The following is a 57,671-nucleotide window of genomic DNA, read 5'->3' as shown; positions in this document are numbered from 1 at the left end:
TGTCAGAGAACCTCAGCGACAGTGCAGCGCGTGGCATCTTCGAAGCCTTCAACGAATTCCAGGTGCACGCTCAACGTGCACTGATGTTGCGCATCTACAAGCTCCCCACCTTCTTCGCCGAGCGCGCCAGTCAAAGAGCTGCTGACAAGATACGTCCTGTGATCGCCGATGTGATCGCACGGCGCTATCAGGAACGGGCAGGCGGTTCCTCGGGCCACTATCAGGACATTCTGTCTGGCATCATGGACGCTGTGGATCCTGTCAATCAGGACAGTTTCAGTTATGAAGAAACAGTGGATCAGATCTGCATGCTGTTCCTTGCCGGGCACGAAACCTCGGCTAGCGCATTGACCTGGTCACTGTATCTGCTCTCCAACTGCCCACACCTGCAAGACCGCCTGATCGAAGAGATCGAAGCCGTTGCAGCTGATCGTCCATTCGTATTTGAAGATATCAAACAGCTCAAACTCATCAATAACGTGTTCAAGGAAGCCTTACGTTTGTACCCCCCTGTCGGTTTCTTCTCACGAGAAGCGACCGAAGATCACTGCATACGCGACAAAGACATCGCAACAGGTTCATCGCTACTGATCTCGCCATGGTTGATACAGCGCCACGGCGATTATTGGGATAAGCCTCATGATTTTGACCCTGACCGCTTCGACACAGCAGAAGGCCAGGAATCAGCGAAATGTGCCTACTTACCCTTCAGCAAAGGCCCACGTGTTTGTATAGGCCAAGGGTTTGCCATTCAGGAAGCCATCCTGATACTGGCCAATATCGTGCGCCGCTATAGAATAGCAGCCGTGGCCGACCATATACCCAAGGCAGTAGGTCGGGTCACCATACGGCCGGAAAATGGCGTTAAAGTCAGGCTGGAGTCGCGTAAGTAAACTGCGCAACAAGTTAGCCATGATCAGGCACAGAATCTGCTAGGGTTATTGCAGGCCCCTCATTGCCATGCTGAAAATTAAAAGTCGTCTCTTATCGACACAAACAGGCCTATGACCGACAAAGAATTGATTCATATCATCAGTAAAGAATGTCCTTCACAAGACTGGCTGGTACTAAGCAGCTTGATCGGGAAGCTTTACCATAACCGCGGAAACTGGTCGCTCAGCCCTATCGGTTCACTATTGAGAATTTTCAAACAACATGGATTTGAGCAGCAACTGCTCGACATGTTGTGGGAGCATCGGCAGCTGACGCTAAAAGACCTGCGTACTGCAGCCACCTTTATACAAATGTGCGGCAATGAAACCTGGGATGAGGCGTATTTCGAGACTGCATATGCATTGATCGAAGATGCGCCATTTACTCCCAACACGACAGCGGAAGGTGATTTTCTGTCCAGCTTTGGCAACCTCAGTGCCAAGGCCAACGCCTATCTGCTTAAACTGAAGTTCGGTAAATTTCTGGAAGTCCCTGCAGGCGATAATATCTTTGAGGACGCGCGGCCTTATGCCGATGCGATCTTCCTGCATCAGGAAACCTCCGACTTCCTTTATGCAAACTCCAGATATCCATTGAACAGCAAGACCGAGTGGCTGGCAGAGCGCAAAACCGCCTTTTTCCTGGATCACTTTTTCTCTGACAGCAGCGTGATCAATGCTTATCGAAAATCGTCCATGGACAGCACTCGCATCGCAACGCTGTATCAGCGCTCGCATCTACTGGATGGCGTGATCCAGTCGCCAGACACTGCCGCGTTCTTTGATGAGATAAAGCGCACCGGCTCTTATCTGATGTGTACATTCCACGCCGGGAATTATCTGGTATCGCAATCCATTTATCGTGTTCACATGGCAGACCACTGGACGGTGCGTAATCGTGGAAATGCGGCGGGTAACCATATCGTCGTCAGTGAAAATCGACTTGGCTCGGCGTTCAAAGCCATTAAAGTGCTGATGAGCGGAAAGTGCTTGTTGATCGCACCCGACTCGAATGTAGAGGACAGCCAATCCGTTTCAGAACTGAATATCTTTGGCTGTAAAGTGAATATCCCCGATGGCGCAGCCAGAATCGCCTATGAAGCGCATGCAAAGACTGCCTGGTACACGGCAACCATCAACGGTAGCCAGTATGAGCCAGTCTTTGTTGAAGGCCCGCAAAGAGCCGCGCGGGAGTCTTTCGACAGCTTCAAGACCCGCTTCGCCGAGTTTTATTCTGCACAAGTGGCATTTGCACTATCAGGACACCCGCGCAACACCATCCTGAAATCTTTTTTCCTTAAATTCATCAACCTGTCGATTTCCGCCAATTCTGAAACAGACGAGGTGGAAAATGAGACCAGTGACGAGAACTAAACCAGTTCAGAGCATGGCCTGTTAACATCCCGTCTTAACTACCCACATTTTACAGAGGAAGCCGATATGAGTATTGCACCAGAAGACATCAAGAACATTTTGCAGGACATTCTCGACACCGATCTCGAAGAGTTTACTGCAGAGACCAGCGCCAAGGACGTTGACGGCTGGGACAGTCTTAATAACGTGCGCTTGCTTCTGCAGATCGAGCGCGAATACGGGGTAGACATTCCGGTCGATGAGATTGAGAACCTGAAGAACGTAGGCGACCTGATTACCGTCATCAATAAGTTGGTAGCAGAGAAGGCCTAAGCTGGCATTGTCCATCTCCTCAACCTTTTGAACAGCGAGAGATCCATGCAATCCTGGCTTGCCCCAAAATCAGCTGACGATGAAACCCAGTTAGCCAATCGCGCAGAAATTGACTCTGCATCCCTGTCCCAGCTTGCAGCACTGGCCAACAAGCGACTTAACGACAAGGATGTGCGTCGTGTTGCAAAATCGGCACGCAGTGCGATCAAGAATGAATGTGATCGCAGCGGACTTGTTCCAGTGCGGCTCTGTCTGGCATCCCAGACGACTGCGGACTTTTTCATCGACGATTTGCTGGTCGCCGGTTTACGCAATGGTTTACTGTTAGACATGATCAAAACCGACTATAACCAGTTGGCTGATCTGGCTTTCGGGGATTTTCTGAATGCGCCTGAGAATCAGGGCATCACGTTCACATTTGTGGGACTGGATTATCGCCAGCTTGGATTCCGCGCTGATTTACTAGGCAACGCCAGCGCAGCGACTGAAGAGGTCGCTTCGAAACTCACATTTGTGCGCCACATCGTGCTGGGGATTGCGGAGAAAACCGGCACAGCCTGCCTGATTCAGAACCTTGTTCCACAGCCCGAGCAAACCATTGCCAGCATCGATGCACGGCTGCCAGGTTCCGCGTTGTGGATGATAGACGAATTCAACCGCGGTCTGGCTGCATTTGCTGCAGAGACTGGCCATATCCTGTTTGATGCCGCAAGCTTGGCATCGAATTGTGGCTACTCGGTTTGGCATGACCGCGCGCTATGGTTCATGGCAAAAGCGCCCTTCTCGCAAGACGTGGTGCCACTTTACGCACAGCGCTTGGCCGCCTCCCTGGCAGCCGCCAAGGGAAAAGCAAAGAAGGTACTGATCCTGGATCTGGACAATACACTCTGGGGTGGCGTGATCGGCGACGATGGCGTCAATGGCATACGCATCGGTCAAGGTTCGGCTGCGGGTGAGGCCTTCCTGGATATACAGCGCACGGCACTTGCACTAAAAGCGCGTGGCATTGTGCTGGCCGTCTGTTCCAAAAATACAGATGAAGTGGCACGTAAACCCTTTCAGGAGCATCCAGATATGCTGCTCAAGCTGGAGGATTTCGCCGTGTTCACCGCCAACTGGGAAGACAAGGCCAGCAACATCAGCCATATGGCAAAAACGCTGGAGCTGGGCTTGGACTCCTTCGTGTTCCTGGACGACAACCCAGCCGAACGCGAACTGGTTCGTCGCACTCTGCCCAAAGTCACTGTTCCGGAAGTCGGTGACGACCCGGCCACTTACCCATTGGCGATCATAGAGCCAGGATTCTTTGAAGCATTGGCCTTTAGCGAAGAAGATCGTGCGCGGGCCAAGATGTATCAGGAAAACGCCAAACGTGCACAGCAGATGGAGCAGATTGGGGACTTCGGTGCTTATTTGAATTCGCTCAATATGGCCATGACAGTCGGGCCGGTAAGTGATGCCAGCCGCGAGCGCGTGGTGCAGCTCATCAATAAATCCAACCAATTCAATCTGACCACACGCCGTTATACCGTGCCCGAAATGCTGCAACTGGAGCAGGATTCCAGCGCCTTTACTTTACAAGTGCGGCTGACAGACAGCTTTGGCGATAACGGCATTATTGCGGTTGTACTTTGCCTGACCGAAAGCCGGGACTGGGTCATTGACACCTGGCTGATGAGTTGTCGCGTACTCAAGCGTCGCGTCGAAGAGCAAATGTTGCAATATCTGGTTGAACAAGCCGCTCAGCGCGGAATCGAGCGCTTGATCGGCATCTTCAAACCGACCGAGCGCAATGGCATCGTAGTGGATCACTATAAAAACCTGGGCTTCACGCGTGACTCAACTTCGCCTGAAGAAGAGCAACGCTGGGTACTCAGCATCGCCAGCTATCAAGCCGTTGAACTGCCATTCCAGGTAGTGTCCGACACGACAGTGCCTTCATCCCATCTTGAGGTAACTTCATGACCAGCAGATCCTATCTGACATCAGACCAAGATCGTTTTGCCGAACTGTCCGGCGACTTCAACCCCTTGCATGTCGATCCGGTACATGCGCGCAGATTGATGTTTGGCGCAGCTGCTGTACATGGCGTACACAATTTGCTGTGGTCCTTGGAGGTGTGGGCAGCCAATGGGGAAGGCCCTGTGACGCTGCAAAGCGTGAACGCCGCTTTCACCAAACCTGTGGCAGTGGGCACTACAGTACGCTGTGCAACTCGCAGCAGCGAACCGACTCGCGAGCGTTTGCAACTGTTCATCGGTGATGACGTGGTTGCCAAGGTTGATTTTACCTGGGCTCCCGCAGAGAACGGTCACCCTGCAGCCGAATCTGGCGCTTTTACCAAACAAATGCCGGACGAACATAGCGAATATGCTGAATTGAGTGGTCAACTACCACTGATCATGGACAGCAGCCTGGCAACAGAAATGTTCCCTAACCTGATGCGCCGATGCTCACCGCGTCAGATCGCCGCACTGCTTGCCAGTACAAAAATGGTAGGGATGCACTGCCCTGGCTTGCACTCCGTGTTCTCGGAGCTGAACATCAAGTTCACTCCGGAAGCAGCGGCTAGCGGCTTTGCTTATCGGGTCACCCGTCATGACCCACGCTTCTCGATGCTCAGCATTGAATTGAGTGGTGAAGTAGCCGGTAGTGTCACGGCTTTCGTACGTCCCAAACCGCGCGATCAGGCAAGCTTTGCCAACCTGTCTGCGCTGGTCAGCGCTTCAGCCTTTGCCGGCCAGCGTGCAGTCGTGGTAGGTGGCTCCAGAGGCTTGGGCGAAGTCGTCGCCAAGCTGCTGGCGGCTGGCGGCGCCGAGGTCATGATCACCTACCATCAGGGCGCCACGGACGCAGCTGCCATCTGCGATGAGATCAACCAAGCAGGTGGTAAGGCAGCGTCTTGTGCCTACAATGTATTGCTGGCCAGCGACACGCCACATGAGACCTTGTCAACCTGGGGCGCCACGCACTTATACTACTTTGCAACGCCGCATATCAGTACTGGCAAGCGTGGACGGTTCTCAATGCCGCTCTACGAGAAATTCTCCGCCTACTATGCTGGTGGATTATCTTCCACCTTGAATGTGCTGGGGGTCAAACAACTCAAAGCCGTGTACTGCCCTTCCAGTGTATTTATCGATACGCCGCCCGACACCTTGCTTGAATACTCTGCCGCGAAAGCGACAGCCGAGTTTGTCTGTTCAAGCCTGCAAAAACAGCACGGCATGGTTTATCAGCTGTTTATGCCACGCTTGCCCAAGATGGATACCGATCAGACCGCCAGTTTTGGTGAGGCCAGCGGCCTGGATCCTTCGCAAGTCATGGCGCAGTCATTACTGGATATTCACTTGCCAGTTAGCGCGTAAGCACTCCTTCTTTTTCTCGTGAATCAGTATCAGGTAATCAAAATATGCCATCACCAGCATTTTGATTGCCTGTGCCTATTAATGCTCCGCACACAAGCCAGACGATGGCTATACTGCGGCCCTGTTTCTATCCATATCAAATAAACGATGTTAGAGTTAATGGGCTAACAGCACATTAGAGGCTGAGTACCTGATTGATGCGCCCTCACAACTACCCAGCTGTTGATTCAGTTAACAAGAGACCGCAATGAAGCTAGCCGCGATATTTCGTCAATTAAGATCCAACTTGCTCATATTATTATGGTTGCCATCGATCTTCTCACAATCGAAATCGTTCTCTGGTAACCCGGTCATTGGCAATAAATTCCTCAATGCGAACGGTCTGCATGTCTTTCGTTTAAGACTGGCACACCGATTGGCCTCATTCAGACGCAATCAGCTGTCTTCCGGTCTGAGCAAGGAGGATCTACAGCAGTACCATGCGCAGGGATTCATACTCAAGGAGGATTTCTTACCTGCTGGTTTATTCGAAAAGTTACGTCAGGAGGTGTTCAGCGCAGACTGGGCACTGCGCGAAATGCAGCAAGGGAACACCATTACGCGGCGTGTTTTTCTGGATGAAAAAGGGATAGAGAAAAAAGCGCCTGCACTCGCCAAGCTGATGCAACACCACCCTACCCTCAAGCGCTTGATCAGGTATGTTGCCGCCACCGGCGGTGAACCGGTATTTTGCATTCAGGCTATTATCACCAGTGGCGCGAATGCCAACGACCCGCAAACAACACCACATGCAGACACATTTCATCCCAACGCCAAAGCCTGGCTGTTCTTGCAGGACGTAGCCGACGACGATGGCCCGCTATGTTATGTGGAAGGCTCGCATCAGTTAAGCGCCAAGCGCCTCGCCTGGGAACAACAGCAAAGCCTGAGTGCTGCGAAACACGCTAATCGCTACCATGCACGCGGATCGTTCCGGGCATCGGCGACTGATCTGATCCAGATGGATTTACAGCCTCCCAAACGCTTCGTGGTCAACAAGAACACCTTGGTGATTGCAGATACTTTCGGATTCCATGGACGTGCAATTTCGGACAGACCCACGATGCGTATAGAGATTTATGCTTCATTGCGCAGAAATCCGTTTGCACCTTGGACTGGTTTTCATTTCTTGTCGCTACCCTGGTTCAAACACAAAACCGGTAGTAGCTATCTTGGCATTCTGGAATGGCTTAAGAAGTGCAAGCTGGGTGTACAACCCTGGAAGAAAGTGACCAGAGGAAAAATTGACCGCCTAAGCACTCCGGAATGATATTCAGGGGTGGATGTTCCCTGCAGGGTTATTTATTAGACCCTCATCCAGCTTTCACGACAACCTTACAACTACAGTGCGATGCGCCGCTGTTCCAAACCGGGCGATTCCAGATTCAGGGCCGGGCTTAAACCATCTTCCACAGCATCATGGTAAGGAATGTCATCGAGAGCTGGCATGCCTGCATAAAAACTGACGTTAAGCTGCGTCTGATCGATCATGAACGAGCGGAAGCGTTGATAGAACTCGTAGTTCACTTCGCCTGGATCAGACCAGAAATCTTCGAGCGCACCCTGGTAGGTCAAGCCTGGAATACCGTAACAAGACTCGCCCATCACTTTTACCGGGCAACGGTGGAATAGCGACTGCAAGCCTGCTGTGCTGTTGATGGTGACCATGCCACGCGCACGCTTGATCAGGGTCGGCAGGTGCAAGTCGTGCACGTAGAAGATGCGGCCACGTAAATGGTATGCATTTTCCAGGTTGGCCAGCAGCTTTGAATAGTCGGTATATGGTTTGTCCAAGGGGTGATGCTTGAATACCAAGGAATATTTGGTATCTGCGTTGGCCGCAAAACTCTTGACCACCTTACGGATAAAATCTTCAACAGACTCATACTGGGAATGGGCCATGATCTGGCTGTCGTTATGCACCTGCAGCGGCACGATGAACCAGTTCTTGCGTTGTTCCTTGGACAACAGATGCTGCCTGACCTTGAGGTCGATGGGTTGGTAGCGATATTTTCGAAACGCCGCCCGCACCCAACGCAAACCCTCTTTGATGGGGTGCATGCAGCGGTGATGCTCATAATGGGGAAAAAACGGCTTGGAGATATACATGGCCAAGGCATAGGCCATGGCCAGCCAGGCTGTTCTGGAGAAGTTCTGACCCGTCTTTGCCGGATCGAACATCGGGGTTTTACGCCAGAAGGCATATTCAGAACGCTTGCTTGGCAAGGAAGACAAGCCATTCACGCCGTCTTTTTCCAGCGTCACGTAGTTAGGCCGGATGTAGCCTTCTTCGAACACATAGACCGCCACGCCCAATTGCTTGGCAATCTCGCGTGCCTTGACCTTGAGTTTGCGCATCTGGCCAAACAATACGATGGCATCGATATTATGTTGTTGTATGGCATCGGTCAGGAATCCGGGCCACTCATCATCGGTACCGCGGAAGGAGCTGGCAGGTGTGGCGTCGTAGAACATCCAGTCGCCGCCATTGAAGTGGATCTTGTGCACATTCTTGCCTGAAGCAAGCAACGTTCTGGCGAGGGAGTCGAAGAAAAAGCCGATCGGCCCTTGCAGCAGCAGAATGTTTTTTTGTTGCAACAATGATCGAAAAGACAGTGGTAACGACATACCAACCAAACTCCTGTGCACCATTATGGTGAAAGTACGCGTATCTTAAGCGTTATTCTTTACAAATTTAATAACCCATTAGATTTATACAAATATAAAAATCCGTGAGTTTCCATCAATCAAGCGGCATCAGGCATTGCTTATTTGATGGTCTGATGATGCAGTCCTTTCTCCAGAACCAGATCAACGACGGCCTGCTCGCGCTTGTTTGAGCGCATGCAGTGGTTGTCATGAAACAGGTTGGTTACCCATATCACCAGTTTGGCCCAACGTTTCTCGCGCATCCGCCAAGCATGCGAGGAAACCGATTCCCAAGCCAAGCCATTGAACACACTGGCATTCACAAAATGGTCCAGAGCCCGCACACCAGAGCGACCCCGCTCTGTTTTACCAAAAAACCCGACCAGCACCAGAATCAGATAACCCAGCAAGGCCATGGGCACGATGGCCGTCATCAGGACGAATCCTGCAAATCTTTCTTTCATCGATGCTTCCCTGAGGTCCGTCTTCACGGCCATCTGACGACAGTTCACCGTGTAATGGTTATACTCAATGCACGTTACTTGCACCACCAAAGTATGAATACTCAGGAACCGCTTGTGCTATTTCAAGCAATTCTCATACCGGATATACATTGATTTCTAAACGACGCGTTTATTACGTTAGCGGCTTCGATCCTAGGGGCGCAAGTTTCTATCACCGCCTATTTCGCGAGGAGTCTCGCAAGCACGCCAGATTGACAGGGGCAGATATCACCACCCAAAAACGACAACGCGACAGCGCGATCGTCAACAGCTGGCAGATCAAAGCAGACTGGGGCAATGATAGTATCACATGCGATTATCGTTTTCTATGCTGGGACGACCTGATCCGCGCCCACTGGGCGCCCAGCCTGCCTCATCTGATTGCGCGCGCCATCCCCATGTATGGCTGGCATTTGCGGCACGGCCTGTTCAAGAAATTCAGAGCCGCTGGCCGCGGTCCCTATCTGAGCAGCATATTACCCATGCTGTATGCGTTGACCTGCCTGTTCATCAGCGCAGCCGCCGTCGTCGTCGTCGCATGGATGGCTCAAAGCTTACTTGGCCTGTGGCCGGTCACTGTCGTACTTGCTGCCTGTGCAGCAGTCGCCTTACTGCAGCAAGCAAAGAAGCGTGGCGAGCAGCTGAATGTGTGGTGGATATTACAAACCTATATGTTCCTTGCCACCTGGGGCAGAAAACCCATCCCGGAGCTGAACGAGCGTGCAAAAGCCTTCGCAGCGCTGATAGAGCAGGAGCAGCGTGCAGACCCGGTAGAGGAGATCGTGCTGGTTGGACACTGCGTAGGCTCGATTGTGGCGGTTGAGATTGTTTCTGAACTTTACAAGCTGGGAAGCCAGCTTCCAAAGCAGCAATTGACACTGGTGACACTAGGCCAATGCATACCCTATGTAAGTTACGCTCATGGCGCACATCACTTTCGTCGCGCGCTTTCCAACATCGCCTGCACTGCGGACACACACTGGCTGGACATGGGCGCACGGGCTGACCCTTTATGCTTTCAGCAGATCAATCCATCTGAAGCCGAAGGCATTCCACTCAAGCCGCCAGGGCAGCCGCTCAAGACCACAGTACGTCCTTATCTGATGTATGGTGCAGCGGCGTACAACGCGCTGAAAAAGAACAAGTTACGCCTGCACTTTCAATATCTGATGAGCAGTGATCTGCTGACAGCTTACGACTACTTCCGCCTGACTACCGGGCCAGAACCGGTAAGAGAACAGCATCACGATTGAACACCGTCCAGTGACTGGCGGGATGCCATGCGCGTGAACACCTGCAGATGGGCATCTGCGCACTGGCCATAATTCAATGGTGCGCGGATACCGCTGGTCAGCAAGTCCCAGTCATCGCTCATCGCGGCGGCACGCTGCAGTGCCGTTGACCATGCCAGGCGATTGCCCATCGCCACCGACAGGCCGTTCACGCCATCTTTCACTTTCTCTGCCATGCCGCCAATATCGGATGCGATCACCGGGCGGCCGCACACGAACGCCTCCTGTATCACCATGGGCGAGTTTTCCCACCAGATAGAAGGCACCAGCACCCAATCAATAGCCTGCATGCGGCTGTGCAGCTCGTGTGGCTGGTAAGGGCCAACCCACTGCAGCACCCCCTCCACCTCAAGCGGCGCACGCAATGCCGCGATCTTTTCCTGAAACGGTATGGACTGGGTATGCAGGTTGGCGCCGTGTATCTGCACCAGCAGATTCTGGCGTTGCTCTGCCGGGATCAGCATCAGTGATTCCAGCAGCAGATCGATGCCCTTGTATGGGTTGATCTGCCCAAAGAAGGCAAAGCGGTTACGTGACTCATTGGCCGCCAGCTTGCGTGGTGGCAGCTTGGATGAAACTGCCTGACCGTTCTCTATCATCACGATGCGCTCAGACGGAATCCCCCAGGTTATATAGCGCTGACGCAGGAACTCAGAGGGCGAGATGAAACCATCGACCAGATCAAAGTGGCGCTGAAAATAGTGTTTTCGCAGCCAGAAATCGGCTGGTGTTTTATCGGGGAAACAGCGGTGGCAATCCTGCAGACTCGATTGTTCGCATAGCTTGAAACTGCCAGCTTTGATCATCTGTCCATCGTTCAGGCAGATCGCGAGGAACTCATGCAGCGTCAGATAAATACGGATGGTAGGATCGACCGTCTTGATGACGCGCAAAAACTCCAGGCCCAGATGTAAATAATGGTGCGCATGCACCACGGTAGGTCTCAGCGCCCGCAATAGATCAGCAAATGCGCCGGTCAACGAGGCTTGATGACGCGCCTTCATGCGAAAATTGTCCATGCTGGCCTGCTGCCAGAGGTACTCGTCCTCACGTCGCAGACTGATCTCGCCTGTGACACCGGCCCCAAGATCGGCACGCGCCAGGAACCATGCTGCTGCGATACGCTCATCCTGCCGGTAGGCATTGAACAGATTGTAAGCGGCGATCTCGCCGCCACCCAAGCTGAAATCCGGGTGCGCATGTGCCATCACCAGAATGCGTTCAGACTGGCTCATGCGCCTTCCTTCCCGATTGGTTTCACTGGCATCGCGAACCCTGCATACCCGTCCGCTGCACGCTGTGCGATCAAGTCTGACCAGCGCCGTTTGAACCTGCTCAGATTGTAAATAGCGATACGGCTGCGCAAATCGCCGGCTCCGGGCTGCACATGCGAGAGACGCTGCAAATGCACCATGACCACCTGCGGCAACATCACGACTTGCGATGCTTGGTGATGCGCTTGCATCGAAAGATCGACATCAGTGAAATCACCCATCAGATATGCAGTGTCCCAACCGCCCCAGCGATCAAACTGGCTACGCCGCATTGCAATACAGGCACTCGAAAGCAAGGCAGCGGGAACACCGATCGAGGCTGCGGAGATGCGGGTGTTCAGCGCGGGCGGCAAGCCGCGCTCCGACTCCTTGACTGTCCACAGATCAAATGCCGCATGCCAGTCCAGCTCCAAGTGGCTGTGCTGCATAGTTCCATCCGCACTTAGCAACTGCGGACCGACCAGCCCCAACTCAGCATGCTGTTGCAGCGGGGCTATCAGCTCCGCTGCCCATCCTGCGGAAACGGGGATGACATCATGGTGCATGAAGATCAGGTAATCGCCACGCGCACGACTTGCCCCCAGATTGCATGCGCCTGCGAAGCCGCGATGCGCCCCACCCCACAACCATTGCATGGCAACCGGATAGAGGGTGTGCAAGGCAGCGATCTCCTGCTCAAACAGCGCAGCAGTGCGGCCATCGTCGATGACATAGATCAGCTCGGCATTCGCCATCAGCCAGTCATCCATCACGAACTCGAGCAGCTGATGCTCAACCAGCCGCAGGTCACCATACACGGGAATGATGATACTCAGGGTAGCCTGGGCCGGCGCTTGCCCAAATTGGCGCTGCGTCACGCTGAGCTGTGACCAGTGGCTCACGTCAGCCTGCAACAAGCCCTCGATGATAGTGTTTTCGACGCGCTGCATACGCCGACTCAAGCCAGACAAGGCAGAAGGCACGGCAAGCAGGTGTTTGGCTGCCAGCACCGGGTCGGACGTCAGCAGGGTAGGTTCCAGCACAGAAAGATAACGCAGTTCATCGCCCACGCGCACCTTGAGCTTGATCGCACCGCTTGTTTGAGCAAAGGGCAGCTTGAGAATGAACGCCGCCTCGCCACATCGGTAACCTGCCTCATCGCCCAGTGCTCTGGCCACATCTTCCCGATAATAACGGTAAGCGCCGGCCAGTGAGTGATCACTCCCATCCGGCATCTCGATCAGCATCATGGCGGTGGGGTTATGCACCACCCAGCCGTAGATGATCCAGTCGCCCGTCTGCTCGCACACCAGCACTTTATCGATTGCCCCCATGGCACAGGGACCCGTCTCGGGTGGATAAGCAAGCTCGTCCAGTCGTTCTCGCCAATCGGAAGAGAGCATCTGGTCAGGCAGATCAGGCCACAACCCTGGCAGTGACTGTGCAGACTGCAAACCAAGGTCATGTTGAACTTCAAAACTGAGGGGGCTGGACAAGCTGTAAGGATCAGCGGAGCCAGCTCGCCAACCCAGACACAAATCCTGTGTGGATGAGACCTGTGCGAACAGTGTGAAGCCCAGCTGAGTCGTCGTGTTCAGCCCAAAATGACGGGCCACGTCAGGCCGTGCAGAAGTCGTCTTATAACAATCGACTGGTTTGCCGCCTACGAACAAGGCCAGCTCCAGCGACCCGGTCACCCAGCCATACAGCGTCAGACGGCCATCCAGGTTCTGCACACTATCCAGCTTGAGGAACTGGCTGTTACCGGCCGTATCCAGATGGCGTACAGGCGATGCCTGCACATCAGGCAGAACCCTGCCCCCAGCCACATTTGCGCGTAACCAGCGAGCACTCAAGCGCCTGATCTGGCGACTGATACGCAGCAAATTAGCTGGAATAACGATAATCAATATCCTGTGCAGTAAAGTCGTTTATTGGCCTGAGCCAGGGCGGCGTACCTTCGATTGTAATCGAATCCCGGCACGCATACCCGCTATTAGCCTACGCTCTACTTCAGTGACTCTTCTGCTCCCATGCCCAGGCATGGCCGATGATCGCTTCCAGATCGTCATATTGTGGCTCCCAGCCCAGCACGGCCTTCGCCTGTGTCGCATCGGCGATCAGCCGCGCAGGATCTCCAGCGCGGCGCGGTGCGTATTCCACCGGGACCGGCTTGCCTGCCACCTTGCCCGCCACATCGATCACTTGCTGCACACTGTAGCCAGCACCATTGCCCAGGTTGAAGGCGCGTGAAGCACCGCCAGCTTGCAGATACTGCATGGCCAGCAAGTGCGCGGAGCTCAGGTCGTCCACATGGATGTAGTCACGCAGACAAGTGCCGTCCGGGGTGTCGTAATCGGTGCCGAACACCTTGAGTGCCGGACGCCTTCCCGTCACGGCCTGCAAGGCCAGCGGGATAAGATGCGTCTCTGGTTCATGACGTTCGCCCATACGCGCCTGTGGATCAGCACCAGCCGCGTTGAAGTAGCGCAAGGCCACATACTTGGTGCCGTGAGCACGATCGAAGTCAGACAATATCTGCTCTACCATGTACTTGCTTGCGCCGTATGGATTAAGCGGAATCTTGGGATGTGCCTCATCAATCGGCACGTAGGCAGGCTCGCCATAGACGGCGGCCGTGGAAGAGAACACAAAGTTCTGCACCCCATGGTCGCGCATGGCTTCCAGCAATACCAATGTTGCGAAGGTGTTAGCGCGGTAATACTTGGCCGGGTTGTTGACCGACTCGCCCACCAGGATCTGCGAAGCAAAATGGAACACCCCGTCAAAATGATGCTTGGTGAACAACGCGTCCAGAAATGGGCGGTCTGCAAAGTCATGCACCAGCAACTCCCCACCCAGTAGTGCATCCGCATGGCCCGATGAAAGGTCATCAAGCACGACCACCTGATGACCATGCTCGATCAGATGTTTCACCATGTGCGAGCCTATGTAACCCGCACCGCCTATTACCAAAAATTGATTCGAAGACATGTCACCGGTTTCTTGAAAGGTTATTGAGATATAGCACAGCGTATTGATTTTAGCCTGTTGTGCACACGCATGGATGGCAAAAGCAAAATTCGCACTCGTTGTGCTTGCAAGCTGTGAGTGACCATGCGAGCAGCACCGTGTCAGGCACTAAAGCAACCCATGCCCCATATGTAACCCCTTCAATAATGGCTGCCTGCTTCTGATGATCGCCATAGCAGCATCGGCTTAAACGAAACCTGGCGCAGCTTAAACAAGGCCATAATCATCAGGGCTGACCTTGCCAGGGAAAATGGTGTCCAGCTGCGACTGATTCAACCCATACATCGCCTTGAACAACCCAGCCAACGTATTGCGGTAATCATTCAGAATCGGCGTATCCCTATCCTGGAATAAAGTCCCGGCTTCCAGTTTTTGCTGTCGCCCGGCGACCTTGCCCCCGGAAATACCGCCACCGAGTAACCAGTAACTGGTGCCATGCCCGTGATCGGTGCCTTTATTGCCATTCTCGCGGAAGGTGCGGCCAAACTCGCTGATCACCATCACCACCGTATTCTTCCAGGCAGGCCCCATCTCCTGAGAAAAGACGCTGAGGCCTCTGGCAACCTCGGTGAGCTTTTTGGGCAAGGTACCTTCCAGCCCGCCCTGATTGACATGCGTATCCCAACCACCAATATCCACAAACCCTAACTGATATCGATCACGCATCATGGCAGCAATGCTCGCAGCCTCCGCTTCAAAACCGCGCGTAGAGACGGCACCACGCGCTGCCTCTTCAGGTTCTCCTGCCATACTGAGCGAGGCTTCATCACGCACGGTAAACCCCTCTTTAACCTGTTGCTCCAGCGGGCTACCTGCGTACATTTGCATGATGAGTTCGCTTTCGGCACTGGCAAATGCCGCTGGCGGCATGCCATCCTTCAGCGGAAGGTTGGGGACTGTCATGGCGCCGCGAAATATGAGCGGGACATTCTTGGAGAAGGCGATCGAAGCTGGCTGACCTATCAGGCTGGCCAGTCGGTTCATGAACCCGGATTTGTAATCACGACTGCCTTGCGTGGGTTGTCCAAGTTCGATCGAGTCCTGGGTTTTGAAATGGCTGCGCGACAGATCGTCTGTGCCCGAGAAGGGGATGAACGCCATTTGCCCTTTGGAAAACAGCGGGAACAAGGTATCACGCATCAACGGATGCAAACCCCAGTCCGCATTGATCCCGATCAGCGAGGTTTTGGGAATGGCGATACTAGGGCGCGACTGATAGTAAAGCTGGCTACCCACTGGTACCAGCAGACTATTTGCATCGTATGCGCCACGCAGAAACACCAGCAGGAATCTGGGAGCATCGGGTTTAGCCGTAGCGGCTAACGCCTGCCAACTGAATGGCAGCGTTGAAGCCGCGAGCGTCAGCTTGAGGAAATCACGTCTGTTCATTTCACTCATCCTTAGCGATACATCATTTCAGGGGCACTCAGCAGCAGGCTATTCCATTGGCGCTGATTCTTTGCCTTAGCGAGCACCTGCAATGTGGCCGGGTTCAGTGTGGGCTGCAAAACATTCTGGTAGTAATGGTTATTCAGGTTTATTTCCACTCCCGACTTGGCCACATCCCGGGGGCTCATCAACAGGCGGCTGTACTGTTGTCCAACCAGCTTGGCGGCATCAAACCTGGCCGCCAGCTGGCCAGAGCCTTGCCAGGCAGCCGACATCAGCGAATATCCATCCGGGGTCGTCATGCCAAACATTGCCTGTCCCATGTTCTCAAGTGGCTTCATCACGGCTGCGCGTTGATTGATGGCGACATCAGGCGGCAGCAGGCGCAACAAACCCACCCAATATTGATATGGATTACGCAGCTTCTTGCCTAGTGATTGGTTAAATTCTTCCGTAGAGAACAGAAAATTCAACACGGCAGGGATATCACCGTCTGTTTTCAGAAAAACGTTCGCCATGTCGCCGACCAATTTGTCGGAAGGGCTGTCAGATACAAAATAGTTGGCGAGTTTTTTAGATATGAAGGTTGCAGTAGCCGGGTGTGTTGAAAGAATATCCAGTACTTCACGGATTTCATCGTAGCCGCGACCCTGGATGGTGCGTCCCAGAAATTGCTTGTTACTGAAATCATGGCGTGCCGGATTGAACTCGAACAGACCATCCCGGATATACCCGCTGGGGAATGACTTGCCCGGCTCAGCTGGTCGAATATTGACACCAGCACCCGTCAGGATCTTGGCCAGCTCCTGCACATCCTGTTGGGTATAGCCTGCATCCACACTCAGCGTATGCAACTCAACCAGCTCGCGTGCGTAATTCTCGTTGATGCGCTTGACTGCATTCTTGTCATTATTGAGATACCAGAGCATGGCCGGATGCCGCAAAGTCGCCTCAAGTAGATCACGAAACTTTCCGAGGGCGTGTGGCCGGATCGCCTCATGCTCATAGCAAGCCACCGATGCGCGGAGTGCCGCAGTCCCTTGATAGACATTGAAATGATTAAACCAGAACCAGGTCATCATCTCCTGTAACTGATTGGGGGAATACACGGCATACAGGACACTACGGAAAGCGCCATCCTGATAAATCTCATACGAATCCTTGGATAACACCCGCGTCGCCTTGACGCGCTCGTTAGGATTGTCGATCTTGTTGGAGGTGCTGCGCAATAACTCACGTGACTGGATAAATGCATCACAGCTGGGCTTGGCCAGATTCAACTGTCCGACCACGGCACCAAGCGGACCGCCAGGATGCCACTCTGCAGGCTTGAGCTGCTGTGCCAGATAAGCAGAGCGACCCAGCTTTTGCAGTTGCTGATAATCAGCGGCATTGGCTCCCCAGCTAATCCTTTTTAGCCATGCAAGATCAGAGGCTGAGGTTTGCTCCGGGCTGGCTGCATGCACTGCTGGCGCATTGAGAAAAACCGCCGCGATGAACAGACCGAGATAAACAACGCCACCCAATCTTGCACGTATGGATTTCATCTGACACCTCTGTTGAATAAACGCCGGTAGAAGTTATTTTACCAAACCCGGTCAAACCCTATGTGGCGGTTTGAAGATGACTGACTCTGGCAATTTATCCAGAAGGACGTGGGCAGTCTATGCAGGAAAGGACTTCCAGCAGCCGAACTGGTTAAAGCATCTGTAAAACACACATGGCTTATACATGATGTATCAGCATCAGTGTTGCAGGCACGTCAGGAATGAGCATACTGAACGAGCCGAGTCCCGAATCAAGGCCTGCTTAGCCTGGAAGGCTCCTAGAGCTAGGTTTGGCTGACTGCGTCACACGTGTCGATACTGCAATCATGACTTAATGAAGGCGGTTGGGATCTGCTGCACCAAACCGAACGTAGCCCCTTCGATTCTTTGCTGCAGAGGGGTGAGCTCCTCAGGCCGAATCAACAATTCCGGTTTTCCGTTGATGGCCCACCACAGTCGGTACAAAAGTTGCCTGAGCACACATAGCTTTTCGACAGATTCAATCTGTGAAACCGAGTACTGATTCAGATTCTGACATTGCACCTTGAATGTATGGATATGGCGGTCCATCTCGGCTTTTGGACACATGCCAGAGGCAATATCGGTCTGCAAATAGCGCTTCAACTCGAATGCAGCGTGAATCACCGCCAGCTGCATATTCCCGGCCACATCGACCTCACTCTGCGCATTGAAATAGGCTTCAATTTCATGATCGTAGCCATAGGCGGACGCCAGACGCACCAACGCGAAATAGTAGGCATCTGTACCCGACAATGGCTTCAGCCGGGCCAGAATGTCATCAAAACTCGCCGTAGGGAGCAGATCCTGCTGATGGCGCAATGCGACTGCACAGTAGGAAATAAGCGCCAGTACTTCGTCGCCATAATCGGCAAGTTCCTTGCCCTCTTCGCGCACCAGCAGCCAGCATGCGACGGCCCGCTTAAGCTCGCGCTCGGCCAGCGCGATTCTGCCGGACTGAGCGGCAACTTCGGCAATGCGCTTGTGCAAGCCATCACCGCGGAAACGTGCCAGATCAAGAGAAAACTGCTCAGGTCCGAAATTGAGCACGATTTCGCCTTGAGAGCCAGCGAATAACTGCCTGGCAGCCGATGGATCCAGACTGAACTCAAAACCGGTTTCGATCTCGTCTATCTCAAAACCTTTGGAAATATCCGGGCGGGCAACACGCTGCAGCGCCAGCCAGGATGATTCCATCTCGCCGACACGATAGCGGATCTGCTCTACCGGGCTGCCAGCTTGACTGAACGCCCACCCGGAGACGACAAAAGCTTCGCCATCAAAGAGCAGGTCATCCATGAAATGTTTAGCCATCACAGCTTCCCCCGCGTAGCCAGCACATTGATATACCCACCTAGCTGCTCAACTTTGTAGGTTTTCAACAATTGCGCGCTATCCATACTATCCATCTTGTCCAGAATACCGCGGGCGATCCTTGCGCCAGCCAGGGTGATGTCGAACTCGGTAAATTTAAACACCCCCGGGCCCGGATCATCGAGATCAGAGAACCAGACGCCATCCTCGGCGACGCGGATCACTTCTTCGAGCAAGGGGCGTACTTGCTGCAAATGCCCCATCTTGATATCAAAGTCTGCAATTAACAGGCCTGCACGCACCAGATTGGTTTGCACCAGGGGTGCATAACTCAAGCCATAGCGGTAATAGAACAACCGGCGCAACTTCTGTATGCCGTCTTCATAACGATCGAAATTGATGTCGATATACGCATTCAGGATCAGACAGGACGTCGCCCAGCGCGTGTGGTGGTATGCGCTAACCGGGTCGCGCCAGCGCAACAGGCGGTTGACCTCGGTTTGCAACCAGCCCATATCACGATCTTGCGGATCGTTGGCATCCAGCACACGGTAACCCAAGGCGCAGATGGCGATACCAGCCACATCGTAATTATTATGGAAGCGCTTGACAGCACGTTTGCAACATAGACGCAGTAGATTGGGATTCCTGATCGAGCGCGCCGTGCTCACCACGCGCTCGTAGAACAACTCTTTCAGGTCCACATTGAACTCGCTGATGATGAGCGTCGATATCTCAGTGTTTGCCGGGTGCTCCTGATGATCATCCACCAAGATAATCACGCGCGCATGGCTGATGTTCAGCACCTCGAGCAGCTTGCCATGATCCAGCCTCAGGCACAGCTTGCTGCCCTCTTCAACACGTGGCTCCAGATCAATCGGTGCATGTTCCGGAATGCTCAGAATAGCGCTATGTACTGTAGCGGGCTGATCCAAGCGGACGGCCATCATACTGCTGCCTACCTGATGATCAAAATCGATATGCATACTCACTCTACTCAGGGATTTTCTACTTAGCAAAATGCTTAAAATTTATTTTATGCATCTGATAGACTAAACATTAAGATATGCAGATGCAGATATATTGATGCAAAGGTATCATTTTTGCTTAGGTTTCTGCACGCGATTTTTTTAAACATCACTGCTGGAATCAATATTGGAATACAAACATTCTATTGATCATACATTGATCAGCCTCGATGGATCCCCATGGGCTGGCGCATCCAGCGTCACTCTGACTCATCAGGACACGCAGATCGTCTTGGAGAAAATCTCTTCTGACAAAAGGACTTTCTACAAGATTGACCATAACACTCTTATCGAGTTTCCACATTTTAATGATTTAAAAGTAACGACAGATTCCAGCAACTCAACGGAACCACTGACGGCCAAGTTACTGTTAGAGCCTTTTGATGTTGACGAATATGAAGTTGCCTGGAAGCGGATCGCATCTACAGCGCGTCCGATCAAAGATGCAAACTTACTGCGGGTTTGCTGTAAACGTGCCATCTGGCTCAATCAAAGCAGCTTCGAAATGCTGGGTCTGTGTGTATGCCCAGTAGGCTACCGCATTCTCGACGCAGATGACCCAAACGACCCTGATCTTGTGTGGTTCGAGCAACAATCCCAACGTCTTCTTGATTGGGAGGAAGAAGTCAAGGTACCCGCTTTTGCACGCTGGAGCACCTCTGTACTCATGGTATGGGGATATATCTTGCTGAACCTCGGCAAGTATGAGGAAGGCATCGACTGCCTCAGGAAACTGCTGCATTATCGTGCCAGCATACGCTATGCCGCGTTGATTCAAACCAATCTGGTACGCTCGTCGCTTTTGATCGCCGACTATGAAATCAAGCATGGCCAGATGAGTTCTGCCATACGCCACTTGGAAGAAATCTCTGAGATTACTTGTGATGGCATCATCTTCTCTGACATCAGCAAGCCCAAGAACGGCTATATCAAATTCAGTGAATTCGAAGCTGTAGTGCGCGGGACCAAAGAAGCGAAGAAAGCACTCATCGCGATAAATCAAGGAAAAACGCCTGAACAGATCACTGCAGCTTACCGGGTTACCGAGGTTGGCGGTTATGTCAGCGTATTGCACAAACGGGGCAGGATCATCAATGGCGCATAGTTATATCGACCATGTACGCATCGACCAGAATACTTACTATATTGGTGGATGGGCACTTTCTGACCAAAACGAACCAGCAACTGGTTTTATTTTCGGCAAAAAGAAAAAACATGCCCTTAACTTCACTGCTATCGAAAGGAAAGACCTGGTAAAAAAATCTGGTGCATCCGCCTTGATGGCAGGATTTGAAGTCGCGCTCACCGATGCGGAAGCTAAAAGCTTCTTTATTGACAGCAACGCTGATATATCAGCCAATTTTGCAGATGGCACCAGTCTCGCGCTTACTGCACCAAGAAATATCAAAGACTACATCCCATCAAAGTCTCAGGGCTTGTTTGATAAAAGCATCACCGCATTTATTGAACTGGACTTTCAGCGCTTGGCAGCCTACTTGGTCTTGGCTCAGGAAGTTGGCATCACGCTGCAACTTGACAGCCCGATACTCATAGAAAAAGCGATTGCGGCTATTCAGTTTGCTCGGGTTGATACAAAAGTGGCCAAGCCATTACTGGATAGACTCAGACTGCAAATACAACAGCACAGTCAGGATCCGGCCTACAGCGTGCCCGCACTCCGTCTAGCGCTATTGGATGCTGCCGGTAAGCATCCACTGTCTGAGCTTGCTGCGTTATCCACGCCTACCTCCAGCCAAGATGTATATCCGGTGTTCTGTCATTCAGTACGCTTGTTACACGACTTTCATCTGAGCGACGAAAGCGCGGAATCACTCAAAGATTACATGGCTTATTCATGGACAAATTACAAGCTGCTGGCCGACATGCTTGGGGAAATGAGCTTGGACGAGCTGGAGTGCTATGACCGTCTATGCTTTGTAGCGCAACTGCTCTATCGGATGTCCTGGCTGAAAGCTGGTGAAGAAGCGGTCAGAATCAAGGAACACGAAGTAGTCGGGGTTTTTAGAAAGTTATTCATCAGCGGTTTGGGATGTATACACCCGAATCAACTTGCCTGGCTACAAACTAAAGCGTCATTGTCACAAAGTAAGTAGTGTGCCTGAGTTGGCATTTCCAGAAGGAAATGCCAACTTGATGCAAGGTGGGGATGTGTATGCACGCCACTTCGGCTCGCCAGCAAAAGCTGGCTGGCCATGCCACCCGATCGCTATGGTTTCTTTTTACCTTTGCCGGTCACAGCATTGATCAACTTTTGGATCGGTGACTTTTGCATCTTCGCTATCTTGTCTTGGATAACCTGAATAAACTCTGTATCTTCCGCACTGAATTTACTAACGTATTCCTTTAAACCTTCAGTGGCCTGCTGCTTATCCTGCATAGCGCACAGCACGCGTAGCCTGAGCTGCCAAAACTTCTCTTCATCCCCGCCTGCCGGAACGCGCTTCAGCCTCTCCAGGGCATCGGCATAGCTTTTATTCGAGAACTCCATCCTGGCTAGATTAAGCACCATCTGCGGGTCGTCAAAAGTGCCAACCACGCTCTTTAAGTATGCATAAGCCTGCGCCTTGTCTCCCATTTTTTCCAGAATCTTGGCCTTACGTTTATGCAATCCAAGTACATGACTGGGCCGGACCATTTGCTGAATGCCAATCTCAAGCCTTTCCAGCGCCTGTTGATAATCTTCAAGCTCATACAGAAGGTCGATCGCGAACAACAGGCACTGCTGGTCCGCAGGTTGCATATCGATCGCTTTTAGGCCATGTGTCAGCGCATTCTGCATATCTTTTCTTGCGTAATAAATCTCGGCGATCCTTTTTTCAAGGCGCGCCGAAGGCAAGGAATCCGGGCGCAACGCGATAGCCATGGTGTAAAGCCGGATAGCCCAGCTCGGCTTATGTTTCGCCAGACAAACGTCGCCCAACGTACTGAGATAGGCTGTAGAGCTACGGCGTAGCTTCCGTGTGCCTGAGACATCATAAGGTTTTCCGGCGAACACACTCATCATCAACGATTTGAGCTGGCCTGTTTCGTACAGAAAATGTCCTGAAGGATGCCCAGAATAGGGCAGTTTGATCAACTCCACATTGCCATAAGGGGACATTGCTGCAAACCTGGACGCATGCAGGAAATCCATATCATAAGGATCGGCGATGATGTAATAACGGCAATCCTCAGCGATCGCCTCTGCATTAATGAAGTAATTGAACTTTATTTTCTTGGCATAGATTCCCCAGCGGGTATCCCAATCCTGAGAAATATCAATCTGCGGTGATATAGCCGCCACGATATCCATTTTCAAAATGCGTGAGAATGCCAGTGCGCCAAAGCCCCCCATGCTGCTACCATACCCAATACGGGTTTGATACTTTCTGCCAGAGTCCTTGATGGCTTGCTCTATCTTCTCAAACGCTGCAGCGCTGACACCTTGGAACCAGTTATTTTTGTTTCTTGATGTCTTGAACGTAATGATGTCATAGCCTTGCTCAAGCAAGAATTTGCCGCCATAGCCCAAGCCACCACTTTGAGCCTGATCCAGATTCGCAAAGGTAAACACCAGCGTGCGCTGAGTTTTGCGCACCGCATTCTGGATATAGTCGATTTGCGTGTCACTCTCGACCGAAACGGTATCGATAGTCCAGCTTAGTGTTGATTCTGTGCTTTTTGCCATAACACTTTAGTCCGATCATTCACACTGAGAATAGCGCCGCTGAAACTCCGGGGCGCAGGCAGTTTATCGGCCGATCAAATCCGCGACACGCGTGATGATCTGAATTTCATGGGTTTGAGTATAGTTCTTCCAGTCCGGGAACTCGGTCCAGCCGTCCGCAAACACAAAATCAAGTCCGACCCGTGTCGAGGCCTGATGATCGTAGCGGCTATCACCAACGAACAGTGACGGCAAAGTCAGCTCACCAGAAGCGATGAGTCTTGCCAGGATCTCGTCTTTCGAATCCGGGCTGCCGAAGATGCCCCCCTCAAACAATCGACTCAAGTTGCGCGCAGCGAACACTTCACGCAGCTCCTGCTGATCACCGCCCGAGATCACCAGCCATTTGCTTTGGCGGCTATATTCACGCAGCTCTTCAAGCTGCGGCGTGATGGCGCATTCCATCAGTCCCTGATGCACGTAGTTAGCATAGTCCTGCAAGACCTTTTCCATCTCGCCTGCTGCTGGCGCGATCTGCAGGATGTCGGTAAAGAAATATTCGAACTTCTTGTAACGGGATATCCCGCCACGGCTTTGGTGATAGTCCTTGATGGCTTGAGCCGGCCCGGCACCATAAGGTAAGGCTGCCTCATAGAAGGAGTCTGTTTTGACACGATTGGAGTCGAGTAAAACGCCATCACAGTCGAACACGAGGGCTTGGTATTCAGAAAGCTTGCGTTGCATAGGTTCCTTGAAGTTCAGCGCGCCAGCGCCTGTGTCTACAACAGACCAGGTTTATTCCAGGCGCGGCGCTGGTTTGAAGCGCTATCAGGCTTTAGTCGATTCCAGCTGGCGTATCGCCGCTTCGACCAGCGCGATGTCTTCCGGTGTGTCCACCGGCATGGAGTTCTCTGACATGGGGATCATGCGCACTTCCCAACCCAGTTCCAGAAAACGCAGGATCTCGATGTCTTCCATCTGCTCCAGCGGGGTCTTGCTGGCCTGTGCACTGAATGCCTGAAGCGCTGCACGCGGAAAAGCATAGGTGCACACCTGGCGCCAGGAGCTCACGAAACTATGCGTCTTGGTGGTAGGGATCGCGCCTCGCGACATGTACAGCAAGCGACCATCCTGACGGAATACCGCTTTGGGTGTGGTCTTGCTGCGGAAATGCGCTTCGTCATGAATGGCACAGTAGCCATTGAGCACCTCGCCTGGGTACTGCTTGGCTGCTTCCAGCAGCACTTCGATATCCGCAGGGTCAAACAGCGGCTCATCCCCCTGCACATTAATGAACAGGTCTGCATCCAGCAGCGCAGCACATTCCGCCACACGATCGGTACCGGTCAGGCAATCCTTGGAGGTCATCAGCACCTGGATGCCCTCCGCCTCGCACACCTCGCGGATCAGATCGCTTTCAGTTGCCACATACACCATGGCCGGGTCACAGGCTTTGATCACCTGACGGTAGGTTCTGACCACCATGGGCACACCGACCAGACTCACCAGTGGCTTGCCTGGCAAACGCGAGGATTCGTAGCGGGCAGGGATGATGACCGCAATCTTGCTACTCATTCATAGCCTCCCAGTGCATAGATGGATGTCGTGTCGATCTTGTATTTGGTGGGTGTCACCGAGATCACCGGCGGCGCGGCTTCAACATTGGCATACAAACTGAATACGCGATCAAGTTCGTGACTGCGCGGATCATCGGCACCGTACCCATCAAAACCTGCCAACAGGATACGGTTGGCCTTGCCACTGGCAGCCATTGCCAGCACATAAGAGATCACCAGCGAGTTGGGGATCACGCAAGACGTTTCGTTGAACTCAAACGTGGATTCCTTGATCGACAAACCATAATCCAGCAAAGGCTTGTCCTTGAGGACTTCCTTGACGTTATCTGGCAGGGCAGACACCGGCGTGATCAAGGGTTGTGGCAGCTTGGTGTGTTCTTTGGAATCCGCCAGCAGGCGGATAGGGTGACAAGCCGCACGCAGCTGGATCAGGTCGGCACTGATACTGGCTTGTGTGTTCAGGGAGATCACCACCGGCTTTTTGTTGCGGATATAGCGCTCGATCTCGGCGCGATGGCGTCTGGCGCTCGGGCCTGCACCCACGACCAGCAAGTCTTTTCCGGAGAGTTGTTCAGCCGGGTTCCAATGGCCATCGCTACCGCCGTTGAGGATGTTGCGCCCAGTCTCCAGATCTTCCGCGCGGAATTTCTTGCCACCCTTGGATTGCAAGTATTCGATCACCGCCAGAATGTCTTCTTCGGTATAGCGCGAATCGGACAGCATCTCCTGCACATAGGTCGGGTGGATGCCGTATTTGCCAGCCAGGAAGTAGTAAGTATTGGTACCCCAACCGCACTTCACCTGCATGGGGCGGAAGTGCTGCTCGATCACTGACAGCAAAGGGGTGAGGTCCGGCTTGACCTGACGGAACTGCTCCAGCTCGATCACCAGATGCTCGGTCTTGACGTTACCAGGGCCACGGCCCATGCCGGTGACCGTACCATCGATCCAGGTCGCGCCATCCGCCACAGCACGCAAGGAGTTGGCCAGCGCGTTGCCCATGTTGTCATGCGTGTGGATACCGATGGCGCCAGCCCAACCGCGACGGATGATACCGATGATGCGCGTGGTTTGATCTGGGGTCATGCTGCCCATGCTGTCAGCAAAGTACAGCGCATCCAGCGGGTACTGGCTGGCCGCATTGGCGAGTTTCTCGATTTCCTGCTCAGGAAGATCCGCGATCTGCATCATGTTGCCACCGACCAGGTAACCCTGCTGCTTGAGCCAGGCCACACCAGGCAGGATGGCTTCGAATTCATAGGCATGGCAGGCGATACGCACCAGCTTGACTGGCGACTGAGCGGCTGGCTTGAACAGCTTCTGCAAGGCCGCGATAGGGCCGCCTTCGTATTTAAGCAGCTCGCTGGCATTTACCATCACACCGATGTTGAGGCCAGCCGGGATAGGCAGGTTCAGGATGAAATCATCCGTACCATAAGCGAAACCGCCTTTGAAACCATGACTTTCGAAGGAGCGCAGACCCACTTCGACAAAGTCTGCGGACACCGCCGACATGGCCTGGAAATACTTGGCCACCATGACAGGCTCAAAGTCCCAATCGTTATAGTAGCCGCCGTCCCGCAAGGTGCAGTCAAGCAAATGAACTTTTTGATCCATTATTGGGTGCCTATCTTTCAGTTGGTTGATACAGTCTCAGGCGTGCTGTTACAGAACGCCATGTAGTCCAACGCCATCTGTTTGCAGTCTGGCGGCAATTCGATACCACTCTTCAATCGGTGATGCAGGTTCTTGGCTTTGGAAGCCTTGCGCAGAATATCCGCCCATTCGGTCACCGCCCCCGGCGTGACATGGATACCGGTCACACCATGCTTCACCTTCTCGGCCATGCCGCCTATGCTTGAAGCGATCACCGGCAGCTTGTGGATGTAAGCTTCCTGAATGATCATCGGGGAGTTCTCCCACCAGATCGATGGAATTACCAACCAGTCGGCACGGCGCATGCGCACCTCAAGTTCGGTGCGCTCATAGGGACCGTTCCAGCGCAGAACACCTGCCTCCAGCAAGGGATCGGCCAGTTTCTTGATACGATCGCGGAATTCCCCTGTCTGCGTTTCGATGTTGGCACCGTTGATCTCGACCACCAGATCGGTATATTCATCGCGCACCAGCTGCTGTAAAGCCATCAGCAGGATATCCAGCCCCTTGTAGGGATTGATCTGACCGAAATAGCCGAACGTTGCCGGGAAGTGGCTACTGGCATCGATGTCTTCCCTGTCGTCGGCAAAGATATCGACCGTGCTGGTTTCCACTCCGCTGTCAGCCACCAGTGCATGCTTGGCATCAGCCTGCCCGTTTTCGATGACAGCGAACTTCTCGAGCGGCAGACCCCAGGCCACATAGCGGTCACGCAGAAAGTCTGACGGGCTGATGAATTTGTCGAATAGCGCAAAGATGGACATGAAGGTGTTTTTGCGCTTGGCAAAGAAGCTCAGCTCATGCTCCGGGAAGCACTTGCCGCACAAGAATTCGTTCGCCTCCTTGCATAGCGAAGTGCTACCCCGCTTGATCATCTGGCCGTCGTTCATGCAGATCGCCAGGAATTCATGCAGCGTCATGACGAACTGGGCCTTGGGCAGGATGCGCCGCATGTGGATGATGGCATCGGTACCGATGTTGAAGTAATGGTGAAAATTCACCAGCTCCGGTTCGTAATTATTGAAAAAATCCTTGATGGAGGCCGCCAGCACCTGCGTGTGGCCGTTACGAAGCAAGCGTGGATCTTCCACGCAGCCGCCCAGCAGGTATTCATTCTCGCGGTACTGCACGATCTTGCCTGGCAACACCCCGGAGTTAACCGCCGCCAGAAAACGGACGTCGCAATCCGGATAGGCTTCACGAAAACCGTTGTAGGCATTGTAGGCAGCGACTTCACCGCCACCTTTGGAAAAGTCAGGATGGGCATGGGAAACAACAAGAATGGTTCTCATGGTTTAGGCGCCCACATTCGCTAGTTCGTACATCTGGATTTCCTTGTGCAGGCTCTCATGATAATTGAGTACCTTGTTCTTGTTCTTGGCAAACGGCAGGCCGCCCGCATACACCTCGACCTCGAAGGTTTCGTTCAGCTTTCTGTGGATATGCAACACCAGATACAGATAATCGATCTCGTCCATGGGCACGGTAGGTGCAAGGTTGGTCAACTGTTTGAAGGTCTCTGCATTGCAGGCGAATGCCCCGTAGCGGGCGCTGCTGAACTTGGATTTTATGCCGGACAACTCGGACTCGGTCCGGTATTTGCCAAGCTCGGTCAAGCCTATGCTTTCCGAGGTGCCATGCACGTCACGCGCACGGAAGAAGTTGATCTTGCCAGACTCGATATTGTGCAGGTCTATGGTCTTTAGGCCACATAATTCAAGCCCTGAGCGCGCATCCACCACCAGGAAATTGGCACTGGTATTGCGGCTGAAGGAATGCCGGATATTGCCCAGCATCAGATTATTACAACCGGAAAAGACGCGTGTGGCACAGCCGAACAGATTATGCATGCGCTCCGCAATGGCCTGCATGCGGCCGATCTCCTGCTCCTGGCCCTGTATGAAGATGTTGAGGCTGATCTGCTGGGTGGCTTGCCCCAGCGTGCACATGGAGATGATGGAGTTGAGCAGATCACCTTCATAATCCCCCGAGACGATCAGGGCGAGGTTCAGCATCGATTTGGTCTGACGCACGCGTATGGAATAATCTTCCATCATCAGAAACTGATTGTGTCGCTCCGAGCGTCTGGCGTGATGCGACAAGGGGCCGTCCACGGCCAGCACGCGCTCCACCATGGTGTGCTGCGGCGTGTAGATGCCGTTCATGAAGGTTTGAATATCGACATAAGGGACACCACGCTCGATATTGCTGGATTCTTCCACCAGGCGAGCCGAGTTGGTCTCTTCGTCAACCAGGTAGATGCCGGCCTTTTCATGTGGAACGGCAGCGGCCGGAACCACGACGATAAAGCCAGCATTTTTGGAACCTTGTCCGAATGCAGTGGCAAAGGCATCTTCAATATCTTTGCGGACATATTTGAAACAATTACTCAGCATCACCGCGTGGCTGCCAGATTTCAGCGCCAAGGCATCCGGCAATTTACCGGCCGCCCAGCCGATAATCAGCAGATCGCCGCTTTCCTGCACTTCTTTCAGCACTTCAACGTAACCGCTGGCATTGGTGTTTTCACGTCCCTCCTGCAGCAGGTACTTGCGATCACCAACGATCAGCTTTTCTTCAAACAAGGTCTCCGGGAGCTGTTTGCCCAGTTTGTACTGTTCTACGATCTCCATGCCTGGCGCTTGATCCGGGCTCACTTCCAGCGGAACAGCACGAACCGAATGACCAGACTCGTCTTTCAGATGCAGCACCGTATCCGATACAGAAGCTTTGTAGCCCTGCACATAAAGGATGAAACCAGAACATTCAGTGACACGGATCCCAAAATAACTGCCGACATCCGGCCGCTCGACCAGCAATATCTGATAAGGGACAACCTGCTCACCATGCAACAATTCCAGTGTCGCATCGCCTTTGTACCAACCGGTGACGACCAGGTCATCCCTATCCGCCAAGACATAATCAATATGAAACTCTGCTTTGGTCTTCGCCATCTATTTTTCCGTTAGAATTTTCGTCCGTTAGACTTCATCATCAGTCTTCAATGAATATAGCGCATTCGCGTTACATTCTGCCTACTGTTCAACGCAGGCTCCCAATTTACAACCCCATCTGCTACTTGAGCGCACCAATACGGGGCATTTCATGGGCGACAGCATTTTATTGGCACAACAAACCGGCAGGCAAGGAGCCTAGATCGTTTGATCTCAAGCCAAGACCGCCGTTTATTACAACCTCAACCGTATGGCCATGCTGAATATCAATCGTTTGAATCGATTTGGATTTTTTGCTGGATGTAAGGTAGGTTGTCATTTCTGGAACCTGCCCAGGATTGGCGCCGCGCCATGCACTGCAATTTTAAAGCCTGATATCTGCATAAAATCCCCTGTCGAGGGCAGCCATGCGTATGCAATTTCCACACCATCCTTGCATGGCTACAACAGACTCCATTAAAGTTGTATCCGTATCCTACCACCACCGACCACAGGGTGCGATTTTTCAAGCCATATCGCGCCACAATCAGGCAGCAAATGCAGACCGGGCGAGATAGCTTGCAAGACAAGTTATTTTAATGATGCGTGATTATCTGGTAAAAAGACAAATGAGCGCCGCTGTAGCTGGAGCACCGACCAGGCGATCCTGTTTGAGCTTGCGGGCAAGTATGGGCTCACGAGCGCTTGGCGCGCGGTATAAAAACGTTATAAGTAGACTGCATATCATTTTTCTTCATTTCATTCACTTGCGGTTCAGAACGCCATTCCATGGGGCTACATGCCCATGAACAGAATCGCACTGGTAGCCTGCAACAAGAACGCCGCCAAGTTCAAGGATGACCCTTCGTTCATCTACCGTTGCGTCAATCTTGCCGCTGGCTTGAAACAGCATGGCAACGAGGTTCTGGTCTGCCATATCAGCCAACTGCCATGGCTACGCGACTTTGATGTGATCGTGTTTCACCGCCCTCGTGCCACGCTGCGCTTCAAATTGCTGATGGCCAAACTACGCCGCAGCAAGTCCATACTGATCGCCGATTTCGACGACCTGATCATGGATCCTGACTTCGTTGATTACAGCCCGGGCGTACTGAATGGCATGGTGAGTATCGCGGCAACCCGTCATTTGTTCAAACAGCATTTCCAAGCCCTGCCTTATTTCGATGCGTTCACTGTATCCACCACGCCACTCGCTGCACACCTCCATCGACTCAGGACCGATGCCAATGTGGGCGTGATCGCCAATGGCGTTTACCACGATTGGGAAGGCAAGGCGCTTTTACACAGGGATTCGGCACACAAGGACCCGGCTAAGCGCAGCGCGGCTGTCAGAAAGTGGACCATCTCCTACAACCCGGGCACACCCAGCCATGACCGTGACTTTGCCAGTGTTGCGCCAGCACTGGAACGCTTCCTGGCCAGCCACCCGCAGTCAAGGCTGGTAGTCACCGGACCGCTGAGTTTTCAGTTACGTGCCCAGCCACACCAGATCGTACGTCGCGAAAAAGTGCCGTTCGACAGATTCCATGAGTATGTACGCAGCGCCGATGTGAATCTGGCACCTCTGGAAGCCACCCCCTTTACGCGCTGCAAATCGGCCCTTAAAGTACTGGAAACCGGGTTCTGGAACATCCCGACCATCTGCTCGCGATTCCCGGATGCGGAACGCTTCATTGATGCAGGCGCGTTGATCGCAGACAATGAACAAGCGTGGTTCGACCACTTGGTCAATCTTTACGAGGATGAAGCATTCTATGGCGATTGCGTGCATCAATTACGCGCGCGCGTGTTGGAAAAAGGGAATGTGGTCAGCCTATCCGCACAATGGCTGGGCTACGTGGCCCAGACGCGCCTTGGAGCTTAAGAACTACACCATCGGGATGATGGCGCTTTACTTTGCCGTCAAACTGCGCAAAAAAGGCTATTACACCCGCCGCTCCCTCAAATGCTACCTGTTCGCCTGGCAACATCTACGCTCCACACCCGCCTTGATCCGCTATGTGGAATTCCGTCGCGACATGGGCATGCTGCTCACCAAGCGGCTGGCACAGTTGTTGCAGAAGGGATTAGGCAATCTCAATGACTATGACTACTACCTGGCACTGAGCTTTTTACTGGAGCGCACCCCGGAGCTGATCATGCCGGCCTGCTTCAGCCAGAACGCCAACGGCCTGCTGACCCCGCCCCTGGCAGCCAGCTTGCCGGAAAAGTCAGCCAAGATGGCGCTGATCTCCGAGATCCACCAGCAACAAGCGCAATGGCGCGAAGCGTTTGGCAACTGGGTCAAGCAGCAGCAGTCCGCGGGTATCTGCGTCGTGGGCAACGCGGCCAGCCTGACCGGCAAGAATATGGGGCACAAGTTCGACCAGTTTGGTGCAGTGATACGTTTCAATCTGTTCCAGACCGATGATGACACCTATGCCGATATCGGCACCCACCACGACGCCTGGGTGATGGCTCCTGGGTTTCGTGGATATGCGCCACAAAAAGTGAAGTGGTGCATCATCACCGGGCCTGATATGCGCTTCCGGCTGTCGTACTGGGACACAGTACTGCCATTGCTGCATGACAACATCCCGGTACTCACCGTGCCACTACCGGTGTGGCGTGACATCGTGGCAAAACTGAAATCACCACCAAGTGCAGGTATTGTTTTTCTCGCGTTCTTGCGTGAGCTGTTAGGTAGCTGGGAAGGCGTGCATATTGCAGGCATCGGTACCGGATTGACCTTGGGCGGGCGTTACCATAGAGCGGACAGCAAGCAGCATGCCGTGACCCGGCATGACTGGCATAAAGAAGCCAGGCTGATACGCAAATGGCAACAAGAAGGATTGAGCATCCTTGATGATGCATCCTAAAGCCCGCCATTTAGCCAAATAGGGGGCGTATTGATCGGCTTGTTTTCCAGAGCTTTATCCCGGATCCCGCATCTGGAGACCCTGCTGGGTGAGCCCACCATGCTCATCAGCCGGTTCCATGCGCCGGGAAGATTGGGACACGTGGCCGGCTGGGGCTTGAAAGCGCCCTCCTTGCGCGCCCAGCATTATGCTGAAAAACATCTGATCCCCTATTTGTATCTGGAAGAGGGTTTTCTGCGCTCGGTGAACCTGCCAGGCAAGGACGCCACGCTCTCCCTGATCGCCGACCCTGTCGGGATTTACTACGATGCCCACCACCCTTCGCTGCTGGAAGAACTGATCCCCCAGCCGCTCGACGCCCGCGCAGCGGAGCGGGCACGCCGCCTGATCGCACAATGGCGCGACAGCCGCATCTCCAAATACAACCACAACCGCGACTACACCGAAACACTGCCCACCCCGTATGTGCTGGTGGTGGATCAGACGCTGGGCGACGCCTCCATCCAGCACGGCATGGCCGATGCCGCGACCTTCCAGCACATGCTGTCCAGCGCACTGGTCGAAAATCCGGAGTGCCAGATCGTGCTCAAGTTGCACCCGGAGGTGGCTAGCGGGCGTAAGCGCGGCCATTTCGACCTGAAGCAGCTGGCAAACACGCCGCGCCTGACCGTATTGGGTGATGATGTCCACCCTGCCAGCCTGATCGCAGGGGCAGCCGCCTTGTATGTGGTCACCTCGCAGATCGGTTTCGAAGGCCTGTTATGGGGCAAACCTGTGCATACCTTTGGCATGCCGTTTTACGCAGGCTGGGGCTTGACCGAAGACAGGCTGGCCGCACCGGCACGCCGTCAGCCAGTTGAATTATTGAAGCTGGTGCATGCTGCACTGGTTGCTTATCCACGCTATGTGGATCCGGAATCCGGCCGACGCTGCGAGGTGGAACGCGTCATCAGCTGGCTGGGCCTGCAACGTCGCCTGCGTATGCGGCTGCCGGACAAGATCACGGCAATGAATTTCTCATTCTGGAAAGCGCCCATACTCAAATCATTCCTGCAAGGCAGCGAGATACGCTTTGTAAGCTCGCCCCACAGCATCGCCACGGATAGCCCGCTGGTGATCTGGGGCAATCGTAGCCGTGCAGAGCAGCTACCCACTAGCAACATCATTCGCATCGAAGATGGTTTTCTGCGCTCGGTTGGCCTGGGTGCCGACCTCACACGTCCCAGTTCCTGGGTCATCGACCGGCAGGGTATCTACTACGACGCGACCCAGGCTTCGGAACTGGAATCGCTGCTCAAGAACACCGAGTTCGATGACACCCTGCTGCAACGTGCGCAAGCGCTGAGACGCGAGATCGTCAAGACCGGCATCACCAAATACAACACCGTGGAGCGGGCGCGCTGGAAACGTCCAGACACGCAGAAGAAGTTGATCCTGGTGCCTGGCCAGGTGGAGAGTGATGCCTCCATCCAGTATGGCGGTACCAGCATACGCAGCAATCTGTCACTGCTCATGAACGTGCGTTTTCGCCACCGCGATGCCTACATCATCTACAAGCCACATCCGGACGTTGTCGCCGGGCTACGCAGCCGCGGCAAAGGCGAGTCCCAGGCACCGCACTGGTGCGATGAACTGATCACTGACATCCCCATGCACATGCTGCTGGACCAGGTGGATGAAGTACATACCATGACCTCGCTCACCGGTTTTGAAGCGCTGATGCGCGGCATCCCGGTGGTGACCTATGGTCAGCCGTTCTATGCAGGCTGGGGCCTGACCCAGGATAATGACATTCTGCCGCCGGTGCTGGCCAGACGTGGCCGCCAACTGTCGCTGGACCAACTGGTGGCCGCCACCCTGATCCTATACCCACGCTATATCAGTCGCATCACCGGCAAATTCACCACACCGGAACGTATCCTCACCGAACTGCAGATCTGGCGCAATGAGGAAGCCGGCAAGCGCCGCATCGTCCGCAAACAGCTACGCTGGTTGTTGCGCCTCAGACGTTATTGATCTCCGGGCTGTTGAGCTCTGTTGGCGATTGATTTCTCTGTGTTCAGCAGGGAACGTCAGCCCGCTTCGTCAGTCCACCTCAAGGTACGATTCAAGCAGTACATGCTTAATGTGTGCAAGTGCCACTACTTGCACGCCAAGCCGCTGTGTTAACTTGCCTGAAATGCGATCGCAGTGATGACCGTATTGCCACAAACCAGCGCCGCTGCAACAGTACCGCGATAACAGTACAGCGATAAACGAGCGTCGTGATAAACACGCAATAAATAAAAACGGCGCGATAAATAAAGCCTAACTCATGACCACCTCTCTTCTGCACCAGCGCCTGATTTCCTGTCGCCAGCATAGCGTCACGCTGGCAGAGCCGCTTAGTGAAGCCGACCTGCAGATCCAGGCAGAGGACTTCGCCAGTCCGGGAAAATGGCATCTGGCGCACACCAGCTGGTTCTTCGAAGAATTCATCCTGCGTCCGCGCGGACTGCAGTCCTCGGTCGCAGAATCGTTCCGCTTTTTGTTCAATTCTTACTACGACACTATCGGCCAACGTCAGCCACAAGGCAGGCGCGGCCTGATCAGCCGCCCCAGCCTGGCCGAGATACTCGATTACCGCGCCGAGGTCGATCATGCACTGGCCAGCTTGATGCAGACAGCGCTCGACCAGGACACACTGGAATTACTGGAACTTGGCATCCAGCACGAACAACAGCATCAGGAGTTGTTCGTCACCGACATGGTCTACAACCTGTCACAGAACCCGCTGTTACCTGCTTATTTACCCCCTGCCACAAGCAGGACTCAGCCTGCCTGCGATCAGCACTTCCTCTCGTTCGATGGCGGTCTGGTCACGATAGGCCATGATCAGGCGGGTTTCTGTTTCGACAATGAGTGCCCTGCCCACAAACACTACCTGGCGCCTTTCAAGCTGGCCAACAGGCTGGTCAGCAACGCAGACTGGCTGGCCTTCATGGAAGCGGGCGCTTACCAACAGCCTCTGTTATGGCTGTCAGACGGTTGGAAACAACGGCAACAGGCGGGCTGGGAAATGCCCCTGTACTGGCAACGCGACCAGCACGCTGGCTACGCCGCTTATGGCATGCACGGGCTGCAGCCTGTAGACCCGGCTGCCCCGGTGCGCCATATCAGCTACTTCGAAGCCGATGCGTATGCACGCTGGGCAGGTAAACGCCTGCCTACAGAAGCCGAATGGGAGCATGCCGCGCGCTCATCCAGTGCTGACACAGCGCATGCGCATGCAAGGTTTGCTGACCTGGCGCGACCAAAGCAAGCGACCATGCATGATCTGTTTGGTCAGGCCTGGCAGTGGACGGCCAGCCCCTATATCGCTTACCCGGGCTTTCAGACACGTTCGGGTGCGGTGGGGGAGTACAACGGCAAGTTCATGAACGGTCAGTACGTGCTGCGCGGCTCTTCAATCGCGACACCTGCAGGCCATGCGCGTGCCAGTTACCGTAATTTCTTTGCACCCCACCAGCGCTGGCAATTCACCGGCTTGCGGCTGGCAGAACAAGGCTGATGGATGAATCTACCCGCAGAGCAGATCGACACTGCAAACGATTTTGGTCACGATGTGCTGTACGGTTTGTCACAGCCGCAGAAAAGCATCCCCTGTAAATGGTTCTACGACGAAGCAGGCTCGCTGCTGTTTGAGGCCATCACCCGTACCGCAGAGTACTACCCGACGCGGGTCGAAACACGTCTGCTCGCAGAAGTAGTGCCCGCGCTGGCACGGATCAAGCCCGGCATACAGTGTGTGATCGAGCCCGGCAGTGGCGCCAGCGTGAAAACACGCGCCCTGCTACAAGGTTTGCCTCTACTACAAACCTATGTGCCCATGGACATCTCCGCTGACTTTCTGCATGAGGTCAGCCTGCAGTTGCAGCGCGATTTTCCCGCACTTGCCATACACCCGCTGGTGGGAGATTTCAGTGATGCCGGGTTCGCCAGTGCCATCAACACCGCAGACCTGCCTATCGATAGCGAACGCCTGGTGTTCTTTCCCGGCTCCACCATAGGTAATTTCCATCCAGAAGCGGCGGCACGCTTGCTGGAGCAGTTCCATGCGCTGGCAGGCGGGTCTGGCTGTTTATTGATCGGGGTGGACACCACGCAGGATGAAAAGCGCCTGCTGGCGGCCTACAACGATGCCGCAGGCATCACCGCGGCCTTCAACCAGAACCTGCTAAAACGAGCCAACCGCGAACTGGGCGCTGATTTCGATGTGCACAGTTTTAGCCATGAAGCGCGTTTCAACCCTAGTGAAGGTCGTATCGAGATGCATCTGGTCAGCACCCGCAAGCAATCGGTACAGCTGGCAGGAAAGTGTTTCGGGTTTGATGCGGGTGAAACCATCTACACCGAGAGCTGCTACAAATACCGCAGTGCCGCATTCATCGCCATGGCGCAGGCGTGCGGCTGGCACTTGCAGCAACACTGGCAGGATGAACAGGAATCGGCATTCACGCTGTTCCTGCTGCGTTCCGCGCGCTAGCGTGTGACGGTGACGCCCTTCCAGAACGCCACATGGCCGGTGATCTTGCTGGCCGCTGCTTTGGGCTTGGCGTAATACCAGGCAGCGTTGGCATTCACCTTGCCATCCACCACCACATCCAGATAACTAGCCGTACCTTTCCAAGGACACACCGTTTCGTGCGCGCTGTCACGGAAGAAGGCGGGGACGAGTGACGCGCGTGGGAAATACACATTGCCTTCCACCAGCTCAAAGCTGGCGCTGTCTGCAATGACCTGACCGTTCCATACCGCTTGTGCCATTAACGCTTCTCCAAAGGTTGTAATGCCTGTGCGAGGTCCTGGATCAGATCCTGCGCATCTTCCAGACCGATATAGAAACGTACCAGCAGGCCAGCATACGAGTAGGCCGCATGCATTTGGTTCCGCGTGAACGGCACCACCAGGCTGACCGCCCCGCCCCAACTGAAGCCCAGATGGAAGAGCTGCAAGGCTTCCACACAACGATCCAGCGCTGGCTGCTGGATATCCTCACGAAACACCACCGAGAACAGGCTGGCCGCCGCTGTAAAATCACGCGCCCAGATGGCGTGGCCAGGCGCGTCCGGCAATGCCGGGTGCAACACATGCGCCACGGCAGGGTGTTGACTTAACCACTGGGCGACCTGACGCGCCGCCTGGTCCTGCGCCAGATAGCGCAGGCGGTAATGCGGCAAACTGCGCAGGATCAGCCGGCAATCCTCAGGACTCACGCCTATGCCCAGGCTGACCACGGTTTCAGACAATGTACGGTACAAGCCCTCATCCGCCGTGGTGACACAGCCCATGAGCACATCGCTGCCACCCGACTGGTACTTGGTCAGCGCCTGTATGGACAGATCCGCGCCCAGCTCGAACACCGGCAAGGCGATTCCGGCTGCCCAGGTGGCGTCGATCGCCACCAACACCTCATGCTGATGCGCCAAGGCCGCCAGCGCTGGCAAGTCAGCCACTTCCATGGTCACCGAGCCCGGTGTTTCCACCCATAACAGGCGCGTGTTGGCAGCAAACTTGAGCGTATCCAACTGCATGGGATCGTAAAACGCCAACTCAATGCCAAACCGTTGCTGCAACAGGCGTGCCGTATCCAGCGCAGGCACGTAACTGTTGAGCGGCATCAGCACCTGATCACCGGCTTTTAGAAACGCCAGCAGCAAAGTACTGATGGCCGACAAGCCGGACGGGAACAGCAGTGCGTGCTCAACGCCATCGATGGCTGCCAGCTGCCGCTCCAGCCTGCGGCTGGTGGGTGTGCCGAGCAAGCCATAGGTGTATTGCTGCTTGTCACGCCAGTCGCGCTGACGCAGCTTTTCCACGCTATCGAACACCACGGTCGAAGCGCGTGCCACCGGGTCGGCCAGACTGTTGAAATTGGCGGAGGCAGCGAAGTCCGGCTGCACCAGCGTAGTCCAGACAGAAGGGGGCGTGACGGGCTTGGCCATGGCGGTGAGTCTCGTAAAGGATCAGCACATGGTAATGGATTTAGCGCGTATGCGTGAGGCAGGGCTCGCACGCGCGTGCAGTGCGCCTAAAAGAAAAGGCTAGCGAAACGCTAGCCTTTGTTTGGTGGCCCCCCTGTGAGTCGAACACAGCACCAACGGATTATGAGTCCGCTGCTCTAACCAAGCATGAGCTAGGGGGCCGTGACCTGCTTAATCGTTGCCGGTTTCCAGGAAACTGCGCAGACGCTCGGAACGCGTCGGGTGACGCAGCTTGCGCAGTGCCTTGGCTTCGATCTGACGGATACGCTCACGCGTAACGTCGAACTGTTTACCCACTTCTTCCAGCGTGTGGTCGGTGTTCATTTCGATACCGAAGCGCATACGCAGCACCTTGGCCTCGCGCGCCGTCAGGGATTCCAGCACTTCCTTGGTGGCTTCGCGCAGGCTGGCATAGACCGCTGCATCGACTGGCGCCAAGGTGGTGTTGTCTTCGATGAAGTCGCCCAGATGCGAATCGTCGTCGTCACCGATCGGCGTTTCCATGGAGATAGGTTCCTTGGAGATCTTGAGGATCTTGCGGATCTTGTCTTCCGGCATTTCCATCTTTTCGGCCAGCGTGGCGGGGTCCGGTTCCAAACCGGTTTCCTGCAGGATCTGACGCGAGATACGGTTCATCTTGTTGATGGTTTCGATCATGTGCACCGGGATACGGATGGTGCGGGCCTGATCCGCGATGGAACGCGTGATGGCCTGACGGATCCACCAGGTGGCATAGGTCGAGAACTTGTAGCCGCGACGGTATTCGAATTTGTCCACCGCCTTCATCAGGCCGATGTTGCCTTCCTGGATCAGATCCAGGAATTGCAGACCACGGTTGGTGTACTTCTTGGCGATGGAGATCACCAGACGCAGGTTGGCCTCGATCATCTCGCGCTTGGCACGACGGGCACGCGCTTCGCCCGTGGACATCTGCTTGTTGATCTCTTTCAGTTCCTTGATCGGGATGCCGACGCGGTCCTGAATATCCAGCAGGCGTTGCTGCTGGTCGACGATGGAGTGCTTGAAGCGCTCCAGACGTTCGACATAGGGTTTGTTCAACGCCAGTTCACCGGCCAGCCATTCCAGATTGGTTTCATGGCCCGGGAACACCTTGATGAAGTGGGGGCGCGGCATGCCGGATTTATCCACGCAGAAGTCCATGATCTTGCGTTCGTGACCACGGATCTCTTCGACCATGACACGCACCTGATCACACAGGGCTTCGACTTGCTTGGCGGAGAAACGGAACGCGGTCAGTTCTTCCAGGATGCCGTCCTGCAGCTTTTTGTATTCTTTGTCCTGCGAACCCTTGGTCTGCAGGATGGCGGTCATCTTCTGATGTGCTTCGCGAATCACGGCAAAGCGCGTCAGCACTTCGGCTTTCAGCTTGGCCAGTGCCTCGGCAGAGATGGCAGCGGCCTTGGCGCCATCGGCGTCATCGTCCTCTTCTTCATCTTCTTCCGTGGCTTCTTCTTCAGCTTCTGCGGCTTCTACCACCATGGCGTCGTCCAGACCGACATCGGTGTCGATCAGGCCGTCGACCAGATCGTCCACACTCAGCTCGTCTTTTTCGACCTTGTCCACCATGGCCAGCAATTCGGCGATGGTGGTAGGACAGGCGGCGATGGCTTGCACCATGTGCTTGAGGCCGTCTTCAATGCGCTTGGCGATCTCGATCTCGCCTTCACGCGTGAGCAGGTCTACCGTGCCCATTTCGCGCATGTACATACGCACCGGGTCAGTGGTACGGCCGAATTCGGAATCCACCGTGGAGAGTGCCTGTTCGGCTTCTTCCACCGCATCTTCATCGGTGACCGCAGGTGGTGCGTCCGACATCAGCAGCACCTCGGCGTCCGGGGCTTCCTCGTACACCTGGATACCCATGTCGTTGATCATGCCAATGATGCCGTCGATCTGTTCCGAATCCTGCACATCATCCGGCAGGTGGTCGTTGATCTCGGCGTAGGTCAGGTATCCGCGCTCCTTACCAAGCACGATCAGCGTTTTCAGCCGCATGCGACGGACTTCTGCGTCGGTTCCCTGGTGTTCTACCTTGTCGTTTTGTTGCTCGTTTGCCATGTCCGACCTCAACTCCATCAATCCAGATGTTTGCGGAAAACCGCGTATTATACCTTAAACTATTGTGGCTCTTTGCGATGGCCCCAGCGACTTTGCTTGAGTAGTGCGCGCTGCGCATCGGTCAGCGCCTGTAAACCCTGCTCCTGCGCGATACGCAGCAGATCCACCGCCTCTGAAGACTCGCGTTCCTGCAAGCGCCGCAGCTGCGACAGCGCGCCCTCGAACTCTGTGGTTAGCAATTCCGGTGCCACCGATTCCATCATCTTGGCACTGAGCTGTTGCCGGTAACGTTCCGGCATTTCCGCCTGTAACTGCTCAAACAACACAGCGGAAGACAAGCCGGGCTGACGCTGGATCTCACGGCGCAGACTGCGCAACAGCTGCGCCTCCGGCGTGACACCCACGATCAGCGCATCATCCAGCTGCACTGCCAGTTCCGGTGCATGCAGCAGGATCTCCAGCAATTTCCCCAACAACACTGGTGCACTGCGGTCTGCCCGTGCCCCTGCACTGCGACGCACCGTTGGTGCCTTCAACTGCATGTTCTGCTCAAGTTCGGTTTGCGACAGGCCAGCCAGTTCCGCCACCCGCTTGCGTAGCAGCAAAGCCAGACGCGGCGCCTGGATCTGCTGCAGGATAGGCTCGGCTTCATTCAGGAAGCGCACCCGGTCTTCTTGCGCCTGCAGCGGGTTATCCACGCTGAGCTGCTGTATCAGATATTGCGAGAACGGTAACGCACGCTCGATAGCCGCGCCAAACGCTTCTTTACCGAATTCCCGCACAAAGCTGTCCGGGTCGTGCTCTTTAGGCAAAAACAGAAAACTCAGGCGCAAACTGTCGGTCAGCGCAGGCAAGGCATTCATGGCCGCACGCCAGGCAGCTTTTTGTCCGGCGGCGTCACCATCAAAACAGAACACGATGTGGTCGGTCTGACGGGTCAGTTTTTGAATATGGAACGGCGTGGTCGCGGTACCCAGTGCAGCCACTGCGTAATCGATGCCGTACTGTGCCAGCGCCACCACATCCATGTACCCTTCGACCACCAGCGCGCATGCCGCTTCACGGATCGCACGCCGCGCTTGGAACAGGCCATACAACTCGTGACCTTTCTGAAATAGGGGTGTTTCCGGCGAATTCAAGTACTTGGGGCCGTCGTCCTCGGATTCGATGACCCGGCCTCCAAAGCCGATCACCTGACCTTTGCTGTCATGGATAGGGAACATGATGCGGTCGCGGAAGCGGTCGTAGCGCCGTCCCTGCTCGTTGTCGATGACCAGCCCCACCGTTTTCAATCCATCGTGCTGATAGTCATCGAACACGGTGGCCAGGTTCTGCCAGCCCGCAGGCGCATAACCGATCTGGAAACGCGCGGCGATCTGGCCGCTCAAGCCGCGCCCCTTCAGGTAGTCGATGGCACGCGTCGATTTCTTCAGCTCCGCCTTGTAATACAGCGCTGCCGACTGCAAGGCCTCCTGCAAACCAGGCATCAGCTTGACCTGCGGCTTATCAGGGTCGCGCTGCTCCTGCGGCACGATCATGCCCGCCATCTTGGCTAGCTCCTGCACCGCCTCGACAAAACTCAGGCCCTGATATTCCATCAGGAAGCCGATAGCACTGCCGTGCGCGCCACAGCCGAAGCAGTGGTAGAACTGTTTGCTGGGGCTGACGGTGAACGAGGGGGATTTTTCGTTGTGGAATGGGCAGCAAGCCTGGTAATTGGCGCCGGCCTTCTTGAGCGGTACGTTGCGATCAATCACATCGACGATGTCGATACGATTGACCAGTTCCTGGATGAATGCCTCTGGAATCATAGTCAAGCCCAGACCAAGCGGCGATATGGACGAAGGACTACCTTGCGCGGCGCTGCAAAGCCTGACGTCATCGCCGATGTCCGGCTTGGCGTCATCCTTGGGGTCATGATGGCTGCGCTGCACGCGTTTTGCCGTTCATCCAGCTTGCTCACTGATGCAAGGCCTCCTTGTACACAAGATGATAGCCCAAAAAACAAAAAGGAGCCTCAGGCTCCTTGTTTGCTGCGTTGGCTGCTGGTTTCCGCTTAAGCACTCAGTCGCTGCTTGATCAAGCCAGAGATCTTGCCCATATCTGCACGCCCAACCACCAGTGGCTTGAGCGCTGCCATGACCTTGCCCATATCCTTGATTCCCGCCGCGCCGGTGTCAGCGACCACCTGCGACAGGATGGAACCCAATTCTTCTTCGGTCAGTGCTTGCGGCAGATATTCATGCAACACGCTTACTTCAAACTTCTCGACGTCGGCCAAGTCGTGGCGGTTGGCGGCTTCGTACTGGGAGATCGAATCACGACGCTGCTTGAGCATCTTCTCGATGGCTTCGATGACTTGCTGGTCATCAAGCTCGATACGCTCGTCCACTTCACGCTGCTTGATGGCAGCCTGCAACAGACGGATGGCTCCCAGACGTGCACTATCCTTGGCACGCATGGCGGACTTCATGTCCTCGCTGATACGGACTTTCAAAGACATGAACGGATCGCCGATTAGTACAGCTTGGCTGGCAGCGTTTGGCTGCGGATACGACGGTAATGACGCTTGACTGCAGCAGCAGCCTTGCGCTTACGTTCCCAGGTTGGCTTCTCGTAGAATTCGCGCGCGCGCAGGTCGGTCAGCAGACCGGTCTTCTCGATCATGCGCTTGAAGCGGCGCAGCGCTACGTCAAATGGCTCGTTTTCCTTGACACGTACAGTAGACATTCGGGGTCGGTTCCTTGGGTTAGGGCGAAAAAGTCTGATATTCTAGCGGCCAATCTCTGATTTATCAATCTTTTATCGACATCATTTATGCTAGTCCTGGGTATTGAATCCTCTTGCGATGAAACTGGCATCGCACTTTATGACACCGAACAGGGCTTGCTTGCGCACGCCTTGCACTCGCAAGTGGAGATGCATGCCGATTATGGTGGCGTAGTACCGGAGCTGGCCTCACGTGACCACATCCGCCGCGTGCTGCCACTTACCCAGCACGTGCTGACACAGGCAGGGCGCACTTTACAGGACATCGAAGGCATCGCCTATACACAGGGTCCAGGCTTGTCTGGCGCGCTGCTGGTCGGCACCAGCGTGGCGGCCTCGCTGTCATTCGCGCTGGGCGTACCCGCGCTGGGCGTGCACCATCTGGAAGGCCACCTGCTGGCACCACTGCTGGAACAGAATCCACCGGCGTTCCCATTCGTGGCGCTGCTGGTATCGGGCGGCCATTCCCAACTGATGCGTGTTTCCGCGATCGGTGACTATGAACTGCTGGGCGACACGCTGGATGACGCGGCCGGTGAAGCCTTCGACAAGACTGCCAAGCTGCTAGGCCTGGGCTACCCCGGCGGCCCGGCGGTGGCGAAGATCGCCGCCAAAGGCGTGCCCGGGCGCTTCAAACTGCCACGCCCTTTACTGCACAGCGGCGACCTCAATTTCAGCTTCAGCGGCCTCAAGACGGCCGTGCTGACGCTGGTCAATGAACAGTTGCGATCGGCCCGAGCCCAGCTCGATCATGCAAATATGAACAGCGGGCAAGACGGCATCGTCGAGCCCATGGCGCTGGACGAGCAGACCAAGGCTGATATCGCCTATGAATTCCAGGAAGCCGTTACCGAGCTGCTCAGCCAAAAATGCATGGATGCCCTACGCAAAACAGGTCTGAGTCGCCTGATTGTCTCTGGCGGCGTAGGCGCCAACACGCGCTTGCGGGAACGTCTGAATCAGGTCACATCGAAGCGCGGCTGCAGTGTGAACTACCCGCGTCTTGAATTCTGCACCGACAATGGGGCCATGATCGCATTCGCGGGCGCCATGCGCCTCAAGGCACTGAAAGCCGAAGCCTCGCATCTATCCGGCACGTTCACGGTGAGGCCACGCTGGGATCTGGCAGAGCTGCAAACGCCCTGAAGGGGTGATGGTCCGGGCGGACGATTGCCCGGGATTATTGCCCGGGATCACTTCTTGCCGAAGCCGGATTCGGTACCGTCCAACAGTTTCTTGATGTTGCTGCGATGTCGCCAGATCAGGAACAAGGCCAGCACCACGGTGGTGAACACATAATCACGGTAAGGCAGCAGCGCATAGGCATAGACCGGTGCCAGCGCTGCCGCTGCCAACGCCGCCAGTGAAGAATAGCGGCTCACCGCAAACACCAGCAACCAGGTCAGCAACACGGCCAGGCCCAGCCAGCCGGACAGGGCCAGCAGCACACCCAAGGCTGTCGCCACACCCTTGCCGCCCTTGAAGCCATGGTAGAGCGGGTACAGATGGCCGATGAAGACCGCCAGCGCCACGCCACTCACCACCCACATCAGCATGCCGGACTGTAAGGCCAGCCACACCGGGAACCAGCCCTTGAACGCGTCACCCAGCAGGGTGATCAACGCCGCAGACTTCTTGCCGCTACGCAGTACATTGGTGGCACCGGGATTACCGGAACCCACGGTACGCGGATCGGGCAGGCCGAACAACTTGCTGACCAGGATGCCGAAACTGATGGACCCCAGCAGATACGCTGCCACGATCCAGATCACAGGCACCAGTGTTACCGAAAAAAATCCCAGCTCGTTCATGTTGTATATCTCTTGAAATGGCATAGTGCGTGATTGCGGGCTTGACCCGGAATCCAAGCAGACTTGAATATAGCAGACTTGAATATACTGGATTCCCGCCTGCGCGGGAATCAGTGCATACAGCGGAGCATGGATATGGACAGCATCTTTTTGAGCGAAGTCAAAGTACAGACCCGGCTGGGCGTACCGGATTGGGAGCGCATGACCGCACAAACCATCGTGCTGGATATCGAGATCGCCATGCCGCACAGCCTGTCCTGCCAGAGTGACGCCATCGAAGACACCATCGATTACGGCCAGGTAGTGTCACGCATTCGCGACACACTGCAGCAACACAGCTTCAAACTGGTCGAAGCACTGGCTGAGCATGTGTGTCAGCTTATCCTCAAGGAGTTCGGGGCGCCCTGGGTCAAGATCAAGGTAGCCAAGCCAGGCATACTGCCGGGGCTCAAAGCGCTGGGTGTCAGCATAGAACGGCAAGCGAGCGCGTAACACCAGTGGCGTCTAGCCTGAGGCACCCATTCACCCGCTCATGGAAAGGCCATCAGCCACGCGGATGATGCAGGCTGTGCAGCTGCTTCAGGCGCTCGCGCGCCACATGAGTATAAATCTGCGTGGTCGAGATATCCGAATGTCCGAGCAGCATCTGCACCACGCGCAGGTCCGCACCATTGTTGAGCAGATGGGTGGCAAAGGCATGGCGCAGCACATGCGGTGAGATCGGCCGGTTGATGCCGGCCAGCAGGGCATAGCGCTTGATCAGGAACCAGAAGCCCTGGCGCGTCATCGCTTCTGCACGCTGGGTCACGAACACCGCATCACTCAGACGCTGCTGTAGGATGTCGGCACGCGCTTCGCGCAGGTAACGTGCCAGCCAGCTCACCGCCTCCTCGCCCATGGGCACCAGGCGCGTCTTGCTGCCCTTGCCGGTCACGCGGATAACACCCTCCTGCAAACTAAGCTCCGCCATGCGTATGCCCACCAACTCGGATACACGCAAGCCACAGGCATACAGCAGCTCCAGCATGGCGCGATCACGCATGCCGAGCGGCTGTGTGGTATCGGGCGCATTGATCAAGGCCAGCACCTCGTCCTCATTCAAGCTTTTTGGCAAGGAACGCGGCAGCTTGGGCGAATCCAGCTGCGCGGTCGGGTCATTCGTCACCAATTGCTCACGCAGCGCATAGCGGTAGAAGCGGCGCAGACTGGCGATCAATCGCCCCATGGTGCGCGGTTTGCTATTGGGGAAGCGCACCGCCAGATAATGCTGCAGATCGGCAGCATCCGCGTCCGTCAATGATTTATGTAATTCCTGCTCCAGCCAAGTGGCGAACTGCAGCAGATCAAGGCGGTAGCTTTCCAGCGTGTTCTTGGCCAGGCCATCTTCCAGCCACAGGTGATCGATGAAACTGTCCAGCAGCGCGCTACTCGCGTCTGGCGTGGCTTCAGGCATGATGACGCTCGAACCGGAACAGGTACATGACAGCGCGGCCTAGGCTGATGCCAGCTGTTCGTGCTGCAGCAGCCATTGCTTGATAAGCAGACCGCGTGGATCTCCCTGCATGAAACCACCCAGGCCATGACGCGCCACGATGCGGTGACAGGGGATCACTAAGGGCACCTGATTGGCACCACAGGCATTGGCCACGGCACGTGGGCCAGAACCCACCATCTCGGCCAGCTCGCCATAGCTGCGTGTTTCGCCGCTGGGGATACTGGCAATGGCACGCCAGACCCGGCGCTGGAATGGTGTTCCGGTGATGGCGATGGGGATATCCAGCCCGGCATGCGGATCGTTCAGATAGGCCTGCAGCTGATGGATGACACTGTGCACGAAGGGCGTCGCGGCGACCTGCGCCTCTGTTGACGCAGGCACTTCTGGCAACAAGCTCAGGCCCAGCAGGTAATCATCCTGAGTACGTATGCCGATGGCGCCGAACGGCGCTGGCAGGATAGCGTCAAAGACTAAGCTCATGCGTCATGGTAGCGCAAAAATACAGCACAAATAAAAAAGCCCCGCAATGCGGGGCTTTTCAATGCAACAAGCAGCGTGTGCTGCTGCGTGCTTGTTCTGCAGCGCTCTTAGTCTGCAGTGCTTGGTGCTGCCACTTCCTTGTCACGGATCTGCAGCTTTTCCTTGATACGTGCGGACTTGCCGGAACGCTCACGCAGGTAGTACAGCTTGCTGCGACGTACGTCACCACGGCGCTTCACTTCGATGGAAGCGATCAGTGGGGAGTAGGTCTGGAACGTACGCTCCACGCCTTCACCGGACGAGATCTTGCGCACGATGAACGAGGAGTTCAAACCACGGTTACGCTTGGCGATCACAACGCCTTCGTAAGCCTGTACGCGCTTGCGGGTACCTTCAACCACGTTCACACCAACCACTATGGTGTCGCCTGGGGCGAAGTCGGGAATGCTTTTGCCGAGGCGGGCGATTTCTTCCTGCTCCAGCATCTTGATGATGTCTGCCATTTCAGTTCCTTTTAATTGTGAAGATTCCTGTTCCTGCTACAGCTTGCGCTTGCCATCCACCTGCTCATGGTCAAGCTCAGCCAGCAGCCGAGATTCTTCTTTCGTCAACGACCTTGCGGCCAATAAATCCGGGCGCCTGTCCCGGGTTCGCTGCAATGACATTTTAAGGCGCCATTGCTTGATCTTGGCGTGATTGCCGGACAACAACACGGCAGGTACTTTCACGCCTTGGTATTCTTCTGGCCTTGTGTAATGCGGGCAGTCCAGCAAGCCATCCACAAACGAATCCTCGCTGGCAGAATCGGCATCACCGAGCGCACCCGGCAGCTGTCGCACAATCGCATCCATCAACACCATGGCGGGTAACTCACCGCCGGATAGCACATAATCGCCAATGGAGATTTCCATCTCCACCTGGTTGGCGAGCAAACGCTCATCCACCCCTTCATAGCGGCTGGCCAGCAGGATCAGCCCCGGCGCCTGCACCAACTGCATCACCAGCGCATGACTGAGCGGCTGGCCTTGCGGTGACAGGTGGATCAGCAGACTCTTTGGCACACCGGCCTGCTGCTGACGCGCCTTGGCGGCCGCAATGGCTTTTTCCAGCGGCTCGGCCAGCATCACCATGCCAGGGCCACCACCGTACGGCCTGTCATCGACCGTTTTGTAATTATCACTGGTGAAATCACGCGGATTCCACAGCGACAATCCGTACAGCTTTTTTTCCAGCGCCCGTGCCGTGATGCCAGACTGACTCAGCGCGTCGAACATCTGCGGAAACAAGCTGATGACATCGAACTGCAAGGCAGCGGTCAAAACGTCTCGTCCCAATCCACCTGCATGGTCCTGGCCGTGATATCCACCTCCAGCACCACCTGAGCGATGAAGGGGATCAAGCGCTCACGCGCTTCTGCTTCCTTATCATCCTGCTTCGTCGCCTGCTCGACCGCCACCTGCTTGACTACCAGCACATCGTTGGCGCCGGTTTCGAACACATCGATGACCCTGCCTAAGGGCACCTGCTGCAGATTGACCACGTCCAGCCCGATCAGGTCAGACCAGTAGTATTCATTCTCATCCGGCACTGGCAACTGCTCGCGTGGCACGGCGACCTGCCTGGATTTCATGGCGAATGCCGCATCGCGGTCATCCACACCTTCCAGCTTGACCACCAGCGTATTGCCATGCATTTTGGCGGTTTCAACGGCATATTTCTGCCATTGTCCGTTCTTGCCCAGCCACCAATCCGGATAATCGAGCAGACTATCCAGTGTTTCGGTGTCGGGCTGGATTTTCAGCCACCCAAAAATGCCATATGGGGCGACGATGCGCCCCATCACTACCATCTGGCTTGCAGCCGTCTCCATCACTGAAAACGGGCGGACTTACTTAAGCCGCTTTAGCCGCTTGTTTGACCAGGCGTGCAACCGAGTCAGACAGCTGAGCACCATGGCTTTTCCAATGGCTGATACGCACGCTGTCCAGGCGCAGGCCTTCTTGGCCTTCCTTGGCCAGCGGGTTGTAGAAACCTACGCGCTCGATGAAACGACCATCACGGCGATTGCGGGAGTCAGCCACTACAACACTGTAGAAAGGGGCCTTCTTCGAGCCACCACGGGCCAGTCGAATGATAACCATATATACGTTTCTCTTGAAGATCTGCGGAAAGGGGCGGATTTTACGTTATTTTTTAATGCTTTGGCAAGGCATATATTGCCGCATCAAGCGGGCTGGTAATGCGTAGGGTCCGCAAGCCCTGCCTGGGCAAAGCCATCACTGCGGAAGCGGCAGGAATCGCAGCGTCCACAAGCGCGGCCATGCGCGTCGGCCTGATAGCAGGACACCGTCATGCCGTAGTCCACACCCAAGGCAACGCCACGCTGAATGATCTGCGCCTTGCTCAGATCGATCAGTGGCGCATGCACAGTGATGGCGTGCCCTTCCACGGCCGCTTTGGTAGCCAGATTGGCCATGCGCTGGAACGCCGCGACATATTCACCACGACAATCCGGATAGCCGGAATAATCCAGCGCGTTCACGCCGATGAAAATGTCCTGCGCCTGCAGCACTTCGGCCCAGGCCAAGGCCAGCGACAACATGATGGTATTGCGTGCTGGCACATAGGTGACCGGGATACCCTCGGATGGCGATTCCGGCACATCGATGAGGTCGTCCGTGAGGGCCGAGCCGCCGAACATGGACAAATCCAGCCTGGCGGTACGATGTGCGGCGGCACCGAGCGCCGCCGCCACACGCTGGGCGGCCTGCAACTCGGCGATGTGGCGTTGATGGTAATCCAGGCTCAGGCAATAACAGTCAAAACCCTGACTACGTGCGATGGCCAGCACGGTGGCAGAATCCAGACCGCCAGACAGCAATACGACCGCGGGCTTCATTTTCCTGGCGTCTCCCCCCACAAGATCTTGTGCAGTTGCAACTGCATACGCACCGGCAACCGGTCAGCCAATACCCATTCCGCAAGCTGGGTGGGGTTCACCTGGCCATACACGGGCGAGAACAGCACAGTACACGTCTTATCCAGCGCCCGCTCGGTCACCAGCTGCCTGGCCCAGTCATAGTCATTGCGGTCACACAGCACGAACTTGACTTCATCCTGCGGCTTCAGGCGCGTGAGGTTATCCCAGACATTGTTGTCCAACTCGCCCGAACCCGGGGTTTTAACATCGAGAATCACCGAAACACGCGGGTCTACATCTTGAGTGGACACCGCACCACCGGTTTCCAGCGAGACCGAGTAGCCGGCATCGCACAGCTGCGTGAGCAGGGTCAGGCAAGGCTTCTGCGCCAGCGGCTCGCCGCCGGTCACCGTGACAAAACGTGTGCCATGACTGGCGACCTCGGCCATGATCTGTTCCAGCAGCATGGTGCTGCCGCCATTGAAGGCGTACGCCGTGTCGCAATAGACACAGCGCATCGGGCAACCGGTCAGGCGCACGAACACAGTGGGCAAACCGACGCGCGTCGATTCGCCTTGCAGGGAATGGAAGATTTCGTGGATACGCAGTTTCATGAACAGGAGCGCCGCGCCTACGCACAGCGGCAGATCCGCTAGCGGGTTTTGATGGCGTCCAGTGCAGTCAAACGGCGCTTGGCAGCTGGCGCAACTTCACTGTTGGGGTAACGCGCCAGCAATTCACGCAAGGTGACCTTGGCAGCCCCGATGTCGGCGAGCTGGATCTGACTGTTGGCGATATTGAACAAGGCATCAGGCAGCTTGGCACTATCCGGATACTGGGCGAGCAACTTTTGCTGGGTAGAAATGGCCGCTTTGTAATTCTTCAAGGAGAACTGCGCGAAACCAAGCCCGTAATAAGCATCAGCGCGATAGGGGCTGGATGGATAGGTCTGCAGGAATTTGTCGTAGGCATCGAACGCTTCACGATGACGCCCGGCATTGGCCAGGCCTTGTGCCGCTTCGTAGGCTTTCAGTTCATCCGCGCGCTCGGCGGAAACGGGGGTATTCGTAGTGGGCGGTGCTGAGCTTGCGGGTGCATCAGCGGGCTGACCGTCCACTGGCACGGCCACAAAGCCTCCAGCGGATTGTGCCGCCTGGCCAGATTCCTCCAGCTTGCGTAAGCGCGCATCGGTATCGGCATACAGGTCGCGCTGGCGTTGCTGGGTCAGATCGACATCATGGGAGGCGACTTCCAGATCACCCTTGACCTTGCTGAGCTCCTGCTTGAGTTGTTCCAACTGGCTGAGCAGTTCCAGCATGCCCTGCCCTTTGACCAGCGCTTCAATATCGCTGAGTCGCTTGTCCAGCTTGCTTAATGTTGCCTGATTGGCCTGGTTCTGGGCTTCCACACTCTGTTGCAGCTTGTTGACCTTGTCGCGCGCTTCATCATCAGAGAACAATCCCGCGTGTGCACTGCCCGCAACAAGGCCGCCAATGACGACAAGAGCCTGTAGGCCCGGAACCAGGAACCGCATGCTTACTTCTCTACCTGGTAAGCGATATCAACGCGGCGGTCATCTTTGTAGCAAGATTCTGCTGCGCAACCCAGCTTGGCTTTTTCTTCACCGAAGCTGACGGTCTCGATCTGAGTGTCTTGTACACCCAGCACGTTCATGACGCGCTTGACTGCCACGGCACGACGCTGACCCAGGGACAGGTTGTACTCGCGCGCACCGCGCTCATCGGTATTGCCTTGCAGTACCATGCGTGCGTTAGGATGTGCCAGCAGGTACTTGGCATGCGCTTCGATCAGAGGACGGTACTCAGCATTGATGGTGTCGCTGTCGTAATCGAAATAGATGCTGCGCTTGTAGAGGATGCTGCTTGGGTCGTTCAGTAGCGCGCTCTTGCCGGATTCATCATCTGCCACCACGGATGCAACGGTATCACCGCCTGCAGCTGGTGCGCCGGTGTCCGCCATGGCTGGGCTCTTGTCAGCGACAGGGGCCGATGCGTCCTTGGCTGCCTTGTTGGAACATGCACCCAGCAGCAGAACGACCAGCAGGCTTGCCATCAATTGTTTATTCATTATTACGCTCCTTGATTTGATTCAAACATAAAAAATAGCGGCCGTATCAGTTTGATACGCGCTCATTAAAATCACTTACTGGCAGGACCCCATGCGGGTTCACGCACATTACTGCCCGATTCACTCAGGCGCTGCTTGACGCTACCGTCAGCAGAAACTGCTGCCAATGTGCCCCGACCACCCACATTGGTCGCATACAAGATGATGCGACTGTTGGGTGCAAAACTCGGCGATTCATCTTTCGCAGTGTCGCTCAGCACTCGAACCTGGCCGCTGGTCAGCTCCTGAACAGCGACTCGGAAGCGCCCCTCGACCAGCCCGATATAAGCAAGTAGTTTGCCATCTGGCGACACTCTGGGCGAAACATTATAACCGCCACTGAACGTAACGCGTTGTGGATTACCGCCTTGCGCAGGCACGCGATAGATCTGCGGGCTACCACCACGATCGGAAGTGAAGTAAATGGTCTGACCGTCCGGCGCCCATACCGGCTCGGTGTCGATGGTGCTGCTGCGCGTGATCGGCTGCAAACCTGTGCCATCTGCATTGATGGTATAGATCTGCGAATTGGCACTGTGACTGAGCACGATAGCCAGCCGTTTACCATCTGGCGACCAGGATGGTGCACTGTTGTTACCTTTGAAGTTGGCAAGCACATAGCGCTGACCCGAAGACAGCGACTGCACATAGATGATGGGCTTTTTCTTTTCAAAGGAAACATAGGCCAGCCTGGTACCGTCTGGCGACCAGGCCGGCGAGATGATAGGCTCCTTCGATGTCAGCATGGTTTGCGAATTGAAACCATCGGCATCCGCCACTTGCAGGGTGTAATGGCTGGCCGTGCGGGTGACGTAACTGATCTTGGTAGCAAACACGCCTTTTTCACCGGTCAGCTTTTCGTAGATGATGTCTGCGATGCGATGGGCGGTGATACGGTATTGCGCGGGGGTGAACTCAAACTCCATGCCCACCAGCTGATTCTGTTTCAGCACATCCATCAGATAGAACGACACCTTGAGGCGATTGCCCGGCAGCGTCTGTATATTGCCCACGGTCAGGGCCTGCGCCTGCAATGCTGACCATTCAGCGTAACGTACACCCGCAGCATCGCTGGGCTGATTGGCCACGCCACGTGTTTCCAGCACACGGAACAAACCGCTACGCCGCAAGTCGGCACCGATGATAGCCGCCATGTTGTCGCCTGGGCTGGGTGACTGGGCGAACGGGACGACCGCAATCGGAATCTGCTGGGCAGCGCCACCGACGATATCGATGGTCAGCTCGGCCCGCACCCCCACCGACAGACATAACAACAAAAAGAAAGAGAAGAGGCGAAACATGGAAAATGATTTGATCATAGTATTTTTAGGGCAGTTCAAGAATTAAAAGTTCCCCAGCGCAAAATGCACCAGCCTGCATACCAAGTCGCAGGCACCATTCTAACAAACTAGCTGCCGCCGTTAGGACTAAATTTCAATTTCAGGTTACGAAAATTGCTGAACAAGGTGGGGTCGTTCGGCACGGGTAAAGGGTCCGAAGCCCGAATGGCACGGTCCACCGCCTGATCGCACGCGGGGTTACCACTGCCCTTGAGCATCACCGGGTCACGACTCAGCTGCCCTGTTGGCAGGATGGCGATCTGGAATTCCAGCTCGGGCTGGCCTTCGCCACACAACTGTTTATTCACATTACCACGGATCTTTTCACGTATCCTGGCCACGTACTTATCCACTTCACCCGCATTCGCTGCGGACGTGGGCCCTGCCGGGGCCGCCTTGGCGGGCGCGGGCTGAGTGGCCCTGTCTTCTTCAGCGAACATCTTCTGCAACTCTTCCAGTTTGCGCTTTTCCTCTTCCCGCTGCTTGACGGCAGGGTCAGGCTTGGGCTTCTCCGGCTTGGGCTTTTCTTTTGGCTTCACTTCCGGCTTGGGTGGCTCAGGCTTGATCACGATCTCCGGTTCCGGCTCGGGGACTGGCGGTGGCGGCTCAGGCTTCACTTCCGGGACAGGCGGCACAGGCGCAGGCTCGGGCAGCGGCTTGGGGGCAGGGACTGGTTCCGGCAGGCTGTCCCACAGCTCCACCTGGGCCACGTTCATGGGCTGCACGTTCTTCCAGTTGAAGCTGAACACCAGCACCAGCAGCAACAGTGCATGCACCGCGATAGCCATGGCACCGGCGCGTGCCGCCAGCGCCTGTTCACGTTGACGTATCATCACGACCTCAGCCACCTGCCGGCTTCAACAGCAAGCCGACTTTTTCCACCTTGTTTTGCTTGAGCAGGTCCATCACACCGATCACATCGTCATACTTGACGTTCTTATCGCCCGCAATGACCACGGAACGCTGCGGATCCTTTTCCAGCGCAGTGCGGATGGCGAACAACAGCTCATCGCGCGGCATCTCCTTGCCGTCCAGCCACAGCGTTTTGTTGGCTTTGACGCTAAGCACCAGTGGCGGCGCACTCGGCTGCTTGAGGGCCTGACCCACCTGTGGCAGCTCCACCACACCGGGGTTGGTCAAGGGCGCGGTCACCATGAAGATGACCAGCAGTACCAGCATCACATCGATATATGGCACCACATTGATCTGGTTCATCATGCGGCGTTTGCGTTGGCTGCGCATGCTCAGGCCTTGCGGTGCAGGATGTTGGTGAATTCTTCGGTGAAGCTTTCGTAACGTATCGCCAGCCTGTCCACCGAGGAAGCGAAGCGGTTATAGGCGATCACCGCCGGGATGGCAGCGAACAGGCCGATCGCCGTGGCGATCAGCGCTTCCGCGATGCCAGGCGCCACCTGGGTCAGTGTCGCCTGCGCTACGTTGGAGAGGCCGAGGAACGCATTCATGATGCCCCACACCGTACCCAGCAAACCGATATAAGGGCTGACTGAACCCACCGATGCGAGGAAAGGCAGATGGGCATCCAGATGATCCATCTCGCGGTTATAAGCGGCGCGCATGGCACGGCGCACGCTTTCAGTGGTCACCGTGGCATCCAGGCCGCCCTGACGTTTCAAGCGGCTGAATTCGCGGTAGCCCGCTTCGAACAGGCTGGCCATGCCCTTGGGCGTGCGACGCCCCGCAGTCAATCCTTGATAAAGCTGATCCAGATCACTGGAATGCCAGAAAGTCTCTTCAAAATCCTCGGCTTCTTCAGAAGCCCGGCGCAACACGAACACCTTGATGAAGATGTACCACCAGGAAGCCAGCGAGATCAGCAACAGCAACAGCATCACCAGTTGCACCGGCACACTGGCGCCAGTGACCAGCGACACGATGGACATGTCGGCGGCAGGTTGTATGTCAGTCAAGTTCATGCAAGCTCCATTTGATTCAATATGAGTCGGATATTAGCGGGAATGCTGACGGGCTTGAAGTGCTGCGCATGCACGCACACCACCTCGACACGGGCCAGCGTCAGCAGCACATCGTCACGCACGATGCGCTGCTCGAACACTAGCAGGCTGCGCCCCACCTGCAGCAAGCGGGTATGCACGTTTACCAGATCGTTGAATACGGCCGGCAACTGAAAACGCATGTCCAGGTGCCGCACCACGAACAGCACATGCTGCCCGGTGCGTAACGCGGTCTGCTCAAAACCAAGCCGACGCAACCATTCGGTGCGCGCGCGCTCCATGTATTTCAAATAATTGGCATGGTAAACGACACCGCCGCCGTCCGTGTCTTCATAATAGACCCGCACCGGCCAGCTGAACGCATTCACTGTTGCCATAACTCTCCCGAGGCCAGGCTGTCCGGCAAGGCCAGACCAAAATGCTGATAGGCCAGCCGCGTGGCCACCCGGCCACGTGGGGTACGCATCAGATAGCCCTGCTGGATCAGGTAGGGCTCCAGCACATCCTCTATGGTGTCACGCTCCTCACCGATGGCCGCGGCCAGATTATCCAGCCCCACCGGACCACCACCGAACTTCTCCAGCACCGCTTCCAGCAGCTTGCGGTCCATCAGGTCGAAGCCCAGCTTGTCCACGTCCAGCATCTTCAGGGCAGCGTCCGCGATATCGGACGTGACCACGCCATCGGCCTTGACCTGTGCATAGTCACGCACACGGCGCAGCAGCCGGTTGGCGATACGCGGTGTGCCGCGCGAACGCCGCGCGATCTCCAAAGCACCGGCGTCCACCATGGGCACTTCCAGCAGACCTGCAGAACGATGCACGATCCGCGCCAACTCGTCTGCAGTGTAGAACTCCAGACGTGACACGATACCGAAACGGTCTCGCAAGGGGTTGGTGAGCATGCCGGCACGTGTGGTGGCGCCCACCAGCGTGAACGGCGGCAGATCCAGGCGCACCGAACGTGCGGCCGGGCCTTCGCCTATCATGATATCGAGCCGGTAGTCTTCCATGGCCGGGTAGAGGATCTCTTCCACCACCGGGCTCAAACGGTGGATCTCATCGATGAACAGCACATCGTTGGGCTCCAGATTGGTCAGCAAGGCGGCCAGATCACCGGCGCGCTCCAGCACCGGGCCTGAGGTCTGACGCAGATTGACGCCCATCTCTTTGGCAATGATGTGCGCCAGCGTGGTCTTGCCCAGACCGGGCGGGCCGAATAACAACACATGATCGAGCGGCTCGGAACGACCACGCGCCGCATGGATGAAGATCTCCAGCTGGCCACGCGCTTTTTCCTGGCCTATGTATTCGTCCAGCACCTTGGGACGCAAAGCGCGTTCCAGCGCCTCTTCCTGCTGGCTCAGCGGGTTGGCGGCGATCAGGCGGTCGGTTTCTATCATGGGCTCAGCGCTTGGTCAGCGATTTAAGGGCGAGGCGGATGCCATCCGCCAAGGTGACATCGGCGGGCAGCAACTTGACGGCCGCCAGCGCCTCGCGTTCCTGATAGCCCAGGCCGACCAAAGCGCTCAATACATCGCCTTCGGCGGATTGTGGTGCAGCAGGCATAATCAGACCGACTGTGAATTTATCCTTGAGTTCCAGCAACAGGCGCTCAGCGGTCTTTTTACCGACGCCGGGCACACGTGTCAGCATGGCGGTATCCTGCATGGCCACGGTCTGGATCAGCTCATCGACAGACAGGCCGCTCAGGATGGCAAGCGCCATTTTGGGACCTACGCCATTGACCTTGAGCAACTGGCGAAAGGTGGCACGCTCCCGTTCCGTACCAAAACCGTACAGCAATTGTGCATCTTCGCGCACGATGAACTGGGTCAGCAGCACCAGTTTTTCGCCGACCGCAGGCAATGCATAGAAGGTGCTCATGGAGA

55 protein-coding genes and 1 tRNA gene (2 of these 56 only partly in view) are annotated in these 57,671 nt (G+C 55.4%); 16 read left to right on the top strand and 40 right to left on the bottom strand.

The window, feature by feature from the left end; all coding sequences use genetic code 11:
• From ED236_RS05295 to ED236_RS05270, 6 genes are all read left to right on the top strand, one after another.
• Positions 1 to 893: the 3' portion of a cytochrome P450 gene (locus ED236_RS05295; protein WP_123236899.1), read on the top strand. It extends 472 nt beyond the left edge of the window; 893 of the gene's 1,365 nt are visible here — the last part of the coding sequence; its start codon lies beyond the left edge, outside the window; it ends in the stop codon at positions 891 to 893.
• A gap of 111 nt (positions 894 to 1,004) precedes the next feature.
• On the top strand, positions 1,005 to 2,306 hold the full coding sequence (locus ED236_RS05290; protein ID WP_148042255.1) for a hypothetical protein: 1,302 nt from the start codon (positions 1,005 to 1,007) through the stop codon (positions 2,304 to 2,306).
• 66 nt (positions 2,307 to 2,372) lie between these two features.
• Positions 2,373 to 2,618 (top strand): acyl carrier protein, encoded by a 246-nt coding sequence (locus ED236_RS05285; RefSeq protein WP_123236897.1) that lies wholly within the window; start codon positions 2,373 to 2,375, stop codon positions 2,616 to 2,618.
• Positions 2,619 to 2,663: 45 nt separating this feature from the next.
• A complete protein-coding gene (locus tag ED236_RS05280) occupies positions 2,664 to 4,583 on the top strand; it encodes an HAD-IIIC family phosphatase (protein WP_123236896.1) in 1,920 nt (639 codons plus the stop codon).
• The gene (locus tag ED236_RS05275) at positions 4,580 to 5,986 is read left to right on the top strand and encodes an SDR family NAD(P)-dependent oxidoreductase (RefSeq protein WP_123236895.1); all 1,407 of its coding nucleotides are present in this window, start codon (positions 4,580 to 4,582) and stop codon (positions 5,984 to 5,986) included. The genes ED236_RS05280 and ED236_RS05275 overlap by 4 nt, the downstream gene beginning before the upstream one ends.
• 247 nt (positions 5,987 to 6,233) lie before the next feature.
• Positions 6,234 to 7,295, top strand: a complete 1,062-nt coding sequence (locus tag ED236_RS05270; RefSeq protein WP_123236894.1) for a phytanoyl-CoA dioxygenase family protein — start codon at positions 6,234 to 6,236, stop codon at positions 7,293 to 7,295.
• 71 nt (positions 7,296 to 7,366) lie between these two features.
• Here ED236_RS05270 and ED236_RS05265 read toward each other — a convergent pair whose 3' ends face one another.
• Complete coding sequence (locus ED236_RS05265) at positions 7,367 to 8,623, bottom strand: capsule biosynthesis protein (protein WP_162299584.1); 1,257 nt, start codon at positions 8,621 to 8,623, stop codon at positions 7,367 to 7,369.
• A 170-nt stretch (positions 8,624 to 8,793) separates the two neighbouring features.
• Complete coding sequence (locus tag ED236_RS05260; RefSeq protein ID WP_123237135.1) at positions 8,794 to 9,138, bottom strand: hypothetical protein; 345 nt, start codon at positions 9,136 to 9,138, stop codon at positions 8,794 to 8,796.
• A 251-nt stretch (positions 9,139 to 9,389) separates the two neighbouring features.
• On the opposite strand from ED236_RS05260, the gene ED236_RS05255 reads away from it, so the two are divergent.
• Positions 9,390 to 10,430, top strand: coding sequence for a hypothetical protein (locus ED236_RS05255; protein WP_123236892.1), 1,041 nt, complete (start codon positions 9,390 to 9,392; stop codon positions 10,428 to 10,430).
• On the opposite strand, the gene ED236_RS05250 is transcribed toward ED236_RS05255, so the two are convergent.
• From ED236_RS05250 to ED236_RS05220, 7 genes are all read right to left on the bottom strand, one after another.
• The gene (locus ED236_RS05250; protein ID WP_123236891.1) at positions 10,421 to 11,704 is read right to left on the bottom strand and encodes a glycosyltransferase family 4 protein; all 1,284 of its coding nucleotides are present in this window, start codon (positions 11,702 to 11,704) and stop codon (positions 10,421 to 10,423) included. The two genes, ED236_RS05255 and ED236_RS05250, sit on opposite strands and share 10 nt — an antisense overlap.
• Positions 11,701 to 13,524, bottom strand: a complete 1,824-nt coding sequence (locus tag ED236_RS05245; protein ID WP_148042254.1) for a glycosyltransferase family 2 protein — start codon at positions 13,522 to 13,524, stop codon at positions 11,701 to 11,703. Before ED236_RS05245 ends, ED236_RS05250 begins: the two co-directional genes overlap by 4 nt.
• A gap of 211 nt (positions 13,525 to 13,735) precedes the next feature.
• A complete protein-coding gene (gene galE / locus ED236_RS05240; protein ID WP_123236889.1) occupies positions 13,736 to 14,716 on the bottom strand; it encodes a UDP-glucose 4-epimerase GalE in 981 nt (326 codons plus the stop codon).
• A gap of 246 nt (positions 14,717 to 14,962) precedes the next feature.
• Positions 14,963 to 16,144 carry a DUF1501 domain-containing protein gene (locus ED236_RS05235; protein ID WP_123237134.1) on the bottom strand — a complete coding sequence of 394 codons (1,182 nt, stop codon included), beginning with the start codon at positions 16,142 to 16,144 and terminating at the stop codon, positions 14,963 to 14,965.
• A gap of 11 nt (positions 16,145 to 16,155) precedes the next feature.
• Positions 16,156 to 17,691 (bottom strand): DUF1800 domain-containing protein, encoded by a 1,536-nt coding sequence (locus tag ED236_RS05230; RefSeq protein ID WP_123236888.1) that lies wholly within the window; start codon positions 17,689 to 17,691, stop codon positions 16,156 to 16,158.
• A gap of 324 nt (positions 17,692 to 18,015) precedes the next feature.
• Positions 18,016 to 19,023 (bottom strand): hypothetical protein, encoded by a 1,008-nt coding sequence (locus tag ED236_RS05225; protein WP_123236887.1) that lies wholly within the window; start codon positions 19,021 to 19,023, stop codon positions 18,016 to 18,018.
• Positions 19,023 to 20,009, bottom strand: coding sequence for a hypothetical protein (locus tag ED236_RS05220; RefSeq protein ID WP_123236886.1), 987 nt, complete (start codon positions 20,007 to 20,009; stop codon positions 19,023 to 19,025). Before ED236_RS05220 ends, ED236_RS05225 begins: the two co-directional genes overlap by 1 nt.
• Before the next feature lie 169 nt (positions 20,010 to 20,178).
• On the opposite strand from ED236_RS05220, the gene ED236_RS12375 reads away from it, so the two are divergent.
• Positions 20,179 to 21,156 carry a tetratricopeptide repeat protein gene (locus ED236_RS12375; RefSeq protein ID WP_148042253.1) on the top strand — a complete coding sequence of 326 codons (978 nt, stop codon included), beginning with the start codon at positions 20,179 to 20,181 and terminating at the stop codon, positions 21,154 to 21,156.
• Complete coding sequence (locus ED236_RS05205) at positions 21,146 to 22,165, top strand: hypothetical protein (RefSeq protein ID WP_123236883.1); 1,020 nt, start codon at positions 21,146 to 21,148, stop codon at positions 22,163 to 22,165. The genes ED236_RS12375 and ED236_RS05205 overlap by 11 nt, the downstream gene beginning before the upstream one ends.
• A 113-nt stretch (positions 22,166 to 22,278) precedes the next feature.
• Here ED236_RS05205 and ED236_RS05200 read toward each other — a convergent pair whose 3' ends face one another.
• From ED236_RS05200 to ED236_RS05175, 6 genes are all read right to left on the bottom strand, one after another.
• Positions 22,279 to 23,739: a tetratricopeptide repeat protein gene (locus ED236_RS05200; protein WP_123236882.1), complete on the bottom strand. Its 1,461-nt coding sequence runs from the start codon at positions 23,737 to 23,739 to the stop codon at positions 22,279 to 22,281.
• Between the two features lie 63 nt (positions 23,740 to 23,802).
• Entirely contained in the window at positions 23,803 to 24,462 is a 660-nt protein-coding gene (locus ED236_RS05195; protein ID WP_123236881.1) for an HAD family hydrolase, read from the bottom strand.
• A gap of 84 nt (positions 24,463 to 24,546) precedes the next feature.
• Positions 24,547 to 25,293: a 3-deoxy-manno-octulosonate cytidylyltransferase gene (locus tag ED236_RS05190; RefSeq protein ID WP_123236880.1), complete on the bottom strand. Its 747-nt coding sequence runs from the start codon at positions 25,291 to 25,293 to the stop codon at positions 24,547 to 24,549.
• A complete protein-coding gene (locus ED236_RS05185) occupies positions 25,290 to 26,912 on the bottom strand; it encodes an aldolase catalytic domain-containing protein (RefSeq protein ID WP_123236879.1) in 1,623 nt (540 codons plus the stop codon). Before ED236_RS05185 ends, ED236_RS05190 begins: the two co-directional genes overlap by 4 nt.
• Before the next feature lie 17 nt (positions 26,913 to 26,929).
• Positions 26,930 to 28,243, bottom strand: a complete 1,314-nt coding sequence (locus tag ED236_RS05180; RefSeq protein WP_123236878.1) for a glycosyltransferase — start codon at positions 28,241 to 28,243, stop codon at positions 26,930 to 26,932.
• 3 nt (positions 28,244 to 28,246) lie between these two features.
• Positions 28,247 to 29,905 (bottom strand): hypothetical protein, encoded by a 1,659-nt coding sequence (locus tag ED236_RS05175; protein WP_123236877.1) that lies wholly within the window; start codon positions 29,903 to 29,905, stop codon positions 28,247 to 28,249.
• Between the two features lie 784 nt (positions 29,906 to 30,689).
• On the opposite strand from ED236_RS05175, the gene ED236_RS12490 reads away from it, so the two are divergent.
• The 5 genes from ED236_RS12490 to egtD all read left to right on the top strand — a co-directional run bounded on the left by ED236_RS12490 (position 30,690) and on the right by egtD (position 37,288).
• A complete protein-coding gene (locus tag ED236_RS12490; protein WP_162299583.1) occupies positions 30,690 to 31,769 on the top strand; it encodes a glycosyltransferase family protein in 1,080 nt (359 codons plus the stop codon).
• The gene (locus ED236_RS05170; RefSeq protein ID WP_162299582.1) at positions 31,759 to 32,763 is read left to right on the top strand and encodes a glycosyltransferase family 29 protein; all 1,005 of its coding nucleotides are present in this window, start codon (positions 31,759 to 31,761) and stop codon (positions 32,761 to 32,763) included. The genes ED236_RS12490 and ED236_RS05170 overlap by 11 nt, the downstream gene beginning before the upstream one ends.
• A 30-nt stretch (positions 32,764 to 32,793) precedes the next feature.
• Positions 32,794 to 34,779 (top strand): capsular polysaccharide biosynthesis protein, encoded by a 1,986-nt coding sequence (locus tag ED236_RS05165; protein ID WP_205125643.1) that lies wholly within the window; start codon positions 32,794 to 32,796, stop codon positions 34,777 to 34,779.
• Positions 34,780 to 35,077: 298 nt separating this feature from the next.
• On the top strand, positions 35,078 to 36,313 hold the full coding sequence (egtB, locus tag ED236_RS05160; protein ID WP_123236875.1) for an ergothioneine biosynthesis protein EgtB: 1,236 nt from the start codon (positions 35,078 to 35,080) through the stop codon (positions 36,311 to 36,313).
• 3 nt (positions 36,314 to 36,316) lie between these two features.
• Entirely contained in the window at positions 36,317 to 37,288 is a 972-nt protein-coding gene (egtD, locus tag ED236_RS05155; protein ID WP_123236874.1) for an L-histidine N(alpha)-methyltransferase, read from the top strand.
• Here egtD and ED236_RS05150 read toward each other — a convergent pair.
• The 7 genes from ED236_RS05150 to rpsU all read right to left on the bottom strand — a co-directional run bounded on the left by ED236_RS05150 (position 37,285) and on the right by rpsU (position 43,595).
• On the bottom strand, positions 37,285 to 37,569 hold the full coding sequence (locus ED236_RS05150) for a DUF427 domain-containing protein (RefSeq protein WP_123236873.1): 285 nt from the start codon (positions 37,567 to 37,569) through the stop codon (positions 37,285 to 37,287). The two genes, egtD and ED236_RS05150, sit on opposite strands and share 4 nt — an antisense overlap.
• Positions 37,569 to 38,747: a PLP-dependent transferase gene (locus ED236_RS05145; RefSeq protein WP_123236872.1), complete on the bottom strand. Its 1,179-nt coding sequence runs from the start codon at positions 38,745 to 38,747 to the stop codon at positions 37,569 to 37,571. Before ED236_RS05145 ends, ED236_RS05150 begins: the two co-directional genes overlap by 1 nt.
• 122 nt (positions 38,748 to 38,869) lie before the next feature.
• Positions 38,870 to 38,948 (bottom strand) — tRNA-Ile (locus tag ED236_RS05140).
• Between the two features lie 9 nt (positions 38,949 to 38,957).
• Complete coding sequence (rpoD, locus tag ED236_RS05135) at positions 38,958 to 40,865, bottom strand: RNA polymerase sigma factor RpoD (RefSeq protein ID WP_123236871.1); 1,908 nt, start codon at positions 40,863 to 40,865, stop codon at positions 38,958 to 38,960.
• Positions 40,866 to 40,924: 59 nt separating this feature from the next.
• Positions 40,925 to 42,676 carry a DNA primase gene (gene dnaG, locus ED236_RS05130; protein WP_123237132.1) on the bottom strand — a complete coding sequence of 584 codons (1,752 nt, stop codon included), beginning with the start codon at positions 42,674 to 42,676 and terminating at the stop codon, positions 40,925 to 40,927.
• Between the two features lie 245 nt (positions 42,677 to 42,921).
• Positions 42,922 to 43,368, bottom strand: coding sequence for a GatB/YqeY domain-containing protein (locus ED236_RS05125; protein ID WP_123236870.1), 447 nt, complete (start codon positions 43,366 to 43,368; stop codon positions 42,922 to 42,924).
• A gap of 14 nt (positions 43,369 to 43,382) precedes the next feature.
• Positions 43,383 to 43,595: a 30S ribosomal protein S21 gene (rpsU, locus tag ED236_RS05120; RefSeq protein ID WP_123236869.1), complete on the bottom strand. Its 213-nt coding sequence runs from the start codon at positions 43,593 to 43,595 to the stop codon at positions 43,383 to 43,385.
• Positions 43,596 to 43,682: 87 nt separating this feature from the next.
• Here rpsU and tsaD point away from each other — a divergent pair, with 87 nt between their 5' ends.
• Positions 43,683 to 44,780, top strand: coding sequence for a tRNA (adenosine(37)-N6)-threonylcarbamoyltransferase complex transferase subunit TsaD (gene tsaD / locus ED236_RS05115; protein WP_123236868.1), 1,098 nt, complete (start codon positions 43,683 to 43,685; stop codon positions 44,778 to 44,780).
• A gap of 47 nt (positions 44,781 to 44,827) precedes the next feature.
• Here the strand turns inward: tsaD and plsY are convergent, their stop codons facing one another.
• Positions 44,828 to 45,445 (bottom strand): glycerol-3-phosphate 1-O-acyltransferase PlsY, encoded by a 618-nt coding sequence (plsY, locus tag ED236_RS05110; protein WP_123237131.1) that lies wholly within the window; start codon positions 45,443 to 45,445, stop codon positions 44,828 to 44,830.
• A gap of 135 nt (positions 45,446 to 45,580) precedes the next feature.
• On the opposite strand from plsY, the gene folB reads away from it, so the two are divergent.
• On the top strand, positions 45,581 to 45,937 hold the full coding sequence (gene folB, locus ED236_RS05105) for a dihydroneopterin aldolase (protein ID WP_123237130.1): 357 nt from the start codon (positions 45,581 to 45,583) through the stop codon (positions 45,935 to 45,937).
• Between the two features lie 52 nt (positions 45,938 to 45,989).
• On the opposite strand, the gene xerD is transcribed toward folB, so the two are convergent.
• From xerD to ruvA, 17 genes are all read right to left on the bottom strand, one after another.
• Entirely contained in the window at positions 45,990 to 46,898 is a 909-nt protein-coding gene (gene xerD / locus ED236_RS05100; protein WP_123236867.1) for a site-specific tyrosine recombinase XerD, read from the bottom strand.
• A 39-nt stretch (positions 46,899 to 46,937) separates the two neighbouring features.
• Positions 46,938 to 47,420, bottom strand: a complete 483-nt coding sequence (locus ED236_RS05095; RefSeq protein ID WP_123236866.1) for a methylated-DNA--[protein]-cysteine S-methyltransferase — start codon at positions 47,418 to 47,420, stop codon at positions 46,938 to 46,940.
• A gap of 107 nt (positions 47,421 to 47,527) precedes the next feature.
• Positions 47,528 to 47,923, bottom strand: coding sequence for a 50S ribosomal protein L19 (gene rplS / locus ED236_RS05090; protein ID WP_123236865.1), 396 nt, complete (start codon positions 47,921 to 47,923; stop codon positions 47,528 to 47,530).
• A 36-nt stretch (positions 47,924 to 47,959) separates the two neighbouring features.
• Positions 47,960 to 48,727, bottom strand: a complete 768-nt coding sequence (trmD, locus tag ED236_RS05085) for a tRNA (guanosine(37)-N1)-methyltransferase TrmD (protein WP_123237129.1) — start codon at positions 48,725 to 48,727, stop codon at positions 47,960 to 47,962.
• 8 nt (positions 48,728 to 48,735) lie between these two features.
• Complete coding sequence (gene rimM, locus ED236_RS05080; RefSeq protein WP_123236864.1) at positions 48,736 to 49,290, bottom strand: ribosome maturation factor RimM; 555 nt, start codon at positions 49,288 to 49,290, stop codon at positions 48,736 to 48,738.
• 22 nt (positions 49,291 to 49,312) lie between these two features.
• Positions 49,313 to 49,561 carry a 30S ribosomal protein S16 gene (gene rpsP / locus ED236_RS05075; RefSeq protein ID WP_123236863.1) on the bottom strand — a complete coding sequence of 83 codons (249 nt, stop codon included), beginning with the start codon at positions 49,559 to 49,561 and terminating at the stop codon, positions 49,313 to 49,315.
• 83 nt (positions 49,562 to 49,644) lie between these two features.
• Positions 49,645 to 50,319 carry a 7-cyano-7-deazaguanine synthase QueC gene (gene queC, locus ED236_RS05070; protein WP_123236862.1) on the bottom strand — a complete coding sequence of 225 codons (675 nt, stop codon included), beginning with the start codon at positions 50,317 to 50,319 and terminating at the stop codon, positions 49,645 to 49,647.
• Positions 50,316 to 50,954 (bottom strand): 7-carboxy-7-deazaguanine synthase QueE, encoded by a 639-nt coding sequence (gene queE, locus ED236_RS05065; RefSeq protein WP_123236861.1) that lies wholly within the window; start codon positions 50,952 to 50,954, stop codon positions 50,316 to 50,318. Before queE ends, queC begins: the two co-directional genes overlap by 4 nt.
• A 38-nt stretch (positions 50,955 to 50,992) precedes the next feature.
• Positions 50,993 to 51,874 carry a tol-pal system protein YbgF gene (gene ybgF, locus ED236_RS05060; RefSeq protein WP_123236860.1) on the bottom strand — a complete coding sequence of 294 codons (882 nt, stop codon included), beginning with the start codon at positions 51,872 to 51,874 and terminating at the stop codon, positions 50,993 to 50,995.
• Between the two features lie 2 nt (positions 51,875 to 51,876).
• Positions 51,877 to 52,428 (bottom strand): OmpA family protein, encoded by a 552-nt coding sequence (locus ED236_RS05055; protein WP_123236859.1) that lies wholly within the window; start codon positions 52,426 to 52,428, stop codon positions 51,877 to 51,879.
• Positions 52,429 to 52,499: 71 nt separating this feature from the next.
• Entirely contained in the window at positions 52,500 to 53,768 is a 1,269-nt protein-coding gene (gene tolB / locus ED236_RS05050) for a Tol-Pal system beta propeller repeat protein TolB (protein WP_123237128.1), read from the bottom strand.
• A 107-nt stretch (positions 53,769 to 53,875) separates the two neighbouring features.
• On the bottom strand, positions 53,876 to 54,640 hold the full coding sequence (locus tag ED236_RS05045; RefSeq protein ID WP_123237127.1) for an energy transducer TonB: 765 nt from the start codon (positions 54,638 to 54,640) through the stop codon (positions 53,876 to 53,878).
• A 7-nt stretch (positions 54,641 to 54,647) separates the two neighbouring features.
• Positions 54,648 to 55,049 (bottom strand): protein TolR, encoded by a 402-nt coding sequence (gene tolR / locus ED236_RS05040; RefSeq protein ID WP_123236858.1) that lies wholly within the window; start codon positions 55,047 to 55,049, stop codon positions 54,648 to 54,650.
• A 2-nt stretch (positions 55,050 to 55,051) separates the two neighbouring features.
• Entirely contained in the window at positions 55,052 to 55,726 is a 675-nt protein-coding gene (gene tolQ / locus ED236_RS05035; RefSeq protein WP_123237126.1) for a protein TolQ, read from the bottom strand.
• Positions 55,727 to 55,737: 11 nt separating this feature from the next.
• On the bottom strand, positions 55,738 to 56,157 hold the full coding sequence (ybgC, locus tag ED236_RS05030) for a tol-pal system-associated acyl-CoA thioesterase (protein WP_148042252.1): 420 nt from the start codon (positions 56,155 to 56,157) through the stop codon (positions 55,738 to 55,740).
• Positions 56,145 to 57,182, bottom strand: a complete 1,038-nt coding sequence (ruvB, locus tag ED236_RS05025) for a Holliday junction branch migration DNA helicase RuvB (RefSeq protein WP_123236856.1) — start codon at positions 57,180 to 57,182, stop codon at positions 56,145 to 56,147. Before ruvB ends, ybgC begins: the two co-directional genes overlap by 13 nt.
• A 4-nt stretch (positions 57,183 to 57,186) precedes the next feature.
• A protein-coding gene (gene ruvA / locus ED236_RS05020) for a Holliday junction branch migration protein RuvA (RefSeq protein ID WP_123237125.1) crosses the window boundary here: on the bottom strand, positions 57,187 to 57,671 show its 3' portion. Its footprint extends 88 nt past the window's final position; 485 of the gene's 573 nt are visible here — the last part of the coding sequence; the start codon falls outside the window, past its right edge — the gene reads right to left on this strand; the stop codon is at positions 57,187 to 57,189.

The sequence above is a fragment of the Pseudomethylobacillus aquaticus genome (assembly GCF_003730115.1).
GTDB lineage: Bacteria > Pseudomonadota > Gammaproteobacteria > Burkholderiales > Methylophilaceae > Pseudomethylobacillus > Pseudomethylobacillus aquaticus.
Note: the sequence above shows the minus strand (reverse complement) of the source record. Positions and strands in the feature narration are given on the sequence as shown.

What these genes read in the sequence shown, in the direction of transcription:
- queC (WP_123236862.1), bottom strand. Translation starts at nt 50,319, where the DNA reads ATGAAGCCCGCGGTCGTATTGCTGTCTGGCGGTCTGGATTCTGCCACC.
- tsaD (WP_123236868.1), top strand. Translation starts at nt 43,683, where the DNA reads ATGCTAGTCCTGGGTATTGAATCCTCTTGCGATGAAACTGGCATCGCA.
- ED236_RS05150 (WP_123236873.1), bottom strand. Translation starts at nt 37,569, where the DNA reads ATGGCACAAGCGGTATGGAACGGTCAGGTCATTGCAGACAGCGCCAGC.
- galE (WP_123236889.1), bottom strand. Translation starts at nt 14,716, where the DNA reads ATGTCTTCGAATCAATTTTTGGTAATAGGCGGTGCGGGTTACATAGGC.
- ruvB (WP_123236856.1), bottom strand. Translation starts at nt 57,182, where the DNA reads ATGATAGAAACCGACCGCCTGATCGCCGCCAACCCGCTGAGCCAGCAG.
- ybgF (WP_123236860.1), bottom strand. Translation starts at nt 51,874, where the DNA reads ATGCGGTTCCTGGTTCCGGGCCTACAGGCTCTTGTCGTCATTGGCGGC.
- ED236_RS05095 (WP_123236866.1), bottom strand. Translation starts at nt 47,420, where the DNA reads ATGAGCTTAGTCTTTGACGCTATCCTGCCAGCGCCGTTCGGCGCCATC.
- ED236_RS05125 (WP_123236870.1), bottom strand. Translation starts at nt 43,368, where the DNA reads ATGTCTTTGAAAGTCCGTATCAGCGAGGACATGAAGTCCGCCATGCGT.
- rpoD (WP_123236871.1), bottom strand. Translation starts at nt 40,865, where the DNA reads ATGGCAAACGAGCAACAAAACGACAAGGTAGAACACCAGGGAACCGAC.
- ED236_RS05250 (WP_123236891.1), bottom strand. Translation starts at nt 11,704, where the DNA reads ATGAGCCAGTCTGAACGCATTCTGGTGATGGCACATGCGCACCCGGAT.
- ED236_RS05205 (WP_123236883.1), top strand. Translation starts at nt 21,146, where the DNA reads ATGGCGCATAGTTATATCGACCATGTACGCATCGACCAGAATACTTAC.
- ED236_RS05225 (WP_123236887.1), bottom strand. Translation starts at nt 19,023, where the DNA reads ATGGCTAAACATTTCATGGATGACCTGCTCTTTGATGGCGAAGCTTTT.
- ED236_RS05190 (WP_123236880.1), bottom strand. Translation starts at nt 25,293, where the DNA reads ATGAGTAGCAAGATTGCGGTCATCATCCCTGCCCGCTACGAATCCTCG.
- tolB (WP_123237128.1), bottom strand. Translation starts at nt 53,768, where the DNA reads ATGTTTCGCCTCTTCTCTTTCTTTTTGTTGTTATGTCTGTCGGTGGGG.
- ED236_RS05230 (WP_123236888.1), bottom strand. Translation starts at nt 17,691, where the DNA reads ATGAAATCCATACGTGCAAGATTGGGTGGCGTTGTTTATCTCGGTCTG.
- ED236_RS05145 (WP_123236872.1), bottom strand. Translation starts at nt 38,747, where the DNA reads ATGGCCAAGCCCGTCACGCCCCCTTCTGTCTGGACTACGCTGGTGCAG.
- queE (WP_123236861.1), bottom strand. Translation starts at nt 50,954, where the DNA reads ATGAAACTGCGTATCCACGAAATCTTCCATTCCCTGCAAGGCGAATCG.
- ED236_RS05270 (WP_123236894.1), top strand. Translation starts at nt 6,234, where the DNA reads ATGAAGCTAGCCGCGATATTTCGTCAATTAAGATCCAACTTGCTCATA.
- ED236_RS05045 (WP_123237127.1), bottom strand. Translation starts at nt 54,640, where the DNA reads ATGATACGTCAACGTGAACAGGCGCTGGCGGCACGCGCCGGTGCCATG.
- ybgC (WP_148042252.1), bottom strand. Translation starts at nt 56,157, where the DNA reads ATGGCAACAGTGAATGCGTTCAGCTGGCCGGTGCGGGTCTATTATGAA.
- ED236_RS05185 (WP_123236879.1), bottom strand. Translation starts at nt 26,912, where the DNA reads ATGGATCAAAAAGTTCATTTGCTTGACTGCACCTTGCGGGACGGCGGC.
- rimM (WP_123236864.1), bottom strand. Translation starts at nt 49,290, where the DNA reads ATGGAGACGGCTGCAAGCCAGATGGTAGTGATGGGGCGCATCGTCGCC.
- ED236_RS05285 (WP_123236897.1), top strand. Translation starts at nt 2,373, where the DNA reads ATGAGTATTGCACCAGAAGACATCAAGAACATTTTGCAGGACATTCTC.
- rpsP (WP_123236863.1), bottom strand. Translation starts at nt 49,561, where the DNA reads ATGGTTATCATTCGACTGGCCCGTGGTGGCTCGAAGAAGGCCCCTTTC.
- ED236_RS05280 (WP_123236896.1), top strand. Translation starts at nt 2,664, where the DNA reads ATGCAATCCTGGCTTGCCCCAAAATCAGCTGACGATGAAACCCAGTTA.
- ED236_RS05175 (WP_123236877.1), bottom strand. Translation starts at nt 29,905, where the DNA reads ATGGCGAAGACCAAAGCAGAGTTTCATATTGATTATGTCTTGGCGGAT.
- ED236_RS05220 (WP_123236886.1), bottom strand. Translation starts at nt 20,009, where the DNA reads ATGCATATCGATTTTGATCATCAGGTAGGCAGCAGTATGATGGCCGTC.
- ED236_RS05290 (WP_148042255.1), top strand. Translation starts at nt 1,005, where the DNA reads ATGACCGACAAAGAATTGATTCATATCATCAGTAAAGAATGTCCTTCA.
- rpsU (WP_123236869.1), bottom strand. Translation starts at nt 43,595, where the DNA reads ATGTCTACTGTACGTGTCAAGGAAAACGAGCCATTTGACGTAGCGCTG.
- tolR (WP_123236858.1), bottom strand. Translation starts at nt 55,049, where the DNA reads ATGCGCAGCCAACGCAAACGCCGCATGATGAACCAGATCAATGTGGTG.
- ED236_RS05180 (WP_123236878.1), bottom strand. Translation starts at nt 28,243, where the DNA reads ATGAGAACCATTCTTGTTGTTTCCCATGCCCATCCTGACTTTTCCAAA.
- ED236_RS12490 (WP_162299583.1), top strand. Translation starts at nt 30,690, where the DNA reads ATGAACAGAATCGCACTGGTAGCCTGCAACAAGAACGCCGCCAAGTTC.
- ED236_RS05235 (WP_123237134.1), bottom strand. Translation starts at nt 16,144, where the DNA reads ATGAACAGACGTGATTTCCTCAAGCTGACGCTCGCGGCTTCAACGCTG.
- ED236_RS05055 (WP_123236859.1), bottom strand. Translation starts at nt 52,428, where the DNA reads ATGAATAAACAATTGATGGCAAGCCTGCTGGTCGTTCTGCTGCTGGGT.
- rplS (WP_123236865.1), bottom strand. Translation starts at nt 47,923, where the DNA reads ATGGCAGACATCATCAAGATGCTGGAGCAGGAAGAAATCGCCCGCCTC.
- folB (WP_123237130.1), top strand. Translation starts at nt 45,581, where the DNA reads ATGGACAGCATCTTTTTGAGCGAAGTCAAAGTACAGACCCGGCTGGGC.
- plsY (WP_123237131.1), bottom strand. Translation starts at nt 45,445, where the DNA reads ATGAACGAGCTGGGATTTTTTTCGGTAACACTGGTGCCTGTGATCTGG.
- ED236_RS05195 (WP_123236881.1), bottom strand. Translation starts at nt 24,462, where the DNA reads ATGCAACGCAAGCTTTCTGAATACCAAGCCCTCGTGTTCGACTGTGAT.
- dnaG (WP_123237132.1), bottom strand. Translation starts at nt 42,676, where the DNA reads ATGATTCCAGAGGCATTCATCCAGGAACTGGTCAATCGTATCGACATC.
- ED236_RS05200 (WP_123236882.1), bottom strand. Translation starts at nt 23,739, where the DNA reads ATGGCAAAAAGCACAGAATCAACACTAAGCTGGACTATCGATACCGTT.
- ED236_RS05275 (WP_123236895.1), top strand. Translation starts at nt 4,580, where the DNA reads ATGACCAGCAGATCCTATCTGACATCAGACCAAGATCGTTTTGCCGAA.
- ED236_RS05260 (WP_123237135.1), bottom strand. Translation starts at nt 9,138, where the DNA reads ATGAAAGAAAGATTTGCAGGATTCGTCCTGATGACGGCCATCGTGCCC.
- egtB (WP_123236875.1), top strand. Translation starts at nt 35,078, where the DNA reads ATGACCACCTCTCTTCTGCACCAGCGCCTGATTTCCTGTCGCCAGCAT.
- xerD (WP_123236867.1), bottom strand. Translation starts at nt 46,898, where the DNA reads ATGCCTGAAGCCACGCCAGACGCGAGTAGCGCGCTGCTGGACAGTTTC.
- egtD (WP_123236874.1), top strand. Translation starts at nt 36,317, where the DNA reads ATGAATCTACCCGCAGAGCAGATCGACACTGCAAACGATTTTGGTCAC.